The 57537-nt window shown below is 72.1% G+C and carries 52 protein-coding genes (1 of these 52 only partly in view); 18 read left to right on the forward strand and 34 right to left on the reverse strand.

The window, feature by feature from the left end; all coding sequences use genetic code 11:
• Positions 1-45 precede the first annotated feature (45 nt).
• Together ACNAVT_RS27145 and ACNAVT_RS27150 are read right to left on the reverse strand one after the other, a co-directional pair.
• Positions 46-702, reverse strand: coding sequence for a DedA family protein (locus tag ACNAVT_RS27145; RefSeq protein WP_416300273.1), 657 nt, complete (start codon positions 700-702; stop codon positions 46-48).
• Positions 703-817: 115 nt separating this feature from the next.
• Positions 818-1180: a VOC family protein gene (locus tag ACNAVT_RS27150; protein ID WP_416300274.1), complete on the reverse strand. Its 363-nt coding sequence runs from the start codon at positions 1178-1180 to the stop codon at positions 818-820.
• Between the two features lie 160 nt (positions 1181-1340).
• On the opposite strand from ACNAVT_RS27150, the gene ACNAVT_RS27155 reads away from it, so the two are divergent.
• Positions 1341-4196 (forward strand): aconitate hydratase, encoded by a 2856-nt coding sequence (locus ACNAVT_RS27155; protein WP_416300276.1) that lies wholly within the window; start codon positions 1341-1343, stop codon positions 4194-4196.
• A 112-nt stretch (positions 4197-4308) separates the two neighbouring features.
• Here the strand turns inward: ACNAVT_RS27155 and ACNAVT_RS27160 are convergent, their stop codons facing one another.
• From ACNAVT_RS27160 to ACNAVT_RS27195, 8 genes are all read right to left on the reverse strand, one after another.
• Entirely contained in the window at positions 4309-4914 is a 606-nt protein-coding gene (locus ACNAVT_RS27160) for a GTP-binding protein (RefSeq protein WP_416300278.1), read from the reverse strand.
• A complete protein-coding gene (locus ACNAVT_RS27165; RefSeq protein WP_416300280.1) occupies positions 4895-5284 on the reverse strand; it encodes a DUF742 domain-containing protein in 390 nt (129 codons plus the stop codon). Before ACNAVT_RS27165 ends, ACNAVT_RS27160 begins: the two co-directional genes overlap by 20 nt.
• On the reverse strand, positions 5281-5706 hold the full coding sequence (locus ACNAVT_RS27170; RefSeq protein WP_416300282.1) for a roadblock/LC7 domain-containing protein: 426 nt from the start codon (positions 5704-5706) through the stop codon (positions 5281-5283). Before ACNAVT_RS27170 ends, ACNAVT_RS27165 begins: the two co-directional genes overlap by 4 nt.
• A gap of 66 nt (positions 5707-5772) precedes the next feature.
• Complete coding sequence (locus ACNAVT_RS27175; RefSeq protein ID WP_416300284.1) at positions 5773-8298, reverse strand: nitrate- and nitrite sensing domain-containing protein; 2526 nt, start codon at positions 8296-8298, stop codon at positions 5773-5775.
• Between the two features lie 95 nt (positions 8299-8393).
• Positions 8394-10037, reverse strand: a complete 1644-nt coding sequence (locus ACNAVT_RS27180; protein WP_416300286.1) for a prenyltransferase/squalene oxidase repeat-containing protein — start codon at positions 10035-10037, stop codon at positions 8394-8396.
• Entirely contained in the window at positions 10034-10921 is an 888-nt protein-coding gene (locus ACNAVT_RS27185) for a terpene synthase family protein (RefSeq protein ID WP_416300334.1), read from the reverse strand. Before ACNAVT_RS27185 ends, ACNAVT_RS27180 begins: the two co-directional genes overlap by 4 nt.
• Positions 10922-10926: 5 nt before the next feature.
• On the reverse strand, positions 10927-12264 hold the full coding sequence (locus tag ACNAVT_RS27190) for a cytochrome P450 (protein ID WP_416300335.1): 1338 nt from the start codon (positions 12262-12264) through the stop codon (positions 10927-10929).
• 201 nt (positions 12265-12465) lie between these two features.
• On the reverse strand, positions 12466-12738 hold the full coding sequence (locus tag ACNAVT_RS27195) for a hypothetical protein (RefSeq protein ID WP_416300287.1): 273 nt from the start codon (positions 12736-12738) through the stop codon (positions 12466-12468).
• A gap of 378 nt (positions 12739-13116) precedes the next feature.
• Here ACNAVT_RS27195 and ACNAVT_RS27200 point away from each other — a divergent pair, with 378 nt between their 5' ends.
• Positions 13117-13365 carry a DUF2630 family protein gene (locus ACNAVT_RS27200; RefSeq protein WP_089006151.1) on the forward strand — a complete coding sequence of 83 codons (249 nt, stop codon included), beginning with the start codon at positions 13117-13119 and terminating at the stop codon, positions 13363-13365.
• 115 nt (positions 13366-13480) lie between these two features.
• Here the strand turns inward: ACNAVT_RS27200 and ACNAVT_RS27205 are convergent, their stop codons facing one another.
• The 3 genes from ACNAVT_RS27205 to ACNAVT_RS27215 all read right to left on the reverse strand — a co-directional run bounded on the left by ACNAVT_RS27205 (position 13481) and on the right by ACNAVT_RS27215 (position 16134).
• Positions 13481-14410, reverse strand: a complete 930-nt coding sequence (locus tag ACNAVT_RS27205; protein WP_416300288.1) for an RIO1 family regulatory kinase/ATPase — start codon at positions 14408-14410, stop codon at positions 13481-13483.
• A gap of 179 nt (positions 14411-14589) precedes the next feature.
• Positions 14590-15234 (reverse strand): HAD family hydrolase, encoded by a 645-nt coding sequence (locus ACNAVT_RS27210; RefSeq protein WP_416300290.1) that lies wholly within the window; start codon positions 15232-15234, stop codon positions 14590-14592.
• Positions 15235-15291: 57 nt separating this feature from the next.
• The gene (locus ACNAVT_RS27215; RefSeq protein WP_416300292.1) at positions 15292-16134 is read right to left on the reverse strand and encodes a carbon-nitrogen hydrolase family protein; all 843 of its coding nucleotides are present in this window, start codon (positions 16132-16134) and stop codon (positions 15292-15294) included.
• Positions 16135-16240: 106 nt separating this feature from the next.
• Here ACNAVT_RS27215 and ACNAVT_RS27220 point away from each other — a divergent pair, with 106 nt between their 5' ends.
• From ACNAVT_RS27220 to mug, 6 genes are all read left to right on the forward strand, one after another.
• A complete protein-coding gene (locus ACNAVT_RS27220) occupies positions 16241-16813 on the forward strand; it encodes a TetR/AcrR family transcriptional regulator (protein WP_073837960.1) in 573 nt (190 codons plus the stop codon).
• Between the two features lie 102 nt (positions 16814-16915).
• A complete protein-coding gene (locus ACNAVT_RS27225; RefSeq protein WP_416300294.1) occupies positions 16916-17830 on the forward strand; it encodes a TIGR04222 domain-containing membrane protein in 915 nt (304 codons plus the stop codon).
• Entirely contained in the window at positions 17827-18681 is an 855-nt protein-coding gene (locus ACNAVT_RS27230) for a DUF692 domain-containing protein (protein ID WP_416300296.1), read from the forward strand. The genes ACNAVT_RS27225 and ACNAVT_RS27230 overlap by 4 nt, the downstream gene beginning before the upstream one ends.
• Before the next feature lie 140 nt (positions 18682-18821).
• Complete coding sequence (locus tag ACNAVT_RS27235; protein WP_416300336.1) at positions 18822-19256, forward strand: hypothetical protein; 435 nt, start codon at positions 18822-18824, stop codon at positions 19254-19256.
• A gap of 43 nt (positions 19257-19299) precedes the next feature.
• Positions 19300-20061 carry an SDR family oxidoreductase gene (locus tag ACNAVT_RS27240; protein ID WP_416300297.1) on the forward strand — a complete coding sequence of 254 codons (762 nt, stop codon included), beginning with the start codon at positions 19300-19302 and terminating at the stop codon, positions 20059-20061.
• Positions 20062-20071: 10 nt separating this feature from the next.
• Positions 20072-20668, forward strand: a complete 597-nt coding sequence (gene mug / locus ACNAVT_RS27245) for a G/U mismatch-specific DNA glycosylase (protein WP_416300298.1) — start codon at positions 20072-20074, stop codon at positions 20666-20668.
• On the opposite strand, the gene ACNAVT_RS27250 is transcribed toward mug, so the two are convergent.
• The 4 genes from ACNAVT_RS27250 to ACNAVT_RS27265 form a co-directional block, all read right to left on the reverse strand.
• Positions 20665-22647: an ABC transporter ATP-binding protein gene (locus tag ACNAVT_RS27250; protein WP_416300337.1), complete on the reverse strand. Its 1983-nt coding sequence runs from the start codon at positions 22645-22647 to the stop codon at positions 20665-20667. The two genes, mug and ACNAVT_RS27250, sit on opposite strands and share 4 nt — an antisense overlap.
• A gap of 114 nt (positions 22648-22761) precedes the next feature.
• The gene (locus ACNAVT_RS27255) at positions 22762-23529 is read right to left on the reverse strand and encodes an enoyl-CoA hydratase/isomerase family protein (protein WP_416300299.1); all 768 of its coding nucleotides are present in this window, start codon (positions 23527-23529) and stop codon (positions 22762-22764) included.
• A 46-nt stretch (positions 23530-23575) separates the two neighbouring features.
• Entirely contained in the window at positions 23576-23803 is a 228-nt protein-coding gene (locus tag ACNAVT_RS27260) for a helix-turn-helix domain-containing protein (protein ID WP_007462679.1), read from the reverse strand.
• Positions 23804-24037: 234 nt separating this feature from the next.
• A complete protein-coding gene (locus ACNAVT_RS27265; RefSeq protein ID WP_416300300.1) occupies positions 24038-25645 on the reverse strand; it encodes an ABC-F family ATP-binding cassette domain-containing protein in 1608 nt (535 codons plus the stop codon).
• A gap of 249 nt (positions 25646-25894) precedes the next feature.
• Between ACNAVT_RS27265 and ACNAVT_RS27270 the strand changes: the two genes are divergently transcribed.
• Together ACNAVT_RS27270 and ACNAVT_RS27275 are read left to right on the forward strand one after the other, a co-directional pair.
• On the forward strand, positions 25895-26806 hold the full coding sequence (locus tag ACNAVT_RS27270) for a neutral zinc metallopeptidase (protein ID WP_416300338.1): 912 nt from the start codon (positions 25895-25897) through the stop codon (positions 26804-26806).
• 17 nt (positions 26807-26823) lie between these two features.
• Complete coding sequence (locus ACNAVT_RS27275; protein ID WP_416300301.1) at positions 26824-27105, forward strand: hypothetical protein; 282 nt, start codon at positions 26824-26826, stop codon at positions 27103-27105.
• 391 nt (positions 27106-27496) lie between these two features.
• Here ACNAVT_RS27275 and ACNAVT_RS27280 read toward each other — a convergent pair whose 3' ends face one another.
• The 11 genes from ACNAVT_RS27280 to ACNAVT_RS27330 form a co-directional block, all read right to left on the reverse strand.
• Positions 27497-28150 carry an acVLRF1 family peptidyl-tRNA hydrolase gene (locus ACNAVT_RS27280; protein ID WP_416300302.1) on the reverse strand — a complete coding sequence of 218 codons (654 nt, stop codon included), beginning with the start codon at positions 28148-28150 and terminating at the stop codon, positions 27497-27499.
• A gap of 95 nt (positions 28151-28245) precedes the next feature.
• On the reverse strand, positions 28246-31932 hold the full coding sequence (locus ACNAVT_RS27285; RefSeq protein ID WP_416300303.1) for a M12 family metallo-peptidase: 3687 nt from the start codon (positions 31930-31932) through the stop codon (positions 28246-28248).
• A gap of 380 nt (positions 31933-32312) precedes the next feature.
• A complete protein-coding gene (locus ACNAVT_RS27290; RefSeq protein WP_416300304.1) occupies positions 32313-32936 on the reverse strand; it encodes a LysE family transporter in 624 nt (207 codons plus the stop codon).
• Between the two features lie 384 nt (positions 32937-33320).
• Positions 33321-33740, reverse strand: coding sequence for a metal-sulfur cluster assembly factor (locus ACNAVT_RS27295; RefSeq protein ID WP_416300305.1), 420 nt, complete (start codon positions 33738-33740; stop codon positions 33321-33323).
• A complete protein-coding gene (gene sufU / locus ACNAVT_RS27300; RefSeq protein ID WP_416300306.1) occupies positions 33737-34210 on the reverse strand; it encodes a Fe-S cluster assembly sulfur transfer protein SufU in 474 nt (157 codons plus the stop codon). Before sufU ends, ACNAVT_RS27295 begins: the two co-directional genes overlap by 4 nt.
• Before the next feature lie 45 nt (positions 34211-34255).
• Positions 34256-35560, reverse strand: coding sequence for a cysteine desulfurase (locus ACNAVT_RS27305; RefSeq protein ID WP_416300307.1), 1305 nt, complete (start codon positions 35558-35560; stop codon positions 34256-34258).
• A gap of 23 nt (positions 35561-35583) precedes the next feature.
• On the reverse strand, positions 35584-36357 hold the full coding sequence (gene sufC, locus ACNAVT_RS27310) for a Fe-S cluster assembly ATPase SufC (RefSeq protein WP_091270088.1): 774 nt from the start codon (positions 36355-36357) through the stop codon (positions 35584-35586).
• Positions 36357-36683 (reverse strand): non-heme iron oxygenase ferredoxin subunit, encoded by a 327-nt coding sequence (locus tag ACNAVT_RS27315; RefSeq protein WP_416300308.1) that lies wholly within the window; start codon positions 36681-36683, stop codon positions 36357-36359. The genes sufC and ACNAVT_RS27315 overlap by 1 nt, the downstream gene beginning before the upstream one ends.
• Positions 36683-37831 (reverse strand): Fe-S cluster assembly protein SufD, encoded by a 1149-nt coding sequence (sufD, locus tag ACNAVT_RS27320; RefSeq protein ID WP_416300309.1) that lies wholly within the window; start codon positions 37829-37831, stop codon positions 36683-36685. Before sufD ends, ACNAVT_RS27315 begins: the two co-directional genes overlap by 1 nt.
• Positions 37832-37964: 133 nt before the next feature.
• Entirely contained in the window at positions 37965-39395 is a 1431-nt protein-coding gene (gene sufB / locus ACNAVT_RS27325; protein ID WP_151461959.1) for a Fe-S cluster assembly protein SufB, read from the reverse strand.
• The gene (locus ACNAVT_RS27330; RefSeq protein ID WP_416300311.1) at positions 39392-40141 is read right to left on the reverse strand and encodes a helix-turn-helix transcriptional regulator; all 750 of its coding nucleotides are present in this window, start codon (positions 40139-40141) and stop codon (positions 39392-39394) included. The genes sufB and ACNAVT_RS27330 overlap by 4 nt, the downstream gene beginning before the upstream one ends.
• Positions 40142-40238: 97 nt before the next feature.
• Here ACNAVT_RS27330 and ACNAVT_RS27335 point away from each other — a divergent pair, with 97 nt between their 5' ends.
• Positions 40239-41201: a COX15/CtaA family protein gene (locus ACNAVT_RS27335; RefSeq protein ID WP_416300313.1), complete on the forward strand. Its 963-nt coding sequence runs from the start codon at positions 40239-40241 to the stop codon at positions 41199-41201.
• 78 nt (positions 41202-41279) lie between these two features.
• The gene (locus ACNAVT_RS27340) at positions 41280-42947 is read left to right on the forward strand and encodes a right-handed parallel beta-helix repeat-containing protein (RefSeq protein WP_416300315.1); all 1668 of its coding nucleotides are present in this window, start codon (positions 41280-41282) and stop codon (positions 42945-42947) included.
• Positions 42948-42999: 52 nt separating this feature from the next.
• Here the strand turns inward: ACNAVT_RS27340 and ACNAVT_RS27345 are convergent, their stop codons facing one another.
• Together ACNAVT_RS27345 and ACNAVT_RS27350 are read right to left on the reverse strand one after the other, a co-directional pair.
• Entirely contained in the window at positions 43000-43860 is an 861-nt protein-coding gene (locus tag ACNAVT_RS27345; RefSeq protein ID WP_416300317.1) for an ATP-grasp domain-containing protein, read from the reverse strand.
• 376 nt (positions 43861-44236) lie between these two features.
• A complete protein-coding gene (locus ACNAVT_RS27350) occupies positions 44237-45196 on the reverse strand; it encodes a heme o synthase (protein WP_416300318.1) in 960 nt (319 codons plus the stop codon).
• 266 nt (positions 45197-45462) lie between these two features.
• Here ACNAVT_RS27350 and tkt point away from each other — a divergent pair, with 266 nt between their 5' ends.
• The 6 genes from tkt to pgl all read left to right on the forward strand — a co-directional run bounded on the left by tkt (position 45463) and on the right by pgl (position 54143).
• Positions 45463-47601: a transketolase gene (tkt, locus tag ACNAVT_RS27355; RefSeq protein WP_416300319.1), complete on the forward strand. Its 2139-nt coding sequence runs from the start codon at positions 45463-45465 to the stop codon at positions 47599-47601.
• Between the two features lie 16 nt (positions 47602-47617).
• Positions 47618-48796, forward strand: a complete 1179-nt coding sequence (gene tal / locus ACNAVT_RS27360; RefSeq protein WP_416300321.1) for a transaldolase — start codon at positions 47618-47620, stop codon at positions 48794-48796.
• A gap of 89 nt (positions 48797-48885) precedes the next feature.
• A complete protein-coding gene (locus tag ACNAVT_RS27365) occupies positions 48886-50523 on the forward strand; it encodes a glucose-6-phosphate isomerase (RefSeq protein ID WP_416300339.1) in 1638 nt (545 codons plus the stop codon).
• 215 nt (positions 50524-50738) lie between these two features.
• Positions 50739-52253 (forward strand): glucose-6-phosphate dehydrogenase, encoded by a 1515-nt coding sequence (gene zwf, locus ACNAVT_RS27370; RefSeq protein WP_416300323.1) that lies wholly within the window; start codon positions 50739-50741, stop codon positions 52251-52253.
• Between the two features lie 22 nt (positions 52254-52275).
• Complete coding sequence (locus ACNAVT_RS27375; RefSeq protein ID WP_416300325.1) at positions 52276-53286, forward strand: glucose-6-phosphate dehydrogenase assembly protein OpcA; 1011 nt, start codon at positions 52276-52278, stop codon at positions 53284-53286.
• A gap of 86 nt (positions 53287-53372) precedes the next feature.
• Positions 53373-54143: a 6-phosphogluconolactonase gene (gene pgl / locus ACNAVT_RS27380; protein ID WP_416300326.1), complete on the forward strand. Its 771-nt coding sequence runs from the start codon at positions 53373-53375 to the stop codon at positions 54141-54143.
• A gap of 152 nt (positions 54144-54295) precedes the next feature.
• Here pgl and secG read toward each other — a convergent pair whose 3' ends face one another.
• The 4 genes from secG to gap all read right to left on the reverse strand — a co-directional run.
• Entirely contained in the window at positions 54296-54559 is a 264-nt protein-coding gene (gene secG / locus ACNAVT_RS27385; protein WP_416300340.1) for a preprotein translocase subunit SecG, read from the reverse strand.
• A 94-nt stretch (positions 54560-54653) separates the two neighbouring features.
• A complete protein-coding gene (gene tpiA, locus ACNAVT_RS27390) occupies positions 54654-55445 on the reverse strand; it encodes a triose-phosphate isomerase (RefSeq protein WP_416300327.1) in 792 nt (263 codons plus the stop codon).
• Positions 55446-56645: a phosphoglycerate kinase gene (locus ACNAVT_RS27395; protein WP_416300328.1), complete on the reverse strand. Its 1200-nt coding sequence runs from the start codon at positions 56643-56645 to the stop codon at positions 55446-55448.
• Between the two features lie 109 nt (positions 56646-56754).
• A protein-coding gene (gap, locus tag ACNAVT_RS27400; protein ID WP_416300329.1) for a type I glyceraldehyde-3-phosphate dehydrogenase crosses the window boundary here: on the reverse strand, positions 56755-57537 show its 3' portion. 222 nt of this gene lie beyond the right edge of the window; only the last 783 of its 1005 coding nucleotides appear in the window; its start codon lies beyond the right edge, outside the window — the gene reads right to left on this strand; it ends in the stop codon at positions 56755-56757.

The raw sequence follows: 57537 nt of genomic DNA on the forward strand, positions 1-57537 counted from the left end.
ACCGGCCGGCCCCGCCCCGGGGCCGGCCGTTCGGTGTCTCCGGAGTCAGTGGTCGCTGCCGGCCCGCACCGGCGCGGCCTCGGCGACCGTCTCCGCCGAGGCCAGGCGGTGGGCCCGGCGCCGCAGCCACCAGGTGCTGCCGAGGCCGGCGAGGACCGCGACGGCCAGGCCGGCCCAGGAGATGTCCTTGAGCCAGTGCTCGGCCGCCCGGCCCACGGTGAAGAGCAGGTATGTGGTGCCGAAGGCCCAGACCAGGCCGCCGGCCGCGTTCGCCACCAGGAACCGCCGGTACGGCACGTGCAGCGCGCCCGCCAGGGGCCCGGCCAGGATCCGCAGCAGTGCCACGAACCGGCCGAAGAAGACCGCCCAGACGCCGTGCCGGGCGAAGCTCTGCTCGGCGCGGGCGATCTGGGCCGGGCCGAGGTGCCGGGGGAAGCGCTGGCCCAGCCGGGCGAGCAACGGGCGGCCGCCGCGCCGGCCTATGGCGTATCCGATGGAGTCGCCGACGATGGCCCCGGCCGCAGCGGCGCTGGCCACCCACAACGGGTCGACCACCCCGGCGGCGGCGAGCAGCGCGGAGCTGACCAGAATGATCTCGCCGGGCAGCGGAACGCCCATGCTCTCCACGCCGATCACCCCGGCGACGATCAGGTAGATCACACCCGGGGGAAGCGCGGAGAGCCAGTGCTGTACGTCGACCACCACCACCCCTTCCGGTCCGACCTCGAACCCTACCCCGGTCCGGCGTCCTGGCGGCGCGCTCCATCCGGCGGCCATCCGGCCGTGCCGTCCGCGTCGCGTCGGGGGCAGCCGTCGTTCAGCCGGCGACGATCGGGGCGAGGAACTCCAGCCGGTTGCCGTGCGGGTCGTGGGTGTGGAACCGGCGCATGCCGGGAACCTCGTCGTCCCCCCAGGCCACCGGGTGACCAGCGGCGACGAGCCGTGCGGCGAGGGCGTCGAGGTCGGGGCGGAGCAGGGCGGGGTGCGCCTTGCGGGCGGGCCGGAAGTCGTCCTCGACGCCGAGGTGCAGCTCGGCGTCGTACCCGGTGAACCAGCAACCACCGCGGGCGGCGAGGGCCGGCGGCTTGGGCTTCTCGACCAGGCCGAGCAGGCCGCCGTAGAAGGCCCGGGACGCATCCTCGGAACCGCGTGGGCAGGCGAGCAGAACGTGATGGATCATGGTGGGCACCTCCTCGTCCCGAACCCTGGCATGAGGTTGCGTGAATAGCAAGACGGACGTACGGTTTTGTTGAGATGAGAATCGGCGGTAAGTGCTGCCTAACCCGGGCAGCCTCCCGACCGGTGCGACAGACTGCTCAGGACTACTCACGGTCGCTGGTGTGAAGGAGTACGACGTGGCGAGCCTCGACACCTTCGGTGCGAAGACCCAGCTACGCGTCGGAGACGCGAGCTACGAGATTTTCAAGATCAACAAGGTGCGGGGCCACGACCGGCTGCCCTACAGCTTGAAGATCCTGCTGGAGAACCTGCTGCGGACCGAGGACGGCGCGAACATCACCGCCGACCACATCGCGCAGCTCGGCGGCTGGGATCCCACCGCCGACCCGAGCGTGGAGATCCAGTTCACGCCGGCCCGGGTGCTGATGCAGGACTTCACCGGCGTGCCCTGCGTCGTGGACCTGGCCACCATGCGCGAGGCCGTCCGCGACCTCGGCGGCGACGCCACCAAGGTGAACCCGCTCGCGCCGGCCGAGCTGGTCATCGACCACTCCGTCATCGCCGACCTGTTCGGTCGCGAGGACGCCTTCCAGCGCAACGTCGAGCTGGAGTACCAGCGCAACAAGGAGCGCTACCAGTTCCTGCGCTGGGGCCAGACCGCGTTCAACGAGTTCAAGGTCGTCCCGCCGGGCACCGGCATCGTGCACCAGGTCAACATCGAGTACCTGGCCCGCACGGTCATGGAGCGCAACGGCCAGGCGTACCCGGACACCGTGGTCGGCACCGACTCGCACACCACGATGGTCAACGGTCTGGGCGTGCTGGGCTGGGGCGTCGGCGGCATCGAGGCCGAGGCCGCGATGCTCGGCCAGCCGGTCAGCATGCTGATCCCGCGGGTCGTCGGCTTCAAGCTCTCCGGCGAGATGCCGGCCGGCACCACCGCCACCGACCTGGTGCTCACCATCACCGAGATGCTGCGCAAGCACGGCGTGGTCGGCAAGTTCGTCGAGTTCTACGGCCCGGGCGTGAGCGCGGTGCCGCTGGCCAACCGGGCCACCATCGGCAACATGTCCCCGGAGTACGGCTCCACCGTCGCGATCTTCCCGATCGACGCCGAGACCGTCCGCTACCTGGAGCTGACCGGCCGCGACCCGCAGCAGGTCGCGCTCGTCGAGGCGTACGCCAAGGAGCAGGGCCTCTGGCACGACCCGAACCACGAGCCGGAGTACTCCGAGCGGCTGGAGCTCGACCTGAGCACCATCGAGCCGTCCCTGGCCGGCCCGAAGCGCCCGCAGGACCGGGTGCCGCTGGGCGCGGCCAAGACCCTGTTCCGTTCCGCGCTGACCGACTACGTGGCCGCCGACGAGACCGGGGGCGACCCGAGCCGCACGCCGGGCGTGCCGCAGCTGGAGAAGCCGTTCGGCGCCGACGGCCCGGCCGACGAGGCCAGCGCCGAGTCCTTCCCGGCCAGCGACTCCCCGGCCAACGCCGTCAACGACCCGGCCGACGCCCCGCGTGACCTGGCCACCGCGGCGGTCGGTTCGGGCGGGCGGGCCAGCAACCCGATCCGCGTCACCGGCGCCGACGGCGTCGAGTACGAGCTGGACCACGGCGCCGTGGTGATCGCCGCGATCACCTCCTGCACCAACACCTCCAACCCGCAGGTCATGATCGGCGCAGCGCTGCTGGCCCGCAACGCGGTGGAGAAGGGCTTGGCCCGCAAGCCGTGGGTGAAGACCACCCTGGCCCCCGGTTCCAAGGTCGTCATGGACTACTACGACCGGGCCGGCCTCACCCCGTACCTGGAGAAGCTCGGCTTCAACCTGGTCGGCTACGGCTGCACCACCTGCATCGGCAACTCCGGCCCGCTGCCGGAGGAGGTCTCCGCCGCCGTCAACGAGGCCGACCTCGCCGTCGTCTCGGTGCTGTCGGGCAACCGGAACTTCGAGGGCCGGATCAACCCGGACGTCAAGATGAACTACCTGGCGTCCCCGCCGCTGGTGGTCGCCTACGCGCTCGCCGGCACGATGGACATCGACCTGGCCAACGAGCCGATCGGCGAGGACAGCCAGGGCAACCCGGTGTTCCTGCGGGAGATCTGGCCGAACAGCGCCGAGATCCAGGACGTCATCGCCTCGGCGATCGGCGCCACCGGCTTCAGCTCCGCGTACGCCGACGTCTTCGCCGGCGACGAGCGCTGGCAGTCGCTGCCCACCCCGACCGGCGACACCTTCGCCTGGGACAGCGACTCCACCTACGTCCGCAAGCCCCCCTACTTCGAGGGCATGCGGCGCCTGCCGGCGCCTGTTTCCGACATCGGTCCAGCTCGGGTGCTGGCCAAGCTGGGTGACTCGGTGACCACCGACCACATCTCCCCGGCCGGCTCGATCAAGGCGGACTCCCCCGCCGGCAAGTACCTCGCCGAGCACGGCGTGCCGCGCCACGAGTTCAACTCGTACGGCTCGCGCCGGGGCAACCACGAGGTGATGATCCGGGGCACCTTCGCCAACATCCGGCTGCGCAACCAGCTGGTCCCGGGCGTGGAGGGCGGCTTCACGGTCAACCACCTGACCGGAGAGCAGACCTCGATCTACGACGCCTCGATGGCGTACCAGCAGGCGGACGTCCCGCTGGTCATCCTGGCCGGCAAGGAGTACGGCTCGGGCTCGTCCCGCGACTGGGCGGCCAAGGGCACCATGCTGCTCGGCGTGAAGGCGGTCATCGCCGAGTCGTACGAGCGGATCCACCGCTCGAACCTGATCGGCATGGGCGTCCTGCCGCTCCAGTTCCCGGTCGACACCACCGCCGAGTCGCTGGGGCTCACCGGCACGGAGACCTTCTCCATCGCCGGCGTGACCGCGCTGAACGACGGCGAGACCCCGCGTACGGTGAAGGTCACCACCGACACCGGCGTGGAGTTCGACGCCGTGGTCCGCATCGACACCCCCGGTGAGGCGGACTACTACCGGCACGGCGGCATCCTGCAGTACGTGCTGCGTCGCATGATCGCCAGCTGACACCGCAGACCGAAAGGACCCCTTCCCGCACTCGCGGGAAGGGGTCCTGCCGTTTTCGGGCGTCGGACGCCCGCCGGACCGTCATCGGCGGGGCAGCCGCCTGGCCAAGGACTCAGTCGGCGGCCCGGCGGCGCTCCTCCCGCAGCTTCAGGGCGTGCTCCAGCAGCGTGATCAGCACCTCCTTGGCCGACGCCCGCTGCCGCGCGTCGCAGAGCACCACCGGTACGCCCGGATCCAGGTTGAGCGCCGCCTGCACCTCGTCGAGCCGGTACTTCTTGGCGCCCTCGAAGCAGTTCACCGCCACCACGAACGGCGTGCCCCGCTCCTCGAAGTAGTCGATCGACGGGAAGCAGTCGGCCAGCCGCCGGGTGTCGGCGAGCACCACCGCGCCGAGCGCCCCGAGCGCCAGCTCGTCCCAGACGAACCAGAAGCGGTCCTGGCCGGGCGTGCCGAACAGGTAGAGCACCAGGTCGTCGCTGATGGTGATGCGACCGAAGTCCATCGCCACGGTGGTGGTTCTCTTCTCCTCCACCCCGGAGAGGTCGTCGATGCCGACCCCGCTCTCGGTCAGCACCTCCTCCGTCCGCAGCGGGCGCGTCTCACTGACCGCGCCGACCATGGTGGTCTTGCCGACCCCGAAGCCGCCAGCGATCAGGATCTTGATAGCGGTGGGCAGCGGCGCCGCTCCCGCCGGCCGTTCAGAGTGCCCGTAGTCCATTGATTACCGCCTCGAAAACACTGTCGTCGGGAAGGCCGGCGTGGGTCGCGCGCGGCTCGCGGACCTGCACCAGATGACGGGCCGCCAGGTCACCGAGAAGGACCCGAACGCTGCCCACCGGCAGGTCGAGGTGGGCGGCGATCTCGGCCACGGACTGCATCCGCTGGCAGATGCCGACGATCGCCACGTGTTCCGGGCCGAGCCCGGACTCCACGCTCACGTCCGCCCGGGTCGCGGTCACCAGGGAGATCAGGTCGAAGGTGCCGGTCACCGGGCGGGCCCGGCCGCCGGTCACCGCGTACGGGCGGACCACCGGGCCCGCGTGGTCGTCCACCCACTCCTGCTCGGCGGGCTCCGCCTGGCCGGTCATCGTGCCGGGTTCTCGCCGTCGGACGGCTCACGCGTCGGTGCGGCGACGAACCGGCCGACCCGGGTCACCAGCATCGCCATCTCGTACGCGATCAGGCCGACATCGGCGTTCTCGGAGGCCAGCACGGCCAGGCAGGCGTTGCGCCCGGCCGCGGTGACGAAGAGGAACGACGACTGCATCTCGATGATGGTCTGCTGCACCTGACCACCGCCGAAGCGCTTGCCCGCGCCCCGGGCCAGGCTCTGGATGCCCGCCGCCATCGCCGCCAGGTGCTCGCCGTCGTCCCTGCTCAGCCCCCGTGACGCGGCCATCAGCAGGCCGTCGGTGGAGAGCGCCACGGCGTGTTCCGCCTGCTTGACCCGGCCGACCAGGTCATCCAGCAGCCACGTCAGGTCTGCGCTCGAAGCCGTCTTCTGCGCCACTCGTCGTCCTCTTCTCCCTGGCTGGTGTGCCGTGCTCGTCTGGGATGCGCCGCCTCGGCGTCCCGATCAGGTCGCCTGCTCGTCCCCGGGGTCCGGCTCGTCACCGGCCTCGCGCGCCCCGCCGAGCAGCCGCGCCGCGTCGGTCCGGCCACGCCGGGTGCCGCTCTGGTAGGAGCTCATCATCCGGCGCACCTGCTCCGGCGGGCGCACCGCTTCCTCGTCCTCATCGGTGTCCGGGGTGGACGGATCGTCCCGCAGCTCCGGGACGAGGCTGGCCTGGCGGACCCGGACCGGCAGGCCGGAGTCGGTCCGCCCCGGGCCGTCGGCATCCGTCGCCCCGTCGCTCGCAGGGCGCGCGTCCGACGTCGGCCCGCCCACCGTGGTCACGGGTACGGTCGGGCCCTCCAGCGCCGACTGCCGCCTCCGGGTACGCGCCGGCAGCCCGGACGCGGTGACCGTGGGCGCGTCCAGCTCGGCTCCCGGCACCGGGGCAGCCGGGGCTTCCGCCGCGTCCACCGGATCCTCGGCGGGCTGTGGCATGGCCGGCGTCTCAGCCAGGGCCACCGGGGCCGACGATTCGACGGCCCGCTCGGGCCCTCCATCGCCTGCCGACTCGAGTCGCCCGCCGTCCGACGCGACGGACGCCACCGGCAGGTCCGCGTCCGGCGCGGTGCCGGTGCCCGCCCGGAAGCCGCCCGAGGTGCTCGCGTCCGGCCCGTCCTCGGTGACCAGTTCGAGCGGGATCAGCACCACCGCCGTGGTGCCCCCGTACGGGGACTCCTTGAGCTGTACCTTCACGCCGTGCCGCTCGGTGAGCCGGCTGACCACGTAGAGGCCGAGCCGGGTCGCGTTCGCGAGGTTCAGCTCGGACCGGTCCACGATGCGGTCGTTCGCGGCGGCCAGCTCCTCCCCGCTCATCCCGAGGCCCCGGTCTTCGATCTCGATGGCGAAGCCGCTCCCCACCATCTGGCCACGTACCTCGACCGTGGTGTGCGGGGGCGAGAAGGAGAGACCGTTCTCGATCAGCTCGGCCAGCAGGTGGATGACGTCACCGACGGCCCGGCCGCTCAGCGACACCGGCCCGATCGGCAGCACGTTCACCCGGGTGTAGTCCTCGACCTCGGCCACCGCGCCGCGGATCACGTCCACCATCGGCACGTTGCGCCGCCAGGACCGACCCGGGGTGGAGCCGGAGAGGACGATCAGGTTCTCGGCGTTGCGCCGCATCCGGGTCGCCAGGTGGTCGACGCGGAACAGGTCCTCCAGCTCCTCGGCGTCGTGCTCCCGGCGCTCCATCGCGTCGAGCAGGGTGAGCTGGCGGTGGACCAGGGCCTGGGTACGCCGGGCCAGGCTGAGGAAGACCTCGCGGACGCTGCGGCGCAGCTCGGCCTGTTCGACGGCGGTCCGGATGGCGGTCTCCTGCACGACGTTGAACGCCTTGCCGACCTGCCCGATCTCGTCGTCACCGAACTCGAGCGGGGGCGCCTCCCGGGCGACGTCGACCTCCTCGCCGTGGCCCAACCGCTCCACCACACTGGGCAGCCGCTCGTTGGCCAGCCGGAACGCGGCCTCACGCAGCCGTTCGAGCTGTTGTACGAGCGCCCGGGCGGTGGTGATCGAGAGGATGATGGACGCGATGACGGCAAGGAGGCCGAGGCCGGCGGCCAGCACCAGTCGGACGATGACACCGATGGCGACCGGAGCGGCCCGATCAACCACGTCGTCGCCACCGGCGTGCACGACGCGAACGATCTCCGCCAAGGCACCCTCGGCCGTGTCGTTCCACTCGGTCGCGGTGAGCGGCGGCTTAGCCCGGCCGCCTCCCTTCATGACCCGGTCTTCCAGCTCGGCAAGGCGCTGGAAGGTGACGCCGTCGATCATCTCGTCATAGCGGCGCTGGTCGGTGGCGGGGAGGCGAACGACTGCCTGGCTGGCCACGAACTGGCGGGCACCCACGATCCGGGTGAACTGCGCCTGCTCCGCCTGGGTGATCCGGTTGGCGGCCAGCACGCCGGCGAGCAGAGCGTCCTCCTGGGACAGCAGCTCCCGGGAGCGGTTGAGGCTGATGAGGGCTGCGGTATCCTCGGCGACCTGCTCATCGTCCAGGTTGCCGAGGGCGTCGTAGACCGCAAAGATCGACTCGATCACGCCGGTGAAGATGGCGTTGGTCTCGGCCCGGTCGACGCTCATCTGGTCGACGGCGGCGCGGCTGCCGGGCAGCGCATCCAGCTCGCCGACCAGCTCGTTGATCCGTCGATCGAGGGCGTCGTCGCCGAACAGACCGACCTGCCAGCTGTCGCTGGATTCCTTGAACTCGGCGGTCAGCTCGTCGGTCCGCTGCCGCACCTTGGCCAGCGCCGCCCGCTGCTCGTCGTCGGGCCGCCCAAGATAGGTCAGCGACGTGCGGCGCTCCAGCTGCAGCTGCAGCAGCAGCGGCTCGGTGGGATTGGCGACCTTGGTATTGAAGGCCTGCACGCCGAGCAGGTTCACCCCATCTCGGATGGTGACCCAGGCGGTGAACCCCCAGAGCGCAACCAGCGAGGCGAGCAGGGCAACAACCTTGGTACGCAGATTCGAACTGCGGGAACCCATTACACCGTCCCTGGCCTGAGCCTGTGATCCGTCGGTCAGGTGCGCGCAGCGCGCACATCGACCCCGGCGCACGCTAGCAGTGTCGGCATCAGCACTCAAGCGTTCCTGATCATGGATCCTTCGACCACGCACGATCCGTCGCCCACGTGTCCGGGCCCGACCAGGTCCGGTCTGGTCAGGGCAAGCTGCCTCACCGCGATGGTCGCGGCCTGCACGATGAACACCGGCCGGTAGAGGTCCTTGTCGTGCCACAGTGGTGGGTCGTCGCGGCGATCGTGCTCGACGGCCAGCGTGCGCAGCCCTCGGTGCGCCGCCTCCCGCACTCCCGGCCGGGTCGGCCGCCCAACCCCGAGCATCACCTGCAGGGCGTACACCGTCTCCTCCACCGTCCCGGACCAGCGGCCCCACGAGCCGTCCGCCCGTTGGGTGGCCACCACCCAGTCGACCGCCCGGTCCACCGCCTCCCCGCCGACCCCGCTCGGCGCGTATCGGTCCAGCGCCGAGACCGCACACGAGGTGGCGTAGTACGGCGAGGCGTGCCAGCGGTCGGTCCACCTCCCGTCGGCCTCCTGCTGATCCCGCAGCCACCCGGCGAGCGCGACGGCCCGGGTGCCGTACCGGCCGCCACCGGCCACGGAGTGCCGGGCATGCCAGCCCAGCGCCTCCAGCACGTGTGCGTTGGTGGTGACCGAACGTCCATCCTCCCCGTGCCAGGTGCAGAAGTGGCTACCCAGGTCGTAGTGGAGCAGGCTTGCCGGATCCACCGGGTGGCCGAGCCGGGCGAGGGCGTACAGGGCCACTGAGGTGGTGTCCGCGTCGGCCGGCAGCCCCGGGCCGGTGGCCGTCCCCTCTGGTCCGAGCGCGGCGGCCAGTTCGGCGACCAGCTTCGGCGCCGGTCGGACCGGCACCCCGGCACGGGCCAGCGTGCTCAGTACCCAAGCCCGCTCGAAGACCGTGATCGGCGTGCAGCAAGGCACCGGCCCGCCGTACGGACCGACCGCTGCCTCCAGGTAGTCCAACGCCGCCCGGTCGCCGCCCGCTGGCGATCCGACCCAGGCGGCGGTGGCCGCTGGGGAGGCGCCGACGGCGCCGGCGATCGGAGCGACGCCTGGGTGGCGGCGGGCGACGGAGCCGAGCACCTCGAACGCGTGCAGCAGCTTCTGCGGCACCGGCCGCCCGGCAGCCAGCAGCGCGTGCAGCGCGTCGAGCCGACGTCGGTCCACCTTGGGCAGGGCCGGCAGCGGGCTGTCGAATCCACCGCCGCGGTGCGTGGCGAACCAGCCCAGATGATCGTCGATGCGCGCGACCATGGCCGGCACGATCAGGTCGGCGGCGGGAGTGTCCGGGAGGGACGCTCCCTCCGCGAGCCTGCCGGAGAGCACGACCAGCCCGCCGTGGGCCGCCGCGGCCAGTTCGGCACGGGACGGCTCCCCGCGGCTGTCCCCACCGCCGGCGCGCAGCGCGCCGAGCAGCGCCTCCACGGCGCTCACCGTCGGCACCACGGCGTACCCGCCCGGTGCGCCCCAGCCGCCATCGGGGCGCTGGCTGCCGAGCAGGTACGTCAACCGTCGCGCGTGGCCCGTCAACCAGGGTGCCTCGGCGACGACCCGCGCGGTCTCGTACACGGAGGGGCTGACCCGGCCCGAGGGCTCGAGCGCCATCGCCGCAAGCAGCTCGCGGGCCGCCCCGGTGACCTCGGTCTCCACCTGGACCTGCAGCTCGGCCGGTGAAGTGGTCACGTCGTTCCCCAGAAGTCGGTCGATCCGTAGAACCCGCTGCTGAAGCCGAGCTGCCGCGTCAGGTAGTCCGCCTGCACCGGGCAGTTCTGCGACAGCGGGACGAGCAGTGCTCGGGCGTTGCCGACCAACTCGTCGAGGCGCCGGCGCACCTCTACCGGATCGGCGACCAGCCGCAGGGCGTTGAGGTCCTTCCAGCGCAGGTCGCGCTCGTAGGTGGCCAGGTCGTTGACGAGGCGAAGAATCCGTTGCACCTCGTCGCTGACCGTCACCAGCTCGTCGAGCTGAGACAGCGTGGCCGGGTCGCCGGTACGGATCCAGTGCACGACGTTGACCACGGTGGAGGCTAGGTTGGCCGCGTTGCCGAGGTACTCTTCGAGGGTCGGCAGCCGATCGCTCCCGGCCTGCTTCCAGTCCCACTCCCGGGCCATGGCGTCCAGCACCCGACGCAGCTCCGCCCGCCACATCGGGCCGTGGGTCCGGTATGCCGGCCCGGTGGCCAGCTCGTCCCGGATCTCGGCAAGGAAGCCGCCGAGGGCGTCCCCCGGCTCGGGGGTGGCGCCGTCGGCGACCGCGAGACAGCCCGCGGTGAGCCGATCAACGTCCTCGCGGGTCTTTGCGTCGTAGTCGATCAGCCAGTCGAGCGCGAAGATCCAGAGCACCAGGCGGTTCGCGACCTGCAGCTCGCCGGCGTCGCACCAGGGGGCGCTGAACGCCATCGTCATCGCGATGCTGCCAGACAGCGCCGGGTCGAACTCTTGGGGCGCGAAGAGCTCCGGGTACGAGTCCGCGCGCTGCTGCAGGTCGCGCTGCCCCTTTGCGGCGAGGGCGCAGATCCGCCCGTGTTCCGCGGCCATGGCCCACTGGTCGGCGCCGTCCATCGGCATCGGGGTCACGCGGCGACGCTCGCGACCGGATGCAGGGTCAGTTCCACCCGGTCGCGGGGGCGCAGGGCCGCTGCTAGCTTGACGCCGGGCACTTCGGGACGCTGCAGGCGTAACCGGTAGCGGCTCAGCAAGGTGGCCACGATCAACTGTGCCTCCAGGTAGAACAGGTGCATGCCGATGCACTGGTGTGGGCCCCCGCCGAACGGGAAGTACGCCCATCGGTGCCGGGCGCGGACCTGCTCGGGGGCGAATCGGTCCGGGTCGAAGACCTCGGGGTTGTCCCAGAACGTCGACATCCGGTGGGTGATCAGCGGGCTGACCACGACGGTGGAGCCTGCCGGGATCCGCACTCCGCCGATGACGTCCTCCTCCACTGCGGAGCGCGGGAAGAGCCACCCGATCGGGTAGAGCCGCACCAGCTCGTCAAGCACCTGCCGGGTGTACCGCAGTTGGCCCAGGTGCTCCCGGCGGACCGGCCCGCCGCCGACCACTCGGTCGATCTCCTCGTAAAGCCGCTCGGCGATCCGCGGGTCCCGCTCGATGTGCGGCCAGAGCCAGGTGAGCACGCTGATCGTGGTCTCGGTGGCGGTAGCCACCATGGCCACCGTGTCGTTGCGGACCTGGCGCTCGTCCAGTCGACCACCATCGGGAGTGCGGCCCCGCCAGAGCGTGGCAACGATGTCGTCGCCGTCTGCCTCGGCAGTCTCACGCGAGGCGCGGATGATCGGCATCAGCAGCTCATCGATCAGCTCGAGAGCCTGCCGGAACGATCGGTCTCCGGGCATCGGCACGGCCAGCGGCGCCCACGGTACGAGGATGCGCGCTATCACCGATCCGGCGATGGAATCCTGCGCCTCCATGATCCGCAACGCGTCCGGTACGGAGATCTTGTCGGCGAAGAGAACCCGCATGACCGCCGAGCAGACGATCCGGGCCTGCTCCGCGCCCATGTCAACCGGCTGACCCGCGCGGGCGGGACCGTCCAGCTCGTCGATCGCCTCCTCGATCGACTCGGCAAGCCGGTCCACCAGCCCGTCGATACGGCGCGCGGTGAACAGCGGTTGGAGGACGTGTCGGCTGTTCGCCCAGGGCTCGCCGTCGCTGAGGATGCCGTCGCCGAAGAGCCGCTTGAGGGGACGCCAATGCAGGTCGTGGCCGGCGCGTACGTAGTTGCCGGCCTTCTCGCGCAGCACCTGCTGCACGTGCTCCGGATTGGTGACCAGATAGGGTCGGAACGACCCGAAGTTGAGCCGGACGACCTCTCCCCCCGCCCGCTCACCGAAGCTCACCAGCGCCCGGGCCGGGTCACGCAGCATGCTGGGCAGCACCTGGCGCAGCGGCACCGACTTCGCTCGCCGGGGCCGGGTCTCTGTGACTGCCGCTCCCACCTGCGGTGAACCCCCTTACACAACGCAATGTTGCGACTCAACTGTGTCCAGTTACGGCTGCCGGCAGCATGCCATTGTCACAACGACTTTCTCTAGCCGGAAGAAGAGAAATTCTCGGGGAGAGACCGCCACCCTCCACAAAGCTGACAGGAGGGCTCAGGCGTGAAAATCCCGCCGGTACCGCCACTCGCCGGCGGCCAACCGGTAACCGAGCCGGCGGTTGATGGCCAGCATCGCCACGTTGCCGGCATCGTTGGTGGTGGCCGCGTCCTGGTGGCCGACGTCGCGCGCCCGGGGCAGCGAGGAGAGCTTCACCAGCCCGGTCAGGCCACGACCGCGGTACACGCGCCGGGTGCCGGTCATCCCGGACTGGTAGCGGTCCCGACCGTCGCGGGGCGCCAGGGATAAGGACGGGACCACGTCGTCCACCAGGGCCGCCGTGGTCAGCCGGCGGTTCAGGTCGGGCCGTTCCGAGCCCAGGCTCCGTGCTCTCGTGCAGCAGCCCGGTACGGGCGACGCCGAGCGGGTCGCCGCCAGCCTCGGCGAGCAGCAGCGCGTACCGTTCGGCGGCTGGGGCGGTGACCGTCTGCCAGCGGATGAAGTCCGCCGTGGTCACCTGGTCCGGCGCGGCGGCCCGGAGCAGCTCGGCCACGGTCGCGGCGTCGGACGGCCGAAAGGTACGCACGACGGTGATCGTGGGAAGGCACCGTAGCCCGGTGACCGGCGTTCCGCGACCCCTTTCGCCGCCCGGCACCGACGGCGGGGAGAACGTGCGCGCGCCCCGGCGCCCTGTGCCAAGCTTCGGGCATGGACGACAAGACCATCCTGAACCGGATCTCCGAGCTCGTCGACGAGGAGCACCGGCTGCGCGCGGCCGCGCAGGAGAACGAGGCCGGTACCGACGACGCGGCCCGGGAGCGGCTGCGGGCGCTGGAGGAGTCCCTCGACCAGTGCTGGGACCTGCTGCGCCGCCGGCGGGCGGCCCGCCAGGCGCACGGCGACCCGGATGCCCAGGGCGAGCGCCCCCTGTCGGAGGTCGAGCGCTACCTCCAGTGACCTGGTGGACCGCCCCGGGCGGCGCCGGCCCGGGGGCCACCCCGGCCGGCGGTGCCGGTGCGGCCGGCGGACCGACGTCCCGGGCGGGCCGTCACCCGCCCGGGACGCGGCGCGCTCAGCGGATGCCCGCCTCCCGCAGCAGCAGTCCGGTCAACTCGGCCGGATCGGTGTCCGTGGCGGGCAGCCCCCGGGCGGCGAACCAGGCGCCGACCACCCGGACGTCCCGGGTCAGGAACTCCGGCCCCTGCGGGTTGGCCACCACGTCCACCACCTGAGGCAGGTCGATCATGACCAGCCGCCCCCGGTGCACCAGCAGGTTGTACGGCGACAGGTCACCGTGTGCGTACCCGGCCCGGGCCAGCACGACCAGGGCGTCGACCAGTTGCTCCCACAGGTCGCGCAGCTCGGCGGCGTCGGGGCGGAGCTGGGCCAGCCGCGGCGCGGCCTGCCCCTCCCCCGCGTCCCCGACGAACTCCAGCATCAGCTCGGTGCCGAGCAGCTGCACGGGGTACGGCACGGCGATCCGCCCGGAGTCGGCGCCGATCTCCCAGAGCCGGGCCAGGGCGGCGAACTCGGCGGCCGCCCACTGCCCGGCGATCATCTGCCGGCCGAACGCGGTCCGGCCGGCCATCGCCCGGTTCTCCCGGGACCGGCGCACCCGGCGCCCCTCCAGGTAGCCGGCGTCGCGGTGGAAGAGCCGGTGCTGGGCGTCCCGGTAGCGCTTGGCCGCCAGCAGGCAGGACCGGTCGGTGTCCGGCACCGCCCGGCGGACCAGGTGGACGTCCGCCTCCTTGCCGGTCTTCAGCACGCCGAGTTCGGTGTCCTTCGCGGCCAGCTCGGTGACCAGCCACTCAGGATGGGGTTCGGGCCCGTGCACGGCCTCGTCCCAGGAGGACCAGCGGTCCTCGAGGTCGGGCTCGTCGTCGGGTTCGGCGAGGGCCGGCTCGGCGTGCCGGCCACGCTTCAGGAAGTACGGTTCGTCGTCGTCGAAGCGGCTCTTGCCGCGGCCACGGCGCTGCGGCGCCGGGAAGTCAGGTTCACGCACGGGTGGGTTGATCCTTCGATCGAGGCTGGTGGAGGCAGGTGGAACGACCCTGCAAAGACGGCCATGACCGACCTCCTCTCCTCGACCGGGCCTCGCCCGGCTGCGCCCTCGCGCGGCCCCATGCTCACCGGCCGGCCCGGTTGGGTCAACCGAATTAGCCGGTCACGCGGTGGCCGTGCTCACCCGGCCAGCACCGCGGCCAGCGCGGCGATCAGCCCGTCGGCGCTACGGGTGGGCGCGAACCGGGTGTCCGACCAGCGGCGCCCCCGGTGCAGCCAGACGCTGGGCAGCCCGACGGCGCTCGCCCCGCCGATGTCCGCCTCCGGGCTGTCGCCGACCACCCAGGCGCCGCGCAGCGGCATCCGGGCCCGCTGCGCGGCGAGCGCGAAGATCCTCGGGTTAGGCTTGCTGACCCCGGCCTCCTCGGAGATCACCCAGTCGGCGACGTACCGGTCCAGTCCGGTCCGGCGGATCTTCGTGTCCTGCTGGCGTACCGCGCCGTTGGTGACCACCACCGGCACCCACCCGGCGTCGTCGGCGATCCGCAGCGCACAGGCGACCAGCGGGTCCAGCCGGGTGTTCGCCACCACCCCGTCGTGCAGCTCCTCCACCAGGTCTATGGCGGGGACGCTGAGCCCGTACCGGCCCCGGATGGCGTCCGCGACGTCCCACCGGTCGGTCAGCCCGTCCGCGTCGACGGAGAGCAGCCATTCGATGTCGGCGGGCGGCGCGCCGACACTGTCCAGGAAGCGCTCGCCCCAGGCGCGGAACGGCGCGTCCCGGTCGAGCAGAGTGTTGTCCAGATCGAGCAGGAGCAACGGCACTCGGGAACCTTACGGGACCAAGGCGTCCGGCCGACAGAGCCCGGCGGCCCCGCGTCGTCAGCCGCGGATCACGGTTCGGGACAGACCCGGGTCGGCGGGGCGGTCGGCGAGCATCGTGTGCGCCGCCCGGGTGGCCGCGAGCACGGCCGGGTCGAGCGTCGCCACCAGCACGTCCGCCCCGGTGTCGGCGCCCCGCGCGAGCGGTCGGCCCTGCGGGTCGTACACCGCGGCGCCGCCGTTGAACCGCCACGGGTCGGCGCCGTCGACCGCGTTGGCGAAGACGACGTACATGGTGTTGTCCAGGGCTCGGGCGGCGTAGTAGAGATCCCGCCGGTGCTCCGAGCCGGCCAGGTAGCCGCTCGGGCAGAGGTAGCCGTGCGCGCCGTCGTCGGCGACGGCCCGGCCGTGCTCGGGGAAGCAGCCGTCGTAGCAGATCCCGAGACCGAAGCGCCAGTCGTCGACCAGCAGGGTGGCGCCGCGCCGGCCCGCGTCGAACAGCTCGCGCTCGCCGCCCCAGAGCTGCTGCTTGTCGTACGCGGCCCGCACGGCGCCGGCCGGGTCGACCACCAGCGAGGAGATGGTGCGCCGCCCGTCGGGGTGCCGGACCGCCGCGCCCACCACCACGGTCGTCCCACCGTCCCGGGCGACCTGCCGCAGCGGGTCGAGCCGCGGATCGTCGACCCGGCCGTCCGCCTCTGCGGCCACGTCGGTGCCGGTCGGGTCGGCGGCCAGCGTCGGCGGGTGGTACGCCGGCAGGAACAGCTCCGGCAGCACGACGATGCGGGCGCCGGCGGCCCGACCGACGAGGCGGGCGGCGGTGACGGAGTTCCCGGCGACGTCGCCGGGAACCGGCTCGGCCTGCACGGCGGCCACGGTCAACGGGTGCATGGGCGCGATCATGGGCCGATCCTAACCGGGGCGCGGCACCCGGCTGATCATGCAAAAACCGCATCTCAAGCCGTACGTACGGTTTGCATCCGTCGGAACCACCTGGAACGATCGGTGCGTGCCCAGAGTAAGCCAGGATCAGCTCGACGCGCGCCGGCAGGAGATCCTCGCCGCCGCGCGGGCCTGTTTCGCCCGGCACGGCTACGAGGGCGCCACCGTCCGCCGCCTCGAGGAGGCCACCGGCCTCTCCCGCGGCGCCATCTTCCACCACTTCCGCGACAAGGACTCGCTCTTCCTCGCCGTTGCCGAGGACGACGCGGCGGTCATGGTGGAGACGGTCGCCCGCAACGGTCTGGTCCAGGTGATGCGGGACCTGCTCGCCCGGGCGGTCTCCCCGGACACCACGGGCTGGCTCGGCAGCCAGCTGGAGGTGTCCCGGCGGCTGCGTACCGACCCGGCGTTCGCCAAGCGCTGGGCGGAACGGTCGGCGGCCATCGCCGAGGCCACCCGGGAGCGGCTGCTCCGCCAGCGCGAGGCCGGGGTGCTCCGCGACGACGTGCCGATCGACGTGCTGGCCCAGTTCCTGGAGCTGGCGTACGACGGGCTGGTGCTGCACCTGGCGATGGGGCGCCCGGCCGGCGACCTGGGCCGGGTGCTCGACCTGGTCGAAGAGGCGGTCCGCCGCCACTGACCAGGGCAGGTCTCGGTCCGGTAACTCGGTTCACGGACGGGGTCAGGGTTGGCGGGCCTGCTCCACAATGAGGACGCGATCCCCTCGCACTAGGAGCAGGCCATGACGGTGCTGGCGTCATCGGGCCACACGTGGGGCATCCCGGGGCCCGTCTTCCTCACGATTTACGTCACGGCGGCGGCCGTGATCCTCCTCGCCTGCGGAGTCCACCGCTACCTGAACCTCCACGGCAGAACCCCGAAGGAGCCGGTCGACGCCGAGTCGGCGGCCTACCTCAGCGGAGGTGAGCAGCTGGCAATCTGGACCGCGCTCGCCGCGCTGCGTCGGGCCGGCGTGGTCGGCGTACGCACCCGAGGGCGGCTGGCGGCGACGGGCTACGCGAGCACCGGGATGACGTCGCTGGAGCAGGCCCTCCACCGGGCCGCCGCCCGAGGGGCACGCCCCCGCGACCTGCGCATCGACCCTCAGGTCGCGAAGGCAGTGGCCGGGCTACGGCAGAGCCTCGAACAGCGGGGGCTGCTCGTCGGCCGGGTACATCGCCGGGTCGCCCGGGCCGGGGTGCTGGCCCTGGCGGTGCTGCTGCTGATCGGCCTGGTTCGGATCGTGGCCGGGCTGTCGGCCGATCACCCGACGGGATACCTGATCCTCAGCGTGCTGGCACTCGCCGTGCTGCTGGCCGCATTGTGGCCACTCCCGAAGGGCACGCGCGCCGGGCAGCTCGCCCTGAAGGGCCTGCGGGAGAAGCACAAGTACCTCTCCCCCGCCGCCCGCCCCGCGTACACCACCTACGGCAGTACGGAGGCCGCGATGGGGGTGGCGCTCTTCGGCACCGCGTCGCTCTGGGTGCTCGACGCGGAGTTCGCCCAGCAGGCCCAGGCCAAGTACCAGGCTGTGGCGGCCAGCGGCTCCTCCTCCGGCTACAGCGGATCGTCGGGTGGCGGGGGCGGTTCCTGTGGCAGTGGGGGAAGCTCCTGCGGGGGCGGCGGCTGCGGTGGTGGTGGCGGGTGCGGCGGATGACGGGCCCGGCGCCGGACCCGGCCTTTTCGCCGTCGGCCGGGCCGCACGGGGTCGGCATCGGCTGGCGACCGGAGATCGCCGGTTTCGTGGCCGGCCTGCCCGGGCTGCGCTTCGTCGAGGTGGTGGCGGAGACCGTCGCCCCGGCCGGGCCGCTCCCCGACGGCCTCACCGAGCTGCGCGAGCGCGGGGTCACCGTCGTACCCCACGGGGTGAAGCTGTCGCTCGGCGGCGCGGAACCGGTCGACCCGGCCCGGGTGGCGCACCTGGCCGGGGTGGCAGCGGCGGTGGACGCGCCGCTGGTCAGCGAGCACATCGCGTTCGTCCGGGCCGGCGGGCTCGAGGCCGGCCACCTGCTGCCGCTGTCACGCAGCCGGGAGACGGTCGCCGCGGTGGTGGCGAACGTCCGGCGGACCCAGGTCGAGCTGCCGGTGCCGCTCGCGCTGGAACCGATCGCCGCGCTCTTCGACTGGCCGGACGACGAGCTGGACGAGGCGGACTTCCTCACCGAGATCCTCGACGCCACCGGGGCGCTGCTGCTGCTCGACGTCGCCAACGTGCATGCCAACGCCCGCAACCGGGGCGAGGACCCCCTCGCCCTGCTGGACCGGCTGCCGCTGGACCGGGTCGCCTACGCGCACGTGGCCGGCGGGGCCGAGCAGGACGGCTTCTACCACGACACGCACACCGACCCGATCCCCGCCGCGGTGCTCGACCTGGTCGGTGAGCTGTGCGTCCGGCACCGGCCGCCGGCGCTGCTGCTGGAACGCGACGGCCGCTACCCACCCGCCGCCGAATTCCGCGGCGAGCTGGACGCGCTCGCCGCCGCCTCCGGGTACCCGGTGATCACGTGACCGGCCCCGTTCGCCCCGCCGCCGGCCGCGACCACACCGCCGCGTCCGGCCCGGCCGCCCGAGGCGCGCCGTCGCCCGCCGCTCCCCCGGCCGCCGGGCCGCCCCCGTCCCGTGCCGCCCCGGCTGCCTGGGGGGACGGGCTGGCCGCACGGCAGGCAGGGCTGGTGGCGGCGCTGGTCGCCGGTGCACCGCTCCCGCCCGGGTTCGCCCCCGGGCCGGTGGCGGCGGCCCGCCGCGCGCTGCTCCGCAAGCGCGCCGGCGACGTGGCCCGACACTGGCCGCTGCTCGCCGCCGGCCTGGGCGCCGCATGGGCCAGCACGTTCGCCGGCTGGGCGGCGGCCCGGCCGACCAACGGGTCGATGCGCGACGGCTGGGACCTGGCCCGGGACCTTCGCGATCGCGGCACGCTGCCGCCGCTGGGCGCGGAGGAGCTGGTCACCCGGGAGGCCGCCGCCCGCTACGACGGCCGCACCCCGCCCCGCCCGCGCCGGCTGCCGGCCGTCGCGCGGGCCGGCGGCGCCGTCGCGGTGCAGCTCGCCGGTCGGGTACGCCTGCTCCGCCCGGCCCGCCGCTGACCTTCGCTGGCACGGTGTCCCCGGGTACGGCAGGATCGGGCCCATGGATCTCGGACTCGCCGACCGGGTGTACGTGCTCACCGGGGCCACCCGCGGCCTCGGCTTCGCCACCGCCGAACAGCTCGTCGCCGACGGTGCCCGGGTGGTGATCGCGGCCCGCACCCCAGAGCGGGTGACCGAGGCGGTCGAGGCGCTCGGCGGGCCGCAGCGGGCGCTCGGGATGACGGCGGACCTGACCGATCCCGACGCCCCGGAGCGGTTGGTCGCGGCGGCGTGCGAGCGGTTCGGCCGGCTCGACGGGGCGCTGATCTCGGTGGGCGGGCCACCGCCGGGCAGCGCCGCCCGGATCACCGACGAACAGTGGCGGGAATCCTTCGAGACGATCTTCCTGGGCAGCGTCCGCACCGCCCGTAAGGTCGCCGCCGCCCTCACCGACGGCGGCGTGATCGGGCTGGTCCTCTCCACCTCGGCGCGAAGCCCACTGCCCGGGCTCGGCATCTCCAACGGCCTGCGTCCCGGCCTGGCCGGCGTGGCCAAGGACATCGCCGACGAGTACGGGCCGCGCGGGGTGCGGGTGGTCTCCCTGCTGCCGGGGCGGATCATGACCGACCGGAACAAGGAACTCCTGGCGGCCAGCGGCAACCCGGAGCGCGCCCGGGCCGAGGCGGAGGCGGGTATCCCGCTGCGCCGGTTCGGCGAGCCGGCCGAGTTCGGCCGGGTGGCCGCCTTCCTGCTCTCCCCCGCCGCCAGCTACGTCACCGGGGTGACCGTGCCGGTCGACGGCGGCGCGCTGCGCGGCCTGTGACGGCAGGCCGGTGAGCGACCGACCCCGGGGCGCGGACGCCCGGCCCGACGCGACGCGGCGGTATCCCCGGCCCACGAGGGAGGAGCTGGCGGCGGCGGCCGACAAGCTGCTCCCGGACGTGATCGCCCCCGGGCTGGACGTGCTCTTCGTCGGCATCAACCCGGGGCTGTGGTCGGCGGCGACCGGCTGGCACTTCGCCCGGCCGGGCAACCGGTTCTGGCCGGCCCTGCACCGGGGCGGCTTCACGCCCCGCCAGCTGCAGCCGAGCGAGCAGGACGAGCTGCCGGGGCTCGGCCTGGGCATCACCAACATGGTGGCCCGGGCGAGCGCCCGCGCCGACGAGCTGACCGCCGAGGAGCTGGTGGCCGGCGCGGCGGAGCTGACCGGCAAGGTCGAGCGGTACCGGCCGCACTGGGTGGCGGTGGTCGGGGTGACCGCGTACCGGATCGGCTTCGCCCGGCCGAAGGCCGGCTTCGGCCCGCAGCCGGAGCCGCTCGACGGCGCCCGGCTCTGGGTGCTGCCCAACCCGAGCGGCCTGAACGCGCACTTCACGCCGGAGACGCTCGGCGCCGCCTTCGCGGAGCTGCGCGCCGCGACGACCGCCTAGTTGGCCGCCGCGGGCGGCATCGCCTCCTGCGCGACGTACGTGCCGAGCGGCACGGTGGAGACCACCGGCTCCGGCTGGTCCGCCTCGGCGTACGGCGCCGGCGAGTCGGCCACCGCGAACTGGGTGCGGTAGAGCTCGGCGTAGAGGCCGCCGACGGCGACCAGCTCCTCGTGCCGGCCGCGCTCGACGATCCGCCCCTCGTCGAGGACGAGGATCTGGTCGGCGTCCCGGACGGTGGAGAGCCGGTGCGCGATCACCAGCGCGGTACGCCCGGTCAGCGCCACGGACAACGCCCGCTGCACCGCCGCCTCGCTCTCCGAGTCCAGGTGCGCGGTGGCCTCGTCGAGGATCACGATCGACGGGGCCTTGAGCAGCAGCCGGGCGATGGCGATGCGTTGCTTCTCGCCGCCGGAGAAGCGGTAGCCACGCTCGCCGACAGTGGTGTCCAGCCCGTCGGGCAGGGCGCGCACCAGGTCGGCCACCTGCGCACCGGCCAGGGCGGCCCAGATCTCGTCGTCGGTGGCGTCCGGCTTGGCGTAGCGCAGGTTCTCCCGGATGGTCTCGTGGAACAGGTGGGAGTCCTGGGTGACCACGCCGATCTCGTCACGCAGCGAGGCCAGGGTGGCGTCCCGGACGTCGACGCCGCCGACCAGCACCTGGCCGTCACTGACGTCGTAGATCCGGGAGATCAGCATGGACAGCGTCGACTTGCCGGCGCCGGAGGGGCCGACCAGGGCCACCATCTGCCCGGGTTCGACACCGAACGAGACGCCCTTGAGCACCGGCTCGTTGACCGTACGGTCCAGCGCGGCGACCTCCTCCAGCGAGGCCAGCGACACCTCGGCGGCGCTCGGGTAGCGGAACCGCACGTCACGGAACTCCACCCGGCCGCTGCCCCGGGGCACCGGCACCGCCTCGGGCTTCTCCTCGATGCCCGGGCGCAGGTCGAGCACCTCGAAGACCCGGTCGAAGGAGACCAGCGCGCTCATCACGTCGACCCGGACGTTGGAGAGCGCGGTGAGCGGGCCGTACAGGCGGGTGAGCAGCAGCGCGAGCTTGACCACGGTGCCCGCGCTGACCGCGCCGGCGACGGCGAGCCAACCGCCGAGGCCGTACGTCAGCGCCTGGGCGAGGGAGGCGACCAGCAGCATCGCCACGAAGAAGGTCCGCGAGTACATCGCGGACTGGATGCCGATGTCGCGGACCCGCTCGGCGCGGCCGGCGAACCGGCGTGCCTCCACCTCGGGCGACCCGAAGAGCTTGACCAGCAGGGCGCCGGCGACGCCGAACCGCTCGGTCATCGTCGCGTTCATCTTCGCGTCGAGGTTGTACGACTCGCGGGTGATCTCGGCGAGCCGCCGGCCGACCCGACGGGCCGGGATGATGAAGATCGGCAGCAGCACCAGCGCCAGCACGGTGATCTGCCAGGACAGGACGAGCATCGCGGCGGCGGTGAGCACCAGTTGGATGACGTTGCTGACCACGCCGGACAGCGTCGAGGTGAACGCACGCTGGGCGCCGAGCACGTCGTTGTTGAGCCGGCTCACCAGCGCCCCGGTCTGGGTGCGGGTGAAGAACTGCAGCGGCATTCGCTGGACGTGGTCGTAGACCCGGGTCCGCAGGTCGAGGATGATGCCCTCGCCGATCCGCGCCGAATACCAGCGCTGGGCCAGCGAGAAGAGCGCGTCGGCGACGGCCAGCGCGGCGATGACCAGGGCCAGCCGGACCACCGTCGAGCCGGCTTCCGGCCCGCCGCCGGCGATCGCGTCGATCACGTCACCGGCGAGCAGCGGCGTGGCCACCCCGATCACCGCGGCGATCACCACGGTGATCAGGAAGATGATGATGTCGCGCCGGTAGGGCCGGGCGAACGCGATGATCCGCTTGGCGGTGCCGCGCTTGAGCTGGTGGGTGGCGACCTCGTCCTGGTTGCGCATCGACCGGAGCATGCTCCAGCCGTGCATGCCGCCACCGGCCATCGGGTTGGACACTCGTCACCTCCGGGTCGTCGCGCAGCCGTGGACCGTCGGGTCAATTCTCCCGACGACTACGACAACCTCGCGAGTAACCCCGATCTTCCCGAACGGCCCTTACTATTCTCCCCGCCCGGCCAGATCGCGCAGCCGGCGGGTCTGCGCCTCGCGCTCGGCCCGCTGCTGCTCCGCGTGGGTACGCCCGGCCGCGCCGGCGAGCAGCGCCTTGATCTCGACGATCGCATCGCGGTTGTTGGCCAGCAGGCCGGCGGTCAGGTCCCGCACCGCGGCGTCCAGCTCGGGGTTCGGCACCACGAGGGTGGCCAGCCCGATCCGGTCCGCCTCGGCGGCGTCCATCCGGCGGCCGGTGGCGCAGATCTCCAGAGCGCGGGAATAGCCGACCAGCTCGACGAGGCGCTTGGTGCCGGCGAGGTCGGGGACCAGACCGAGGGTCACCTCGGCCATGGAGAGCCTGGCGTCCTCGGCGAGCACCCGCAGGTCGCAGGCGAGGGCGAGCTGGAACCCGGCACCGATCGCGTGCCCCTGCACGGCGGCGACGGAAATCACGTCGGGCCGGTGCAGCCAGGTGAAGCCGGCCTGGAATTCCGCGATCCGGTCGGCGCATTCCTGCTCAGGCAGGGTGGCAAGCTCGGCGAACGAGCCCGGGCCGGAGGCACCGGCCACGGACAGGTCGAGGCCGGCGGAGAAGGCTCGCCCCTCGCCGCGCACCACGACCACCCGTACGTCGCCGGGCAGATCCCGGGAGAAGTCGCTCAACGCGCGCCACATCGCCGGGGTCTGCGCGTTGAGCACGTCGGGCCGGCACAACGTGACCGTCGCTACCGGCCCGTCGCAGTCGAGTCGTACCCCGGCTGTCTCGGCGGTCACCGGACCGCTCGGGGCACAACGCTGATGGACGACGCTGGTGGGCGGGTCACGCCTTCTTGCGGCGCCGGGCACCGCCGCGCTGACGCAGCTGCACCCCGGACTCGGTAAGCACCCGGTGGATGAACCCGTAGGACCGGCCGGTCGAGGCCGCGAGCGCACGGATGCTCTCACCCGAGGTGTACCGCTTTACCAGGTCCTTGGCGAGCGTCTGACGCTCGGCTCCGACGATCCGGCGACCCTTCTCAGTGCTGGTGGCTGTGCCGGTGGCTGCCATGCTGATTCCTCACGTCCCAGACTGTGCGGTTCGGATACGGTCCCACCTATTAGACCGCCTCGAACGATCATGCGCCAGATATCAACTCTTCGCCAACCGACACGCTATGCAATGTCAGCTTCCCGATAGCGTGATCCTCCCCGAAGGGCCAGGCCGGTCCGCCCAGGCGGATCATGACGGGCCGACCGGGCGGTGGACCCTACGCGGCCGGCCAGCATGTGGGAATCGGTGCCGTCAGGCGAGTTCGACCAGCTCGAGGAGGTCGTCGCTCCAGGCGTCCTCGTCGCCGTCGGGGAGCAGGATGGCGCGGTCGGGCTTGAGCGCCGTCACCGCGCCCGGGTCGTGGGTGACCAGCACGATCGCCCCCGGGTAGCGGGCGATCGCGTCGAGCACCTGCTCACGGCTGACCGGGTCGAGGTTGTTCGTCGGCTCGTCCAGCAGCAGCACGTTCGCGCCCGAGCAGACCAGCGTGGCCAGGGCCAGCCGGGTCTTCTCGCCACCGGAGAGCACCCCGGCCGGCTTGTCGACGTCCTCGCCGGAGAACAGGAACGCGCCGAGGATCTTGCGCAGGTCGGTGTCGGTCTGCTCCGGCGCGGCGCTGCGCATGTGCTCCAGGATGGTCCGCTCCACGTCCAGGGTCTCGTGCTCCTGGGCGTAGTAGCCGAGCCGCAGCCCGTGCCCGGGGCGCACCTCGCCGGTGTCCGGATCGAGCAGGCCGCCGAGCATCCGCAGCAGGGTGGTCTTGCCGGCGCCGTTGAGGCCGAGGATGGCCACCCGGGAGCCCCGGTCCACCGCCACGTTGACGTCGGTGAAGATCTCCAGCGAGCCGTAGGACTTGGACAGGCCGGCGGCGGTGAGCGGGGTCTTGCCGCACGGCGCCGGGGTGGGGAAGCGCACCTTCGCCACCCTGTCGGCGACGCGCACCTCGTCCAGGCCGGCCAGCAGCTTCTCGGCCCGGCGGGCCATGTTCTGCGCGGCGACGGTCTTGGTGGCCTTGGCCCGCATCTTGTCCGCCTGGGCCATCAGCGCGCCGGCCTTCTTCTCGGCGTTGGCCCGCTCCCGGCGGCGGCGCCGCTCGTCGGTCTCCCGCGCCTCCAGGTACGCCTTCCAGCCCAGGTTGTAGACGTCCACCACCGAGCGGGTGGCGTCGAGGAACCAGACCTTGTTGACCACCGCCTCCAACAGCGACGCGTCGTGGGAGATCACGATCAGACCGCCCTTGTGGTTGGCGAGGAAGCCACGCAGCCAGGTGATCGAGTCGGCGTCGAGGTGGTTGGTCGGCTCGTCGAGCAGCAGGATGCCGCCGCCGTTCTCCCCGGCGTCGCGGAACAGGATCCGGGCCAGCTCGATGCGCCGACGCTGACCGCCGGAGAGGGTGCCGATGGTCTGGGCCAGGGCCCGGTCGGGCAGGCCGAGGTTGGCGCAGATCCGGGCCGCCTCGGCCTCGGCCGCGTACCCGCCGAGGGAGGCGAACTGGTCCTCCAGCGCGCCGTAGCGCCGGACCAGGCGCTCGTCCTCCGCGCCCTCGGCGAGCTTGGCCTCCAGCTCCTTCATCTGCGCCATCAGCACGTCCAGACCGCGGGCGGAGAGCACCCGGTCCCGCCCGGTGACGTCCAGGTCGCCGGTACGCGGGTCCTGCGGCAGGTAGCCGATCGCGCTGCGCCGGTCGAGCTGCCCGGCGTACGGCTGCCCCTCCCCCGCCAGCACCTTCAGCGTGGTGGTCTTGCCGGCGCCGTTGCGGCCGACCAGGCCGATCCGGTCGCCCGGCTGCACCCGCAACGTGGTGTCGGACAGCAGGATCCGGGAACCGGCGCGCAACTCCAGGCCGGTGGCAGTGATCATTTCGAGGTACTCGCTCTCGGGTTCCGGAAGGGCTGACTCAGGGCACGCGAAAGCGCCGGCGGGTCATCAGTTCCCGTCGGCGCGGGGCCGTTCAGCCTTCGCAGCGCAGCACGGCAGCAAGTGTACCGGGCGTGCCATTCTCGTTCCGCCGGATTACCGTGCAAGATCATCGGGTACCGGAAACGCCGTCCGGACCCGTCCGGTACCGCAACCACCTCACACGGGCATACATCGGTGATCGGGGTCAACATGGAGCTGAACGAGAACGCACGGATCGACACCAGCCAGGTGGATGACCGGCGAGGGTCCGGCGGAGGCGGCGGCATCGGCATCCCGATCCCGATCGGCGGTGGCCGGGGCGGAATCGTCGGCATCATCATCGCCGTCCTCGTCGCCCTGGTGGGTGGCGGTTTCGGCCTCAACGCGATGAACGGCGGCGGCTCCGAGCAGGGTGACAACACCGCCCTGGAGCAGCGGTGCTCGGCGCAGGACGCGCTCAAGCAGCTCGACTGCCGCAACACCCTCTACGTCAACTCGATCCAGGCGTACTGGCGTACCGCCATGCCGGAGGTCTTCGGCGAGCAGTACCAGCCCTCCAAGACCGTCTTCTTCAGCCAGAACGTCAACACCGGCTGCGGGCAGGCCGACTCCGGCGTCGGGCCGTTCTACTGCCCGGCCGACGACCTGGTCTACATCGATCTCACCTTCTACCGCCTCCTCGCCGACCAGCTCGGCGCGCCGGGCGAGTTCGCCCAGCCCTACGTGCTGGCCCACGAGTACGGCCACCACGTGCAGGATCTGCTCGGCACCGAGGCGCAGATGCGCCGCCAGCAGCAGCGCGATCCGGCCAACGCCAACGAGCTGTCGGTGAAGCTGGAGCTTCAGGCCGACTGCTATGCCGGTGCCTGGGCGAAGAACGCCACCGGCACCTCGGACGAGGGGGGCCAGAAGATCTTCAAGGGCATCACCGAGCAGGACATCCAGCAGGCGATCGACACCGCCGAGAAGATCGGCGACGACGCGATCCAGAAGCGGGCCGGCCGGCCGGTGAACCCGGACGAGTTCACCCACGGCACCTCCGCCCAGCGCCGGCAGTGGTTCACCCAGGGCTACTCCACCGGCGACCCGAAGTCCTGCGACACCTTCGGCAGCACCCGCTGACGCCGCAGGATGACCGGATGGAGGCAGTCCCACCCCGGATCCGGGTCGCCGCGTACGTCATCCGGCTCGCGGCGGCCAGCCCCGAACTGCTGGTCTTCGACCACCTCGACGGCCGGGCCCGGCGCACAACGTACGTCCAGCTCCGGTTGGCCGGCGGGCCGGCCGGCGGGTGGACGCACCGGGTCGCCGGGGACGGCAAGGACGACGGGCTGCGGTTCGCCTGTCGTTTCACCCCACTGCCGCTCGCGACCCGCCTCGCCGACCACCAGGACGAGTTCCTCGACCGGATCCACCCCTGACCCCCATCAGCCGATTCCGTCGATCCAGCCCGTCCTCGGCGGACAGCTGACAACCAACCCGTGCGACCCGTTACCTAACGTCACATTCTGCGGTGAGCACATCGACCCGTGCGCCCCCTTTGCTCTGCAGCCACAGACGCAGCACTCACCCACCGTTTCCGCTGCGTATCCGGCTGCAGAGCAAAGCGGGGCCGGGGTGGGGACGCCCGCTCCGGGTTCAGGAGAGCAAAGACCTGGTCAGCCGCCTCGGGCGGGCCGACCTGCCCACCGTCGACAACACGTGACAGTCACGCTGCGTATCGTCAGCCGGAGTCGGCGGGGCGGTCACGTTCCGTCGACGGGCCGTCGAGCGCGATCGCGGGCGGGCGGGCACGCGGGAAGCACGGTCGCGTCAGTCGCGGTCCGGGTCGCGGACCAGGATCTGCACCGCGCGGGCGGCGGCCACCGCGCCGACCAGTACGGCGTGACGGGGCTCCGGCACGTCGAGCAGCCGCTCGGCGCGCAGCGCGGCGAGCGGGGCCAGCCGCCGGTCGGTCAGCACGGTGTCCACCGCCCGACGGTCACCACCGCAGACCAGGGCGGCCAGGGCCGCCGCCTCCGGCAGCAGCAGCCGTACGGCCAGCTCGGCCGCGTCGCCCAGCGCCGCCTTCGCCTGGTTGTCCCGCCGCCGGGCGAACCGCTGCTGCGACCATCCGCCTGCGGCGGTGCGCCCCTGCACATACCGGGTGTCCACCTTGGAGACTGTCAGCTCGGTTCCCTCGGCGACGCCGACCGCCACCGCGCCCTTGCGGGCGAGCAGCAGGCCGAGCCGTCGGGACGCGCCGGCGGCGGCCACGAACCCGGGTACGTCGGCGCTCGGCGGCGCACCGGGCGGGGTGTGCAGCTCGGCGGTCGCACCGTCCGGGGCGGCGAGCAGCAGGCCGTACTCCTGGACGGTGGTGGTGGGCGGACCGTGCCGGTCGGCGAAGCCTTCGACCCAGCGGGCGACGCGGGTCGGGTCGACCTCGACCCACCGGCCGCCCCCGGCGGCGGGTCGGCTGGTCATGGCACGACGGTACGCCATCGGAGATCGTCTGGGCACGGCGGGAAATGGAACGCGGGAGGACACCGTGATCGGCGTCCTCCCGCGCTACGGGTAGGTCAGTGGACGGTGAGGTTGCCACTCGTCAGGTTGACCTCGGCGGTCCCGTTCCCCGTCCAGCTGGACGAGAAGAGCAGGGCGCCGCCCTTCCACAGGGTGACCGCGACGGTGTCGTCCCGGCCGGGAGCACCCCGCTCGGTCACCGTCACCGCCAGCGTCAGACCGCTGGCCACCAGCTTGCCGTTGCTGTCGTACAGGCTGGCCTGGTAGCGCACCTGCGCGACCTTGCCGGCCGAGGTGATCCCGAGCCCGTCGACGGTGGACGCCTTGATCGTGTAGGACTTTCCGCCGGAGCGGAACGCGATCTCGGCCCCGCCCGAGGCGGCCTTTTTGGCCGTGGCGGGCTTCCCGGTCAGGTTCACCGCGACCTTCGAGTTCGCGTCAGCCGGGTACGCCCCCGCCGAGCCGGTGGCGGTGATCTCGCCGTCACCGGTGAGGAACCCGCCGTCGGTGACGGCGACCGTCACCTGCGCGGTGGTGCTGCCGGTGTAGTAGCCACCGACCGTCGCGGTGACGGTGTGCGTGCCCTCCGAGAGGGTGGCCTCGCACGCCGCGGAGGCGCTCGTGTCCGCCGCGCCGAGCAGTTCCAGCCTGCCGGTGCAGAGCGTCACGCCACCCTCGGTGAAGGTGACCGTGGCGTTGCGGATGTCACCCGCGGTGGTGTCCGTCGCCGAGGGCAGCACCGAGCTGTCCTGGACGACGGCCCGCAGCAGGGCCTTGCCGGAGGCACCGCTGGTCGCGGTGGTCACCAGCGTGTCGCCGGCCCAGGTCGCCGCCGCGTCCTCGGCGGTCACCTTGACGGTGAAGGAGGTGCTGCCGACCAGCCCGGCGTCATCGGTGACCGTCACGGTGACCGGGTAGGTACCCGGCGCCGCCGTGGTGGTACCGGTGACCGTCCAGCTCCGGGCGCCGGGGAGGGTGTCCGTCCCGGAGGTGTTCGCCACGGCCAGGGACAGGCCGGCGGGCAGGCCCGCGGCGGACGCGGTCAGCGCGGCGCCGGCGGTGTCGCCGTCGGTCGCCGTGACGGTGACGGTCGGCGCGAGCGCGTCGCTGTACTGGGCGCTGGCCCCGCCGGCCGGGGCGTCGTTGGTGACCTCCGGAGCGGACCGGATGGTGAAGTCGGCGTCGTTGACATCGAAGAAGATGTTGCCGATCGCCTCGATCTTGATCCGGGCCTGCTTCGTCGCCACGTTGGGCAGGTTCACCGTCGCGCTGCCGTTGTTCGGGGTGCTCTCGGCCAGCACGTACGGGAAGGTCGCCCCGCCGTCGGTGGACAGCGAGATCTTCACCTGGCTGGCGTTGACCGGCGCCGCGTCGGTGCCGGCCACGTCCCAGGTGACCGCCTGGCTCGAGCCACCGTTGAGAACGGCGGCGGAGTCCTGCGAGGTGACCAGGAACGGACCGGCGTTCGGGGCCAGCACCACCGCGACGTCGGCGCTGCCGATGCCGCCGCCGCCCAGCCGCCCGTCCCGGGCGGTGAGCTTGAAGTGCATGGTCCGGTCGTTGGTGAAGCCAACCCAGTCCCGGGTGGGCAGGAACTCCGAGAAGCAGTCGAGGACGTTCGCCGGCAGGACGGTGGGCGCCGGCGGCGCGACCGGGCAGGCGCCGGTCTTGGCGTTCGTGTTGCCCGCCAGGATCTGCTTCATGTCCGGGAAGACCCGGGTCGGGTTGGTGGTCACCGCGTTCTGGCCCGGCGAGTGGTACTTCAGGGTGTCCTCCGGCGACACGTTCGCCGACTCGCCGAACACCCGGAACAGCGGACCGTTGGTCTTGGTGTTGTTCACCAGCGCGGTGCCGGCGGTGGCGCCCCGGTCGTTCTGCTCCCACAGGTAGGTCAGCGTGTCGCCGTCGACGTCGGTGGCGCTACCGGTGAGCGCGAACGGGGTACGCACCGGAATGGTGACGTTGCCCGGCACGGTGACCAGCGGCGCGTGGTTGGCGGTGTCCTCGACCAGGAAGCCGCCGTTGTCGATGGCACCGCCCTTGGCCGTCTCACCGACGAAACCGGAGGCACCGGAGAAGTTGGTGAGCTCGAGCGAGGCGACGTTGGTGTTGGCCAGCGTGCCGCCGAAGGTCACCTGGAAGCCGGTGTCGTTCAGGGTGCCGCTGCCGCCGAAGGCGGCCACGGTGACGTTCGCGCCAGACGGCCAGCCGGCGATCCCCTCGATGGCGGCCTTGATGCCGGCAGTGGTGTAGTTGCCGCCCCGCACGATCGGCGCCGAGTCGTTGCCGTTGTAGCGGACCGTGAACGAGTCACCGTTGGTGTCGAAGTCGTACAGCGAGGCGGTCTGCACCTCGCTGATGGCCGGACGGTTCGACGTGACGTACGTGGTGATCTCGGTGTAGCTGCGGTGCGACCAGTACGGGTCGGTGTGCGGCTGGAGGTTGTCCTGCTGGCAGATGCCGGCGTACGCCATGATCGACGAACCGCTGCCCGGCTCGTACGAGTTGGCCGCGCTCCGGTTGCCGCCCGAGCAGTTGAGCTGGGTGCCGTTGAAGGTGTGGTTGCCGGCGAACTGGTGGCCCATCTCGTGGGCCACGTAGTCCACGGCATAGAAGTCACCGATCGGTTGTGGCAGACCGGTGCAGCCCTGCGCCTTGCTGCCGCCGCCGATCACGCCCAGGCTGGCGATGCCGCCGCCGTTGACGCCGAGGCCGATGTGGCCCACGTCGTAGTTGCTGGCGCCGACGAGCTGGCCGAGCACGATCCGGTTGCGGCTCAGCGTGCTGCTGCCGCAGGAGCTGATCTGCGCCGCCGTGAAGCAGGCCGCCGCACCGCACGGACCGTTCGCCCCGGTGGCCAGCGCCGGGGTGTTGAGGTTGGTCTTGTCGGTGTCGTTGATCAGCACGAGCCGGATGGCGGTCTCGTCCTCGTAGATCTGGGTCACCCGGTTCATCAGCGTGACCTTGGCCGCGGTGACGTTCTCCGCGCCGAAGAAGTTGGCGTAGGAGGGGTCGGTGACCAGCGCGACCCGGTAGGTGCGCAGCTTCACCAGCGGGCCGGCCGGCACCTCGGCCTGGGCCGTCGCGACCTCGTCCTCGAGGGCGTGGGCCGCCTCGCTGACGTCCTCCCGCTCGACCAGGTCACCGTGCGGGTTCGCCAGGTCCCGACCGAAGTAGCTCGCGTACAGGCTCTGGTCGAGGTGGTAGTAGGGGTCGATGTACCACGCGCCGGAGGCGGAGCGGACCGAGGCGTGGAAGCCGAGCGGAGTGAGGTCCGCCCGGATCGTCGCGCTCGTGTCGTCCAGGCCCTTGCCCGCGTACGTGGTGATCTCCGGGTGCGCCGCGGCCAGGCCGGCTTCCATCACCGGCGACTCCACCAGCTCGAAGCGCTGGAAGGTGCCGTCCGGCGCGGGCAGCGACACCACCTGGTGCTGCTGGCGCAGGGCCTTCACGCGCTCCCGCGGGGCCTTGTCGAGGGCGCTCTTCAGCGTGCCCCGGTCCAGGGTGTACGCGGCGAGCCGCTTGGCGTTCACGGTGGCCTTGCGGCCGGCCGACGCCGGCTTGCCGTCCACCTTGTGCCACGGGCCCTGTCCGGACGGGGCCGCGCTGGCCGCCACCGGCGCCGCCAGCACCGGCAGCGTCGCAGCTACCAGCGCGGCCGCCAGTAGGGTTGCGATCCGCCCACCACGCGACCGACGGTTTCGTGACCCGTCGCGCGGTTGACGTACCAGGGTGATCCTCAAGTCGTCTCCCTGATCGGTGAGGAGTGGATGGGGGCCATCCGCACCCCGAAGGTCGACAGGGCGTGACGGATGATCCACAGATTGGTCAGAAACCTTAGGCGGACGACCGATCACCGACATCAGCCGAACGGGGGAGGCACTCGTGACAGGACGGCGGCCGACACGGGTCCGCCAGGTGGGTCATCGACCGCGACCCACGCCGCGAACGCGAGGGTTGCTGGCCTGATGACTGAGTGTCGATGTCCAGAAAGATGAATGGGACTAGAGCGTTCGATGAACGGACCTGTCGATTCGACCGACGTCGTTGTTACGCTGGTGAAGATCAATCGTCATCAGACTGTCATACTTCGATTGTCCACTATGGTCTGTTACCGGCGGGGTCAGGCCAGCAGCATTGCGACGGCGAGCGCCGCGATGATCGTGCTGGAGGCCAGCGCGGTGACCAGCCGGCCCCGGGGGCCGGTGAGCGCCCGACCCACCAGGGTGCCGCCCCCGGCGATCAGCAACTGCCAACTGGCCGAGGCGAGGAAGGCTCCGAGCACGAAGAGCCCGGCGGCCACGACGTCGGGCCCACCGACGTCCCGCCGGCCGAGGACGAGCGCCGCGAAGTAGACGACGGTGGCCGGGTTGAGCAGGGTCAGGCCGAGGATCGCGAGGTAAGCCCGAGCCGGGGTGTCCAGCCCGCGCCGCGCCGGCCGCGGGCCGGTCGGGGCGGGAGTCCGCAGGGCCCGCCACGCGCCGTGCCCGGCGAGCACGAGCAGCACCGCCGCCGCGACCAGCCGCAACGGATCGGCGAACGGGGCGAGCAGGCCGGCCACCACGGCACCGCCGAGGGCCGCCACGGCGGCGTAGGCGCCGTCGGCGGTGGCAACCCCGAGCGCCGCCGCCGCGCCGACCCGGAAGGAGGTACGGGCGCTGAGCCCGAGGATGAGCACCGCGATCGCGCCGACCGGGACTGCGACGCCGTAGCCGGCCACCAGCCCGGCGAGGAACGCCCCGCTCACGACGGCGGACGGCGGGTCGAGGCGATCCCCGGCCAGGTGCGCTGTCGACGCACGGCGGTGGCCGCGCGGACAGGAACCTGCTTCGGGTACGCCTCGATCATCCCGCCATCCTGCGTCCACCCCGCCGGCACCGCCACCCGATTTCCACCTCGCCCGCGCCCCGTGCCCCTGTCCCGTCCCAAGATCGCGCTACATCCTGGATGTAGTGGCCTGGCCGTCACTCCAAGGCCACTACATCCAGGATCGAGCGTGATCCTGAACGCGGGGGCGCGGGGCGCGGGGGCATGGCACAGCGGGGCGCGGGACGGCGCTGGCGGCAGGGGTGGAGACGCGTCGAGCGCGACGCCCGCAGGGGCGTCGCGCTCGACGGGGTGACCGCAGGAGTCAGACGTTGAAGCCGAGGGAGCGGAGCTGGTCCCGCCCCTCGTCGGTGATCTTGTCGGGGCCCCACGGCGGGAGCCACACCCAGTTGATCCGGATGTCGTTGACCAGCCCGCCGCCCGGGCCGGTGGTCAGCGCCTGTCGGGCCTGGTCCTCGATCACGTCGGTCAGCGGGCAGGCCGCCGAGGTCAGCGTCATGTCCAGGGTGGCCACGTTCGCGTCGTCGACGTGGACGCCGTACACCAGACCCAGGTCGACCACGTTGATGCCCAGCTCGGGGTCGACGACGTCCTTCATCGCCTCCTCGATGTCGGCGATCACGGCCTTGCCGCCGGCCGGGGCGGCCCCGCCGGTGGCCGGCGTCGCCGCGCCGTCGGTCGCGACCGCACCGGCCTCCGGCGTGGTGGTCTCGTCGCTGCTCATGCCTTCACCTCCGTCGGGCTCACGCCCACCCCGGCGCGTGCCGCGGCGTCCTTGAACGCCATCCACGACAGCAACGCGCACTTCACCCGGGCCGGATAGCGCGCGACACCCGCGAACGCCACCCCGTCTCCGAGCACGTCCTCGTCCGGCGTGACCTGGCCACGCCCGGACATCAACTCGACGAACGCCTCGTGCACCACCGCGGCGTCGTCCGCGGTGCGGCCGCGCAGCAGTTCATGCAGCACGCTCGCCGACGCCTGGCTGATCGAGCAGCCCATCCCGTCGTACGAGATGTCGGTGAACACCTTGCCGTCGGTGGCCACCCGCACGGTGATCTCGTCGCCGCAGGTCGGGTTGACGTGGTGCGCCTCGCCGACCCGGGCCTCCGGGGACGCATCCCGCAGGCCGCGGCCGTGCGGGTGCTTGTAGTGGTCCAGGATGATCTCCTGGTAAAGAGACTCAAGCTGCATCAGGCTGAACTCCCGTCGATTCGCCGGGCTCCTGCGTCGCCAGGTTCATCGGAACACCTTCCGCACCTGCTCGAGACCGGCCACCAGCGCGTCGATCTCGTCCGTGGTGGTGTACAGGTGGAACGACGCCCGCGTCATGGCCGGGACGCCGAACCGCGTGCACACCGGCTTCGCGCAGTGGTGCCCCACCCGCACCTGCACGCCGAGCGAGTCGAGCACCTGCCCGACGTCGTGCGGGTGGATGTCGCCGAGCGCGAACGAGATGGTCCCGCCCCGGCCGACCGGCACGTTCGGGCCGAAGATGCGCAGCCCGGGCACGGTGGCGAGGGCGTCCAGCGCGTACGCCGTCAGCTCCTTCTCGTGCCACTGGATCGCCCGCATCCCGATCCCGCCGAGGTAGTCCACTGCGGCGCCGAGCGCCACGGCCTCGGCGATCGGTGGGGTGCCCGCCTCGAACCGGGCCGGCGGCGGGGCGAACGTGGACCGCGCCATCGACACCGTCTCGATCATCGAACCGCCGCCGAGCACCGGAGGCATCGCGGCGAGCAGCTCGCCGCGCCCCCAGAGCACACCGATGCCGGTCGGGCCGCACATCTTGTGGCCGGTGAAGACGATGAAGTCGGCGTCGTAGTCGACCACGTCCATCGGCATGTGCGGCACCGACTGCGAGCAGTCGAGCAGCAGCAGGGCGCCCACCTCGCGGACCCGCTGGGTGATCCGCGCGGTGGCGTTGACCGTGCCGAGGATGTTGGACATGTGCACCAGCGAGACGATCTTCGTGCGCTCGGTGACCAGGTCGTCCAGGCCGGACTCGTCCAGCCGGCCCTGGTCGGTGACCGGGAACCAGCGCAGCGTAGCGCCGGTCCGCTCGGCCAGCAGCTGCCACGGGACGATGTTCGAGTGGTGCTCCATCTCGGAGATCACGATCTCGTCGCCCGGACCGAGCCGGAACCGCGGGTCGGCGTCCGGCCGCGACGAGGCGTTGGAGAAGGCGTACGCCACCAGGTTGATCGCCTCGGTGGAGTTCTTGGTGAACACCACCTCGTCCACGCTCGGCGCGTTGATGAACGCGGCGATCTTCGCCCGGGCCCCCTCGTACGCCTCGGTCGCCTCGGTGCCCAGGGTGTGCACCGAGCGCGACACGTTGGCGTTGTGCCGCGCGTAGTGCTCGGTGAGGACGTCGAGCACCTGCCGTGGCTTGTGCGAGGTGTTGGCGCTGTCGAGATAGACCAGCCGGTGCCCGTTGATCTCCCGGTCGAGGATCGGGAAGTCGGCGCGCACCGTGGCCACGTCGTAACGCGGCACGTCGTCGTACTGCGGCATCCCCGGCGGGATGGCGATGGTGGTCATCTCAGCGGCCCCCGTCTCGTAGGTCAGGCCCGCGCCGAACCGGCTCCGGCGACGTACCGCTCGTAGCCCTCTTCCTCGAGCTTGTCGGCCAGCTCCGGGCCGCCCTGCTCGACGATCCGGCCGGCCACGAAGACATGCACGAAGTCGGGCTTGATGTAGCGCAGGATCCGGGTGTAGTGGGTGATCAGCAGCAGGCCGGTGTCGCCGGTGTCGCGGACCCGGTTGACCCCCTCGCTGACCACGCGCAACGCGTCCACGTCGAGGCCGGAGTCGGTCTCGTCGAGGATGGCCATCTTCGGCTTGAGCAGCTCCAGCTGCACGATCTCGTGCCGCTTCTTCTCGCCGCCGGAGAAGCCCTCGTTGACGTTGCGCTGGGCGAACGCCGGGTCCATCTGGAGCTTCTCCATGGCACCGCGCAGCTCACCGGCCCAGGTGCGCAGCTTCGGCGCCTCGCCGTCGATGGCGGTCTTGGCGGTACGCAGGAAGTTGGCGACGGAGACGCCGGGAACCTCGACCGGGTACTGCATGGCCAGGAAGAGGCCGGCGCGGGCCCGCTCGTCGACGGACATGGCCAGCACGTCCTCGCCGTCGAGGGTCACCGAGCCGCCGGTGATCTCGTACTTCGGGTGGCCGGCGATCGAGTACGCCAGGGTGGACTTGCCGGAGCCGTTCGGGCCCATGATCGCGTGGGTCTCGCCCGACTTCACGGTCAGGTCGACACCGGCCAGGATCGGCTTGAGCTCACCCTCGGGCAGCTTGACCGACACCTTCAGGTCGCGGATCTCCAGGGTGCTCATTATCGGGTCACTCCATTGCTCGGCGTCAGACTGACGTAGATGTCGCCGTCGCGAACTTCGACGGGATAGACGGGAACGGGTTCGGTCGCGGGCAGCCCGGTGGGCTCACCGGTACGCAGGTCGAAACGGGACCCGTGCAGCCAGCATTCCAGCGTGCACCCCTCGACCTCGCCCTCGGAGAGGGGAATCGCGGCGTGCGAGCACTCGTCGTACACGGCGTAGAACTGGTCGTCGTCGCCGTGCACGAGCGCGATCCGGGTGCCGTCGACGTCGGCACTGATCGCGGTGCCCTTCGGCACGTCCTCGGTCGCGCAGATCCTGATCATCAGGCGCCGGCCTTGGTCAGCCGCGCCTCGATCGCGTCACCGAGCCGCTCCCGCAGCTCCTCGACCGGAATCTTGTTGATCAGCTCGGCGAAGAAGCCGCGGACCACCAGGCGGCGCGCCTCTGCCTCCGGGATGCCGCGGGCCATCAGGTAGAAGAGCTGCTCGTCGTCGAAGCGGCCGGTCGCGCTCGCGTGGCCGGCGCCGGCGATCTCGCCGGTCTCGATCTCCAGGTTCGGCACGGAGTCCGCCCGGGCGCCGTCGGTGAGCAGCAGGTTCCGGTTGATCTCGTACGTGTCGGTGCCGGTCGCCTCGGCCCGGATCAGCACGTCGCCGACCCAGACGGTGTGCGCGCTGGCGCCCTGCAGGGCACCCCGGTAGCCGACGTAGCTGCGGCAGTCCGGCACGGTGTGGTCGACCATCTGCCGGTGCTCCAGGTGCTGGCCCGAGTCGGCGAAGTAGAGGCCGTACAGCTCGGCCTCGCCGCCCCGGTCGCCGTACTCCACCGAGGTGTACTGCCGGACCAGGTCGCCACCGAGGCTCACCTGCACGTGGGTCACCTTGGCGTCCCGGCCCAGCCGCACCTTGAGGTGCTGCGCCTGGACGGCGTCGTCGGCCCAGTCGGCGATGGTGACCAGGGTCAGCTTCGCGCCGTCAGCCACCGCCACCTCGACGTTGTCCGCCAGCGTGCCGGAACCGACGTGCCGCAGCACCAGAACCGACTCGGAGAGCGCGCCGATCTCGACGAACGTGTGCGTGAAGGCCACCACGTCGGACGGGCCGCCGTGCACGGTGATGATCGCCGGCTCGGAGACCACCGCCTCCCGGGCCACCTGTACCAGCAGGCCGAGGTCCGACTCGCCGTAGGCGCGCGCGCTGATTCGGTCGAACGGGGTAAGCACGCTGCCCCGGCGCGGATCGTCCTTCGCCAAGGTGCCGACCGTGACCCCCGCGGGCAGTTGCCCGTACTCGCGGGCCGGCCAGTGTGCCGACTCGTCCGTCACGGCGCCGTCCAGCAGGCCGCGCAGGCGCTTGAGCGGGGTGAAACGCCACTCCTCCTCCAGGCCAGTGAGGGCCGGGAAGTCGGCGACGTCGTACGAGCGGAGCGCCTGCGACTTGGTGGCGGGCGGCGCGGAAGCCTGGGTAGTCATCTCTTCCTTGCTGTTCTGCGACGGCGGTTTCGTGCTGGGTCGGGCGGGCCGGTGCGACCGGCCCGCCCGGCGACCACTCCGGCTCGGCGCGTCTGCCGCAACGCCGCGACCCGGAGCAGTCGGGTGGCCGGGGTCAGCCGACCGCGCCCTCCATCTGGAGCTCGATCAGGCGGTTGAGCTCCAGGGCGTACTCCATCGGAAGCTCCTTGGCGATCGGCTCGATGAAGCCGCGCACGATCATCGCCATCGCCTCGTCCTCGCTCAGGCCCCGGCTCATCAGGTAGAAGAGCTGGTCGTCGCTGATCTTGGAGACGGTCGCCTCGTGCCCCATCGACACGTCGTCCTCGCGGATGTCGACGTAGGGGTAGGTGTCGGAGCGGGAGATGGTGTCGACCAGCAGCGCGTCGCACTTGACCGTGCTCCGGCTGCTGTGCGAGCCCTCCAGCACCTGCACCAGGCCCCGGTACGAGGTGCGGCCGCCGCCCCGGGCGATCGACTTCGACACGATGGTCGAGGAGGTGTGCGGCGCGGCGTGCACCATCTTGGCGCCCGCGTCCTGGTGCTGGCCCTCGCCGGCCATGGCCACCGAGAGCACCTCGCCCTTGGCGTGCTCACCGGTCATGTAGACCGCCGGGTACTTCATGGTCACCTTGGAGCCGATGTTGCCGTCGACCCACTCCATGGTCGCGCCCTCGTGGCAGACGGCGCGCTTGGTGACCAGGTTGTAGACGTTGTTCGACCAGTTCTGGATGGTCGTGTAGCGGCACCGGGCGTTCTTCTTGACGATGATCTCCACCACGGCGCTGTGCAGCGAGTCGGAGGAGTAGAGCGGCGCGGTGCAGCCCTCGACGTAGTGCACGTACGCGCCCTCGTCGACGATGATCAGCGTCCGCTCGAACTGGCCCATGTTCTCCGTGTTGATCCGGAAGTAGGCCTGCAGCGGGATCTCCACGTGCACGCCCTTCGGCACGTAGATGAACGAGCCACCGGACCAGACGGAGGTGTTCAGCGCGGCGAACTTGTTGTCGCCGACCGGGATCACCGTGCCGAAGTACTCCTTGAAGATGTCTTCGTGCTCGCGCAGCGCGGTGTCGGTGTCGAGGAAGACGACGCCCTGCTCCTCGAGGTCCTCACGGATCTTGTGGTAGACGACCTCGGACTCGTACTGCGCCGCGACGCCGGCGACCAGCCGCTGCTTCTCCGCCTCGGGGATGCCCAGCCGGTCGTAGGTGTTCTTGATGTCCTCGGGCAGGTCCTCCCAGCTGGTGGCCTGCTTCTCGGTGGACCGCACGAAGTACTTGATGTTGTCGAAGTCGATGCCGGTGAGGTCCGCGCCCCAGGCCGGCATCGGCTTGCGGCCGAACAGCCGCAGGCCCTTCAGGCGCAGGTCGAGCATCCAGGCCGGCTCGTTCTTCTTGGCCGAGATGTCCCGCACCACCGCCTCGTTGAGGCCGCGCTGGGCGGACGCCCCGGCGACATCGGGGTCGGCCCAGCCGTACTCGTAGCGACCGAGGGCGGCGAGCTGCTCCTCCTGGGTCAGGGGCTGGACGATCTGCTCGGTCATCTATCTGTCCTCACAGTGGTGACGGTGTTACCGGACTTCCGCGGCTGGGCCGGGATGTGCGTGGTGCACACCCCGTCGCCGTGCGCGATGGTGGCCAGGCGCTGCACGTGGGTGCCGACCAGACGGGAGATCACCGCGGTCTCGGCCTCGCACAGCTGGGGAAACTCGGCGGCCACGTGCGCCACCGGGCAGTGGTGCTGACACAGCTGGCCGCCGGAGGCGATCGTGGACGCGTTGGCAGCGTAGCCCTCGGCGGTCAACGCCCCGGCGAGCGCCTCCGCCCGCGCGAGCGGGTCGTCGCCGGCGTCCTCCATGGCGGCGCGGCAGCGGGCCTCCAGCGCGGCCACCTGGTCGGCGGCGAACGCCTCCACCGCCTCGGAGCCACCGGTGCGGGCGACCCAGCGCAGCGCGGCCATGGCCATGTTGTCGTAGTGGTGGGTGCCGCAGCGCACCCGGGCCGCCTCGGTCAGCACAAAGACCTTGGCCGGGCGGCCCCGCCCCCGGCTGCCCCGAACGGCCTGCTCCCGGGCGACCACGTCGCCGTCGGCGAGCATCGCGTCGAGGTGCCGGCGGATCGCGGCCGGGCTGAGCCCGAGCGCCGACCCGAGCTGGGCGGCGGTGGTCGCCCCCCGCTCCAGCAGCAGCTGGGTGACCCGGTCACGGGTGGAAGGATCGGCGGACGCGCCCGCACCGGCGACCGGAGCGGTCGCCGGCTGGTGCTCGGGGAGCGCCGCCGCCTTTTTCACAACGCCAACGTTACGTAATTCGTCGGGGGGCCGCAAACCGGGTCCCGGTGATTCCCGACACCGGGGTGGCGGAGTCACCCGATCGAGGTCCACTACGGTGCGTAGGATTCGCTCCGTGAAGCCCTCCGTCCGGTTCCCGGTCTCCCCCGCGCTGCTGCGCCGCCTCGCGTACGCCTCGATCATCGCGAACGTGGCGATCGTGGTCACCGGCGGGGCGGTCCGGCTCACCGCCTCCGGCCTCGGCTGCCCGACGTGGCCCCGGTGCACCGACGAGTCGTACCACGCCACGCCGGAGATGGGCGTGCACGGGGTGATCGAGTTCGGCAACCGGCTGCTCACCTTCGCCGTCGGGGTCATCGCCCTCGCCGTGGTGCTGGCCGTGCTGGCCCAGCGGCCCCGCCGACGGGCGCTGCTGCCGCTCGCGCTCGCCGTGCTGTTCGGCATCCCCGCGCAGGCGGTGATCGGCGGGATCACCGTGCTGACCAACCTCAACCCGTGGGTGGTCGGGCTGCACTTCCTCGCCTCGATGGCGGTGATCGCCGCCGCGTACGCCCTCTGGCGGCGCGCCGTCGAGCCGGAGGGGCCGGTGACGCCCACCGTGCCGGCCCCGCTGCGCACCCTCGCCCGCCTCACCACGCTGGTGAGCGCGGCGGTGCTGGTGGTCGGCACCTGGGTGACCGGCAGCGGCCCGCACGCCGGCGACCAGGGCGCGGCGCGCAACGGCCTCGACCCGGAGTCGATCTCGCAGGTGCACGCCGACGGGGTCTTCCTGCTGATCGGCCTCTCGGTGGCGCTGGTCTTCGCGTTCCGCGCGGTGGGCGCGGCGCGGGCCGCCCGGGCCGCCGTCGTGTTGGTCGCGGTCGAGCTGGGCCAGGGCCTGATCGGCTTCGTGCAGTACTTCACCCACCTGCCGGGGGCGCTCGTCGCCGCGCACATGCTCGGCTCCTGCCTGGTGCTGCTGGCGACCCTGGGAATGCTCTGGTCAACCCGGGAGCGCCGCCCGATCACGCCCGCGGCGCGGCCCGTCCGGACCGCCGAGACGGTCACCGCGGCCGCCTGAGCCGCCCGGGGCGTTACCCGCCGGCGGCCGCGGGAATGCGGTCCGCCGACGGACCGTCCGCCCCCGAGGGGAGCTCCGGTGTCACGCAAGGGCCTGTCCACGACCGTCCCGCAGCGGCTCACCCCGGTCGCCGGCGCGCCGCTGTGGTGCGACGCGCGCGACTTCGGGCTCACCGGCGACGGGGTGACCAACGACCAGCCGGCCCTGGCGGCGCTGGTGGACCGGCTGGGCGAGGGATACGACGCCGACGGACGGGCTCGGGTGATCTACTGCCCGCCCGGCATCTACTCGATCCGGGACGCCGGCACCGTGTGGCGCAGCGGCGTGTCGTTGGTCGGCGCCGGCTCCGCGGCGACCCGGTTCCTGCTCAGCAACGAGGGAAACCGCGGCAGTCCCGTGCCGCTGGCGTTCTGGACCACCGTCCAGCACGGCGCGGACCGGGACCGGCACATCGCCGACTGCACGTTCGCCGACTTCGAGATCGACGGCTCCGGCGTCGGCATGGCCGAGTACAACTACCTCGCCAAGGGCCTCGGCCTCCAGTACGTGGTGCGCGGCGTGTTCCGCAACCTCTACATCCACCACACCGGGGCCACCGGGCTGGGCTGCGACTTCCTCCAGGACAGCCTGGTCGACGGGGTGGTCGTGGTGGGCTGCGGCCGGCTCGACAACGGCGAGCAGATGGGCGGCGCGGGCATCGGCGTCGGCATCGGCGGCTGGGGCGACGTGGAGCGGCTCACCATCGCCAACTGCACCACGGTCGGCAACGGCACCAACGGGATCTTCCTGGAGCTGCAGAAGGCCACCTGGGCGCGACCGCGGGGCTTCCGCATCATCGGCTGCCACAGCCAGGCCAACCGGTTCGGCATCTCCGACTGGGGGGCAGACGGGCTGGTGGTGTCCGCCTGCACCCTCACCAACAACCTGGAAGCCGGATTCGACGTCTCCGCCAACGGCACCTCCGGGGTGGCCGGCCAGGGCGGCCTGCTGACCGACTGCGTCATCGACCGTAACGTCGGCGACGGGATCAGCATGGGCAACACTCCCGGCCCCTACACGGTCCGGGGCAACCGGATCAGCCGCAACGGCGGGTACGGCTACCACGAGCACGCCCTGGGCGACGGCTACCCGGGCGCGGCGGCGGACATGGTGATCGAGGCCAACGACATCCGGGACAACGCGCTGGACGGGATCCGGATCGACCGGCCGATGATCGACGCGGCGCTGGTCGGCAACCGGATCCGCGACAACGGCCGGCGCTCCGCGCCGGCGCACCACGGTAGCGGCGACACGGTGCGCTACTCGCCCCGCACGATGATCGACAGTGCCGCGGGCTGGCCCTGGGACGGGCACCGGGGCAAGGTGCTGCGGGTCGACTCGCGGACCGCTGTGGTAGCCGCCAACACCGCCACCGAGCTGTCACTCGCCGAGGTGCGGCCGGACGGCGCGACCGGGTGGAACGAGGCGGTCCCCGCGCCCGGCACGGCGTACGAGCTGCCGGCCGGTCCGACGGTCCGCGCCGGAATCGCCGTCAACGCCCCGTTCGAGTCGGCCACCGTGCGCGGCAACCGGATCTGGAACCGGGACGAGCACACCCAGACCTACGGGTTCTGGATCACCACGGCGGGCCGGTGCGTCTCCTGCCGGATCGAGGACAACGATTTCGCCGGAAACGAGGCCGCCGTCCGGCTGGAGACGCCGCCGATCGGGGGCCGGTGGGACCGCAATCACGAGGACGAGGTGTGAGGCCCGCGCCGCCTCGCCGGCGGCAGGGCGGCCACGGGCCGGGGCCCGCCGGTCAGGACCGGCGGGCCAGGTGGGTGGTGATCGCCGCGGCGAGGCGGTCGGGGGCCGCGTCGGCGTATCCGATGAACAGGCTCGGCTCGGTGAGCTCCAGCTCCACCAGGACCGGCGCGCCGTCGGGGCCGGGGATCAGGTCGACCCGGGCGTAGAGCAGCCGGTCCGGGCCACCCGGGACGGCCGCGAGGGCCTGCTGCGCCACGGCGAGCTGGTCCGGCAGCGCCGCCCGGGCGTCGATGCGCTCCTCCTTGTAGAGCTCGGCCACGCCCAGATCGGGGCCGGTCAACATCGGCCCCTTGCGGATGGCGTGGCTGAACGCCAGGCCGTCCGGCCCGGTGAGGAAGAGCAGCGCGGTCTCCCCGGCGGTGTCGACCGCGCTCAGGTACGGCTGGACCATGGTGACCCGCCCGGCGTCGGAGAGCCGCCGCACGTGCTTCGCGGCCAGCTCCCGGTGCTCCGGGTCGGCCAGGTCGTACCGGCCGGTGTCCTGGCTGCCGGCGCTGACCGCCGGCTTGATCACGTACTCGCCGGAGTCGGCGGGCGGCTGCCAGGGCTCACCCGGCTCGACCCAGACCGTCGGCACGGTGGGCACTCCGGCGGCGGAGAGCTCGCCCAGATAGCGCTTGTCGGTGTTCCAGCGGACCACGTCGGCGGGGTTGACCAGGCGCGGCACGGTCTGCGCCCAGGCGACGAACTCGTCCCGGCGCAGCGCGTAGTCCCAGGGTGAGCGGAGCACGACCAAGTCGTACCTGGACCAGTCCACGGCCGGGTCGTCCCAGATCGCCGCCTCGACGGCGACGCCGCGGTGGCGCAGGCGAGCCGCGCCACGTCGGTGCCGTCCGCGAACTGGTCGGCCCACTCCCCGTCCGCACCCACGAGGACGATCCGCGCGCCGCGCTTGCCGACGTACTCGATGACCGCCTTCGCGCCGCCGTGCCCGGCGGCGAACGACTTGATGCCGGCGACCAGGCCGTTGGGGGCCTGCTCGGCGGTCTGCTCAGCCGTCAGCGTCGTATCGGAACCTTCTGCCATGACGCGAAGCCTAAGCAGACTTCCACCCGGATGTGCGAGAACGATGAACCAATTGTGATGCCAATTACCTACGGGTTTAAGGAAGACCACAAGTAATTCGCGTTGACATGTCGTATTAAGTCGGGGCGAAGCAGACAGGCGAGATCGTCACAATCTGTCCGGGTTGAGCCGGGCCTCGCTTAGCCTGAAAAAAATTCTGACGATCAGAGCAGGGCGTCGAGCGCGACGGCCGCGAAGAGGATGGTCAGGTAGGTGGTCGACCAGTGGAACAGCCGCATCGGCTTCACCGCCTCGCCGCGCGCCGCGCGCCGGCAGAGCTTGTGCGCCTCCACCACGAAGACGCCGCCGACGACCAGCGCGGTGACCCCGTAGATCGGGCTCATCCCCAGCGGCCAGACGGCCAACGAGGAGAGCAGGGTCAGCCAGGAGAAGAGCAGGATCTCCGCGTTCACCCGCCGGACCGAGGCCACCACCGGCAGCATCGGGACGCCGGCCCGGGCGTAGTCGGCCTTGTATTTGATCGCCAGCGCGTAGAAGTGCGGCATCTGCCAGAAGAAGACCACCGCGAACAGACCCCACGCGGCCGGGGCCAGCGAACCCGTGACCGCGGCCCAACCGATCAGCACCGGCGCCGAGCCGCAGATGCCGCCCCAGAAGGTGTTCGCCACCGTGGTCCGCTTGAGCCAGAGCGTGTAGACCAGGTCGTAGTAGGCGATCGCCGCCAGGGTCAGCCCCGCCGCCAGCCAGTTGGTGAACACGGCCATCAACACGACCGAGATCACCGCCAGCACCAGACCGAAGATCAGCGCGTTGCGCGGCGACACGGTGTGCGCGGGCAACGGCCGGCGCTTGGTGCGCCGCATCAGCTGGTCGATGTCGCGGTCGATGTAGCAGTTGAGCACGCTGGCCGCGCCGGCGGCGAGCGAGCCGCCGACCAGCACCACGGCCACCCGCCAGAGCGAGGGCATGCCGCCGGCCGCGAGCATCATCGCCGGCACAGTGGTCACCAGCAGCAGCTCGACGATCCGCGGCTTGGTGAGCGTCACGTACGCGGCCACCACCGCCCGCAGGCTCCGCCGACCGCTCGCCGGCACCTCCGCCACCGCGCCCACCGACGGCTGCCCGGCAGAGTCGCTGACGGGGCGCTCGGTGATCATGCTCACGGATTGCCACCTTCCGGCTTGGCGGGGGGAGGTCGTGGTCGGCCCGGACCCGTCCCGGGTCCACACACCGCCCCACAGACTACGCGTCGTCGTTTTGGCTGCCCCGGAGACCCGACAACGGTGCGTGCCGTCACACCGCGGGTCGAACAGCTGATCCGGTCGGACGCGCACAGAACACCATGCAGAGATCCCCGGGCGGACGTTTAGGACCGCTCGATAGGGTCACCAGTGAGGGTTCCGCCCATCTGCCGAGGAGCACAACCAACGTGGCTGCCAACCGACCCGAGCTTCCCGCTCTCAACTGGTCCGACCTCGACCGCAGGGCCGTCGACACGGTCCGCGTGCTGGCCATGGACGCCGTGGAGAAATCCGGCAACGGCCATCCGGGCACGGCGATGAGCCTCGCCCCGGCGGCGTACCTGCTCTTCAACCGCGTCATGCGACACAACCCGGCGGACCCGAACTGGGCCGGCCGGGACCGCTTCGTCCTCTCCGCCGGGCACTCCAGCCTGACCCTGTACATCCAGCTCTTCCTCTCCGGCTACCCGCTGTCGCTGGACGACCTGAAGGCGCTGCGCCAGTGGGGCTCGCTCACCCCGGGCCACCCGGAGCACGGGCACACCCCGGGCGTGGAGACCACCACCGGCCCGCTCGGCCAGGGCCTCGGCAACGCGGTCGGCATGGCCATGGCGGCCCGCCGGGAGCGCGGCCTGTTCGACCCGGCGGCGGAGGTCGGCGAGTCGCCGTTCGACCACGACATCTGGTGCATCGCCTCCGACGGCGACATCGAGGAGGGCATCAGCCACGAGGCCAGCGCCCTCGCCGGCCACCAGCAGCTGGGCAACCTCTGCGTGATCTACGACGACAACGAGATCTCGATCGAGGACGACACCCGGATCGCCAAGAGCGAGGACGTCGCCGCGCGGTACGAGGCGTACGGCTGGCACGTGCAGACCGTGGACTGGCGCCGCGGCGACGCCGACCAGGGCGACTACCACGAGGACGTCGAAGCCCTCTACCAGGCGCTGCTGGCCGCCCGGGCGGAGACCGACCGCCCCTCCTTCATCGCGCTGCGCACCATCATCGGCTGGCCCGCACCGAACAAGAAGAACACCGGCAAGATCCACGGCTCGGCGCTCGGCGCCGACGAGGTGAAGGCCACCAAGGAGATCCTCGGCTTCGACCCGCAGCGGACCTTCCAGGTCGACGACGAGGTCCTCAAACACGCCCGCCAGGTGATGGAACGCGGCGCCGCGGCCCAGACGGCGTGGACCACCCCGTTCGACGCGTGGGCGCAGGCCAACCCGGAGCGCAAGGCGCTCTGGGACCGGATGGCCGCCCGCACGCTCCCCGAGGGCTGGGCAGACGCGCTGCCCACCTTCCCGGCCGACGCCAAGGGCGTCGCCACCCGGGCCGCCTCCGGCAAGGTCCTGGAGGCCCTCGCCCCGGTGCTGCCCGAACTCTGGGGCGGCTCCGCCGACCTGGCGGAGAGCAACAACACCACGATGAAGGGCGAGCCGTCGTTCATCCCGGCGGTGCACGCGACCAAGGACTTCCCGGGCGACGAGTACGGCCGCACCCTGCACTTCGGCATCCGTGAGCACGCCATGGGCGCGATCCTCAACGGCATCGCCCTGCACGGGGGCACCCGCCCGTACGGCGGCACCTTCCTGGTGTTCAGCGACTACATGCGCCCCTCGGTGCGGCTCGCCGCGCTGATGAAGCTGCCGGTGGTCTACGTCTGGACGCACGACTCGATCGGCCTCGGCGAGGACGGCCCGACCCACCAGCCGGTGGAGCACCTGACCGCGCTGCGCGCCATCCCCGGCCTGGACGTGGTCCGCCCGGCCGACGCCAACGAGACCGCGTGGGCGTGGCGGCAGGCCCTGGAGCACACCGACCGGCCCACCGCGCTGGCGCTCAGCCGCCAGCCGCTGCCGACCCTGGACCGCACCGAGCTGGCCGGCGCCGAGGGCGCCGCCAAGGGCGGCTACGTGCTGGCCGAGGCGTCCACCGGCATGCCGCAGGTGATCCTCGTCGGCACCGGCTCCGAGGTGCAGCTCTGCCTCACCGCACGGGAGCGGCTGGAGGCCGGCGGCACCCCCACCCGGGTCGTCTCCATGCCCTGCCAGGAGTGGTTCTTCGACCAGGACGAGGCGTACCGGGAGTCGGTCCTGCCGCGCGGGGTAAAGGCACGGGTGAGCGTGGAGGCGGGCATCGCCATGTCCTGGCGGGGGATCGTCGGCGACAGCGGCGAGAGCGTGAGCCTGGAGCACTACGGGGCGAGCGCCCCGCACACCGTGCTCTTCGAGCAGTTCGGGTTCACCCCCGACCGGATCGTGGCCGCCGCGCACGCGGCACTGACCCGGGTGGGCGACATCACCGGTTACACGACCGGCAACTGAGGGGAGCGTGGACGGCATGACCGACAGGCTGGGTGAGCTGAGCGCCGCGGGAGTGGCGATCTGGCTCGACGATCTTTCCCGGGTACGACTGAGCTCCGGCGGGCTGGACCAACTGCGCCGCGAGAAGCATCTGGTGGGGGTGACGTCCAACCCGACCATCTTCGCCAAGGCGCTGAGCGCCGCGGAGGAGTACGACTGGCAGCTGAACGATCTCGCCACCCGCAAGCTGGAGTTCGAGGAGGCGGTTCGCCTGCTCACCACGTACGACGTGCGGTGGGCCTGCGACGTGATGCGGCCGGCGTACGACGCGACCAACGGCATCGACGGCCGGGTCTCCATCGAGGTGGACCCGCGGCTGGCCCACGAGACCGAGACGACGGTCGCCGAGGCCAAGGGGCTGTGGTGGCTGATCGACCGGCCCAACCTCTTCATCAAGATCCCGGCCACCGAGGCGGGGTTGCCGGCGATCACGGCGACGCTGGCCGAGGGGATCAGCGTCAACGTCACGCTGATCTTCGGCCTGGACCGGTACTCGCAGGTCATGGAGGCCTTCCTCGCCGGCCTGGAGCAGGCGAGGGCGAACGGGCACGATCTGTCCAAGATCGGTTCGGTCGCGTCGTTCTTCGTCTCCCGCGTCGACAGCGAGGCGGACAAGCGGCTGGAGAAGATCGGCTCGGCCGAGGCCAAGGCGCTGCGCGGCAAGGCCGCCATCGCCAACGCCCGGCTCGCGTACGAGCGGTACTGCGAGGTCTTCGCCTCCGACCGCTGGCAGGCCCTGGCCGACGCCGGCGCCCACCCGCAGCGCCCGCTGTGGGCCTCCACCTCGACAAAGAACCCGGACTACCGGGACGTGATGTACGTCGAGGAGCTGATCGCACCCGGCACGGTCAACACCATGCCGGAGGCCACCATCCACGCCTTCGCCGACCACGGTGAGGTCCGGCCCGACACCGTCACCGGCTGCTACGACGACGCCCGCAAGGTCTTCAACGACCTCCAGGCGGTCGGCGTGGACATGGCCGACGTGGTCGCCGTCCTCGAGCGGGAGGGTGTGGAGAAGTTCGAGGCGAGCTGGCAGGAGCTGCTCGACGGGGTGAAGAAGTCGCTCGCCGAGGCGGCCACGGGCAGCGGACAGCCCGGCCGGGCCGCCAAGGGCAACGCGCAGGCCGCCGAACGGGCCGGGGGCAACGCGTGACGGACGGCGCCGGAAGCGTCCCGGGGCACCGCCCCGGGACGCTTCCCGGCGCCGTCTCCCACCCGGACCCCGCCGGCGCCGCGAGCGACCTGCTGGCCGGCCCGGCGGACGTCGCCGCCGGGCTGGCCGTGCACGGCGCCGACGCGGTCGACCGATCCGCGCCCGCGTCGGTGCGCGCGGCCCTGGTCGCCCGGGACGTCCCCGCCCGGCTCGCCGCCAAGGATCCCACCATCTGGGGGCCCGGGGCCGAGGCGGAGGCGAAGGTACGCCTCGGCTGGGTGGACACCCACCACCGCAGCCGGGAACTGCTCCCCCAGCTCGCCGAGCTGGTCGAGGAACTGGCCGACCTGGACCACGTGGTGCTCGCCGGGATGGGCGGCTCGTCACTCGCCCCGGAGGTGATCGCCCGCGCCCTCGGCCGGCCGCTGACCGTGCTGGACACCACCGATCCCGGGCAGGTCCGGGCGGCCCTCGCCGACCGGCTGGACCGGACCGTGGTGGTGCTCTCCAGCAAGTCCGGCTCGACGGTGGAGACGGACAGCCACCGGCGGGCGTACTGGCAGGCGTTCCTCAACGCCGGGATGACCGAGGCGGAGGCCGCCCGACACTTCGTCGTGGTCACCGACCCGGGATCGCCGCTGGAGGCCACCGCCGCCGAGATGGGCGTGGTCACCATGGTCGCCGACCCGGACATGGGCGGCCGATACTCCGCGCTCACCGCGTTCGGCCTGGTCCCCTCGGCGCTGGCCGGGGTCGCGGTGACCGACCTGCTGGACGACGCCGACGCGCTGTCCGGGTCGCTGGGCCGGGATCGGGACAACCCGGGCCTGGCCCTCGGGGTGGCACTCGGCGCGGCGGCCACCACCGGCCGGGACGTGGTCGCCCTGGCGTCGGACGGCACCGGCGTCGACGGGCTGGGCGACTGGGCCGAGCAGCTGCTCGCCGAATCGACCGGCAAGGCCGGGGTGGGGATCCTGCCCGTGGTGGTGGAGTCCCCGGACGCCCCCGGCGCCACCGGGCCGGGCGTCCTCACCGTCAGCTACGGCGGGGCACTCGCCCCGGGTGCGGCACCCGGTGCCGGCACCACGGACGTGGCGGTCAACGGCCCCCTCGGCGCCCACTTCCTGACCTGGGAATACGCCACCGCAATCGCCGCGGCGGTGCTGGGGGTCGACCCGTTCGACCAGCCGAACGTCACCGAGAGCAAGGAGAACACGGCCCGCCTCCTCGCCGACGGTCCACTGGTGGAGACACCGTCGTTCACCGACGGCGCGGTCGAGGTGTACGCCCCGGCCGGCGCCCCCGGCGACCTGGCCGGCGTGCTGCGCCGGCTGCTCGACGGGCTGGGCGACGACGGATACCTCGCGGTGACGGCATACCTCGACCGGCGGGCCGACGCGGCGGTGGCCGAGCTGCGCCCGCTGCTGGCGCGGGCCGCCGGACGCCCGGTGACCTTCGGGTGGGGACCACGTTTCCTGCACTCGACCGGGCAGTACCACAAGGGCGGCCCGCAGGTCGGCAGCTACCTCCAGGTGACCGGCGCGGTCACCGATGATCTGCAGGTGCCCGGCCGCCCGTACACCTTCGGAGAGCTTCAGGCGGCCCAGGCCGCCGGCGACCGGCAGGCCCTGGCCGGCCGGGGACGACCGGTGCTGCGACTGCACCTGACCGAGCGGGCGACCGGCGTCGCCCAGCTGCTGGATGCGGCCGGACGGACACGGACATGACGATGAATGGCGTGACATCAGCGGAGCCAGGAGGAACCGTGAGCGCGAGGAGTGAGCCGGTCTTGCGAGCCCCGCAGTCGCGAACTGAGGTGGCATTGTGAGCGCGAGGAGTGAGCCGGTCCTGCGAGCCCCGCAGTCGCGAACTGAGGTGGCATTGTGAGCGCGAGGAGTGAGCCGGTCCTGCGAGCCCCGCAGTCGCGAACTGAGGTGGCCCGGTGAACCCGCTGCGCGACCCTCAGGACCGACGGCTGCCACGGATCCCGGAGCCGTGCGCCCTGGTGATCTTCGGGGTGACCGGTGACCTGGCCCGCAAGAAGCTGCTGCCCGCGGTCTACGACCTGGCCAACCGGGGGCTGCTGCCGCCCGGTTTCGCGGTCCTGGGCTTCGCCCGGCGCGACTGGGGCGACGGCGACTTCGAGTCGCTGGCCCACGAGGCGGCGAAGAAGCATGCCCGCACCCCCTGGCGGGAGGAGGTCTGGGCGCGGCTGGCCAGCAACATCAAGTTCGTCGGCGGCTCGTTCGACGACGACGCCGCGTTCGACCAGCTCGCCGTCACCCTCGACGAGCTGCGGGACAGCCACGGCATCGCCGGCAACGCCGCCTTCTACTTCTCCATCCCCCCGGCGGCCTTCCCCGTGGTGCTCAAGCAGCTCGCCCGCACCGGCATGGCGGACAACGCCAAGTCCGGCGGCTGGCGCCGGGTGGTGGTGGAGAAGCCGTTCGGCAACGACCTGCGCTCGGCGAAGTCGCTCAACGAGCTGGTCGACGACGTCTTCACCCGCCAGGACGTCTTCCGGATCGACCACTACCTGGGCAAGGAGACGGTCCAGAACATCCTCGCCCTGCGGTTCGCCAACAACCTGTTCGAGCCGCTGTGGAACTCGAAGTACGTCGACTCGGTGCAGATCACCATGGCCGAGGACGTCGGCATCGGCACCCGGGCCGGCTTCTACGACTCCGCCGGCGCCGCGCGGGACGTGCTCCAGAACCACCTGCTGCAACTGCTCGCCCTGGTGGCGATGGAGGAGCCGACCAGCTTCGACGCCGACGAGATCCGCACCGAGAAGCTGAAGGTGCTCAAGGCCATCACGGTGCCCAGCGACATCGCCCGGGACACCGTGCGGGGCCAGTACCTGCCCGGCTGGGTCGGCGGCGAGCGCGCCGTCGGCTACCTGGAGGAGGAGGGCGTCCCGCAGGACTCCACCACGGAGACGTACGTCGCGGTCAAGCTCGGCATCCAGAACCGGCGCTGGGCCGGGGTGCCGTTCTACATCCGGGCCGGCAAGCGGCTGCCAAGGCGGGTCACCGAGGTGGCCATCATGTTCAAGCGGGCGCCGCACCTGCCGTTCAACCCGACGGACGTGGAGTCACTCGGCCCCAACCAGCTCGTCATCCGGGTCCAGCCGGACGAGGGCGTGGTGCTGAAATTCGGCTCCAAGGTGCCCGGCACCGCCATGGAGGTCCGCGACATCGCGATGGACTTCCAGTACGGCGAGGCGTTCACCGAGTCCAGCCCCGAGGCGTACGAGCGGCTGGTGCTGGACGTGCTGATCGGCGACCGGACGCTGTTCCCCGACGCCGCCGAGGTGGAGCAGAGCTGGCAGGCGGTGGACCCGCTGGAGCGCGCCTGGGCGAGCACCCGGCCCGAGCCGTACCGGTCCGGCGAGTGGGGCCCGCGGGCCGCCGACGAAATGCTGGCCCGCGATGGCCGCGCCTGGCGGCGGGCATGACCGACCAGACCTGGAGGATCCGTTGATCGGGCTGTGGGACACCACCGGCAACGAGGTGGTCAAGGCGCTCGCCGCCGAGCGGCGCAGCGCGGGCGGGGTGGCCAGCGGGATGGCGCTCACCCTGATCGTGGTGGTGGACGAGAAGCGGGTCCGCGAGGCGGAGGCGGCCGCGACCATTGCGGCCGCCGCCCACCCGTGCCGGCTGCTCGTGGTGGTCCGCTCCGACATCGAGCGGGACCGCAACCGCCTGGACGCGGAGATCGTCGTCGGCGGCCGGCTCGGCCCGTGCGAGGCGGTGGTGACCCGGATGTACGGCCGGCTCGCGCTGCACGCCGAGTCGGTGGTGATGCCGCTGCTCGTGCCGGACGTGCCGGTGGTGACCTGGTGGCACGGCGAGCCGCCGGAGGAGATCGCCACCGACTTCCTCGGTGTGGTGGCGGACCGGCGGATCACCGACTCGGCGCAGGCGGCCGATCCGATCGCCGCGCTGCGGCAGCGGGCCGCCGACTACGCCCCGGGCGACACCGACCTGGCCTGGACGCGGATCACCCCGTGGCGCACCCTGGTCGCCGGGGCGTTCGACACCATCCAGTCCGAGATCACCGAGGCGACGGTGGTGGCGCCGCGGGCCGACCCGACGGCGGCGCTGATGCGCGGCTGGCTCGCCGCCCGGCTCGGCATCGACCCGACCTGGGTGGGCACCGACGAGTTCCCCCGGATGCGCGAGGTGCAGCTGCGCTGCGCCAACGGAGACGAGCTGACCCTGACCCGGGACGACAGCATGGCGACGTTCCGGCGTACCGGCCAGGAGGACCGCGCGCTGCCGCTGGTCCGCCGCCCGCTCGGCGACGAACTGGCCGAGGAACTGCGCCGCCTGGACGCCGACCAGGTGTACGCGGAGGCGCTCGGCGCGACCGCCGGCATCGCCGGGCTGGACCAGCGGCCCGGCCAGCGGGTGCACGTGTGGAAGGATCCGGCCACCGCCCAGCGGGCCGAAGCCGGAATCACCGCGCACGCGGCCGCCAACCAGTGAGCGGGGCCGCCGGACGGGACGGACCGCCCGGCGGTCGGACAGCCAGGTGACCGCCATGGGGCGGTCGGAGCACGAAGGCGCGATGGATGAGTGAGGCGAGTGTCGCCGTACACGCCGACCCCGACCTGCTGGCGCAGGCGGTGGCGGCCCGGTTGGTGGTGAAGCTGCTCGACGCGCAGGCGGACCGGGGCCAGGCGTCGGTGGTACTGACCGGCGGGCGGATCGCCGCGGCGGTGTACCGGGCGGTGGCGGAGCTGCCGGCCCGGGACGCCGTCGACTGGTCCCGGGTCGACGTCTGGTGGGGCGACGAGCGGTTCCTGCCGACCGGTGACCCGGAACGCAACGAGACGCAGGCCCGGGCGGCACTGCTGGACGCGGTGCCGCTCGACCCGGCCCGGGTCCACCCGATGCCGGCCTCGGACGGGCCGGCCGGCAACGACCCGGAGGCGGCCGCCGCCGGATACGCCGAGGAGCTGGCCCGGGCGGCCAGGCCGGGCCATGCCGCGCTCCCCCACTTCGACGTGCTGCTGCTCGGCGTCGGGGAGGACGGGCACGTGGCGTCGGTCTTCCCGGAGCACCCGGTGCACCACGACAACCGCCCGGTCAGCGCGGTACGCGGCAGCCCGAAGCCGCCGCCGGTGCGGACGACGCTGACCCTGCCGGCGATCAACACGGCCGAGGAGATCTGGCTGGTGGCCGCCGGCGCGGACAAGGCCCGGGCGGTGGGTATGGCGCTCGCCGGGGCCGGGCCGGTGCAGCTGCCGGCGGCCGGGGTGCACGGGGTGTCCCGCACCCTCTGGCTGCTCGACCGGGCGGCAGCAGCCGATGTGCCGCCGCGACTGCGCAGCCTGCGCTGAGCGATGAGGAGGGGCCCTGCCGTACGGCAGGGCCCCTCCTCATCGGCAGCACCGCCCCGGGCCCGGGCGACGACGGCGCGGTACGGCGGAGAAAACAACCGCGCGCGGCCCGTGACGGACCGCGCGCGGTTGATACGAATCGGCGGGCTGGCTCAGGCGCCGGCGGCGCTCAGCTGGAGCCGGAGCCAGAGCCCGATCCCGACGATGGACGCGAACCAGACGATCCCGACCAGAACCGTGTAACGGTCGAGGTTCTTCTCGGCCACCGAGGAGCCGGCCAGGCTGGAGCTGACGCCGCCGCCGAACATGCTCGACAGCCCGCCACCCTTGCCGCGGTGGAGCAGGATCAGCAGGGTGAGCAGGATGCTCGTGATGACCAGCAAAGAGATCATCGTGTAGGCGAACCAGATCGGCATGGCGGGGGTCAGTCCTCTCGTTGCGATCACTGCCCGTCCTGTCGGGCACGTTGGCACCGACCGACGGACGGGCAGCGTCAAGGATAGCGAGCGATCAGCGGGCGATGTGCTCCGGGAACCGGCAGATCTGCGCGAATTCTTCGGCGTCCAGGCTGGCACCCCCGACCAGGGCCCCGTCCACGTCGGGCTGGGCCATGATCGCGGCGATGTTCGACGCCTTGACCGACCCGCCGTAGAGGATCCGGACCTGCTGGGCGGTGGTCTCGTCGAAGGTCTCGCCGAGCCGCTTCCGCACCTCGCCGCAGACCTCCTGGGCGTCCTCCGGGGTCGCCGTCTTGCCGGTGCCGATCGCCCACACCGGCTCGTACGCCACGACGACCTTGGTGACCTGCTCCGCGGTGAGCCCCCGGAGCGCGCCGTCGAGCTGGTCGCAGCAGTGCGGGACGTGCCGGAGCTGCTCCCGCACCTCCAGCCCCTCGCCGATGCACAGGATCGGGGTGAGCCCGTTGGCCAGCGCGGCGTTGACCTTGTCGTTGACCAGGGCGTCGTCCTCGTTGTGGTACTGCCGCCGCTCGGAGTGGCCGACCACGACGTACGTGCAGCCCAGCTTGGCCAGCATCGGCCCGGAGATGTCCCCGGTGTACGCGCCCGCCGGGTACGGCGACAGGTCCTGCCCGCCGTAGCCGATCAGCAGCTTGTCGCCGTCCACCGCGGTCTGCACGGTCCGCAGGTCGGTGAAGGGCGGCAGGATCACCGTCTCGACGTCGGTGAGCTGCTTCTCGGTGAGGCTCGCGGCCAGCTTCTGCACCAGCAGGTTGGCCTCGAAGTGGTTCAGGTTCATCTTCCAGTTGCCGGCCATCAGCGGCCGGCGGGTGGTGCTCGCCATTCAGTTCTCCAGGGCCGCGATGCCGGGGAGGGTCTTGCCCTCCAGGTATTCCAGGGAGGCGCCGCCGCCGGTGGAGATGTGACCGAAGGCGGACTCGTCCAGGCCGAGCACCCGCACGGCCGCGGCCGAGTCACCGCCGCCGACCACGCTGAACGCGTCCGCCTTGGTGATCGCCTCGGCGACGCCCCGGGTGCCGTTGGCGAACGCGGCCATCTCGAACACGCCCATCGGACCGTTCCAGAAGATGGTCTTCGCCTGGGACAGCGCGGCCGCGAAGCCGGCCACCGTCTCCGGCCCGATGTCCAGGCCCACCTGGTGGCTCGGGATGCCGTCGGCGGGCACGGTGTCGTGCGCGGCGTCCGGGGCGAAGGCGACCGCGGCCACCACGTCGACCGGCAGCATGATCTTGCCCGGCTCGCGCTCCATGAGGTTGCGGCAGGTCTCGACCATCTCCTCCTCGAGCAGCGAGGAGCCCACCTCGTGGCCCTGCGCCTTGAGGAAGGTGAAGCACATCCCGCCGCCGATGAGCAGCCGGTCGACAGTCGGCAGCAGCGCCTCGATCACCGCGAGCTTGTCGGAGACCTTGGAACCGCCCAGCACGACCACGTACGGCCGATCCGGGTTGCCGGTCAGCTTGCTGAGCACCTCCACCTCGCGCAGCACCAGCCGGCCGGCGACGTGCGGCAGCCGGGCCGGCACGTCGTAGACGCTGGCGTGCTTGCGGTGCACGGCGCCGAAGGCGTCGTCGACGTACGCGTCGCCGAAGGCGGCGAGCTGGTCGGCGAAGGCGCCCCGTTCGGCGTCGTCCTTGCTGGTCTCGCCCTTGTTGAAACGGAGGTTCTCCAGCAGGGCGACCTGGCCGTCGGCCAGCCCGTCCACCGTGGAGCGGGCGGACTCGCCGACGGTGTCCTCGGCGAAGTGGACCGTGGTGCCCAGCAGCTCGCCGAGCCGCCCGGCGACCGGGCGGAGGCTGAACTGCGGGTCGGGCGCGCCCTTCGGGCGGCCCAGGTGCGAGCAGACGACAACCTTGGCACCGGCCTGGACCAGCGCGCTCAGCGTCGGCAGGACGGCCCGGATCCGGCCGTCGTCGGTGATCTCCCCGGTCTGCTTGTCGAGCGGGACGTTCAGGTCGGCGCGCACCAGCACGCGCCGACCCGACACCCCCTCGGCGAGCAGGTCGTCGAGGTTACGGATGCTCACCGAGCCAGCCCTCCGTTCGTGACTGAGCCTGCCTCAGCTCGCGACTGCGGGGCTCGCTCCGCTCGCTCCTCGCGCTCGCGACTGGGGCTCGCAAGCTCACTCCTCGCACTCACAGCGAGCTACCGACCAGCTTGACCAGGTCGACCAGACGGTTCGAGTAGCCCCACTCGTTGTCGTACCAGCCGACGACCTTGACCTGGTTGCCGACGACCTTGGTCAGCGGCGCGTCGTAGATGCAGGACGCCGGGTCGGTGACGATGTCTGCGGAGACGATCGGGTCCTCGTTGTAGACCAGGATGCCCTTCAGCGGGCCGTTCGCGGCGGCCTTCATCGCGGCGTTGACCTCGTCCACCGTGGTCTCACGGTTGACGTTGACGGTCAGGTCGGTGGTGGAGCCGGTCGGGATCGGCACGCGCAGGGCGTAGCCGTCCAGCTTGCCCTTCAGGTCCGGCAGGACCAGGCCGATCGCCTTGGCGGCACCGGTCGAGGTCGGGACGATGTTGAGCGCGGCGGCCCGGGCCCGACGCAGGTCCTTGTGCGGCGCGTCCTGCAGGTTCTGGTCCTGCGTGTACGCGTGGATGGTGGTCATCAGACCCTGCTGGATACCGAACGTGTCGTGCAGCACCTTCGCCATCGGAGCGAGGCAGTTGGTGGTGCAGGAGGCGTTCGAGATGATGGTGTGCTTGGCCGGGTCGTACTGGTCCTGGTTGACGCCCATGACCACGGTGACGTCCTCGTTCTTCGCCGGGGCCGAGATGATGACCTTCTTGGCCCCGCCGTCGATGTGCGCCTTCGCCTTGGTGGCGTCGGTGAAGAAGCCGGTGGACTCGATGACGATGTCGACGCCCAGCTCGCCCCACGGCAGCTTGGCCGGGTCCTTCTCGGCGTACGC

Source organism: Micromonospora sp. SL4-19, from assembly GCF_047921475.1.
GTDB lineage: Bacteria > Actinomycetota > Actinomycetes > Mycobacteriales > Micromonosporaceae > Micromonospora.

Coding starts and splice junctions, on each gene's coding strand:
- ACNAVT_RS27150 (WP_416300274.1), bottom strand. CDS start 1,180: ATGATCCATCACGTTCTGCTCGCCTGCCCACGCGGTTCCGAGGATGCG.
- ACNAVT_RS27160 (WP_416300278.1), bottom strand. CDS start 4,914: ATGGACTACGGGCACTCTGAACGGCCGGCGGGAGCGGCGCCGCTGCCC.
- ACNAVT_RS27165 (WP_416300280.1), bottom strand. CDS start 5,284: ATGACCGGCCAGGCGGAGCCCGCCGAGCAGGAGTGGGTGGACGACCAC.
- ACNAVT_RS27175 (WP_416300284.1), bottom strand. CDS start 8,298: ATGGGTTCCCGCAGTTCGAATCTGCGTACCAAGGTTGTTGCCCTGCTC.
- ACNAVT_RS27185 (WP_416300334.1), bottom strand. CDS start 10,921: ATGCCGATGGACGGCGCCGACCAGTGGGCCATGGCCGCGGAACACGGG.
- ACNAVT_RS27200 (WP_089006151.1), top strand. CDS start 13,117: ATGGACGACAAGACCATCCTGAACCGGATCTCCGAGCTCGTCGACGAG.
- ACNAVT_RS27215 (WP_416300292.1), bottom strand. CDS start 16,134: ATGATCGCGCCCATGCACCCGTTGACCGTGGCCGCCGTGCAGGCCGAG.
- ACNAVT_RS27225 (WP_416300294.1), top strand. CDS start 16,916: ATGACGGTGCTGGCGTCATCGGGCCACACGTGGGGCATCCCGGGGCCC.
- ACNAVT_RS27230 (WP_416300296.1), top strand. CDS start 17,827: ATGACGGGCCCGGCGCCGGACCCGGCCTTTTCGCCGTCGGCCGGGCCG.
- ACNAVT_RS27240 (WP_416300297.1), top strand. CDS start 19,300: ATGGATCTCGGACTCGCCGACCGGGTGTACGTGCTCACCGGGGCCACC.
- ACNAVT_RS27250 (WP_416300337.1), bottom strand. CDS start 22,647: ATGGCCGGTGGCGGCATGCACGGCTGGAGCATGCTCCGGTCGATGCGC.
- ACNAVT_RS27260 (WP_007462679.1), bottom strand. CDS start 23,803: ATGGCAGCCACCGGCACAGCCACCAGCACTGAGAAGGGTCGCCGGATC.
- ACNAVT_RS27265 (WP_416300300.1), bottom strand. CDS start 25,645: ATGATCACTGCCACCGGCCTGGAGTTGCGCGCCGGTTCCCGGATCCTG.
- ACNAVT_RS27270 (WP_416300338.1), top strand. CDS start 25,895: ATGGAGCTGAACGAGAACGCACGGATCGACACCAGCCAGGTGGATGAC.
- ACNAVT_RS27275 (WP_416300301.1), top strand. CDS start 26,824: ATGGAGGCAGTCCCACCCCGGATCCGGGTCGCCGCGTACGTCATCCGG.
- ACNAVT_RS27280 (WP_416300302.1), bottom strand. CDS start 28,150: ATGACCAGCCGACCCGCCGCCGGGGGCGGCCGGTGGGTCGAGGTCGAC.
- ACNAVT_RS27295 (WP_416300305.1), bottom strand. CDS start 33,740: ATGAGCAGCGACGAGACCACCACGCCGGAGGCCGGTGCGGTCGCGACC.
- sufU (WP_416300306.1), bottom strand. CDS start 34,210: ATGCAGCTTGAGTCTCTTTACCAGGAGATCATCCTGGACCACTACAAG.
- ACNAVT_RS27305 (WP_416300307.1), bottom strand. CDS start 35,560: ATGACCACCATCGCCATCCCGCCGGGGATGCCGCAGTACGACGACGTG.
- sufC (WP_091270088.1), bottom strand. CDS start 36,357: ATGAGCACCCTGGAGATCCGCGACCTGAAGGTGTCGGTCAAGCTGCCC.
- ACNAVT_RS27315 (WP_416300308.1), bottom strand. CDS start 36,683: ATGATCAGGATCTGCGCGACCGAGGACGTGCCGAAGGGCACCGCGATC.
- sufD (WP_416300309.1), bottom strand. CDS start 37,831: ATGACTACCCAGGCTTCCGCGCCGCCCGCCACCAAGTCGCAGGCGCTC.
- sufB (WP_151461959.1), bottom strand. CDS start 39,395: ATGACCGAGCAGATCGTCCAGCCCCTGACCCAGGAGGAGCAGCTCGCC.
- tal (WP_416300321.1), top strand. CDS start 47,618: ATGACCGACAGGCTGGGTGAGCTGAGCGCCGCGGGAGTGGCGATCTGG.
- pgl (WP_416300326.1), top strand. CDS start 53,373: ATGAGTGAGGCGAGTGTCGCCGTACACGCCGACCCCGACCTGCTGGCG.
- secG (WP_416300340.1), bottom strand. CDS start 54,559: ATGCCGATCTGGTTCGCCTACACGATGATCTCTTTGCTGGTCATCACG.
- tpiA (WP_416300327.1), bottom strand. CDS start 55,445: ATGGCGAGCACCACCCGCCGGCCGCTGATGGCCGGCAACTGGAAGATG.